Below are 48,656 nucleotides of genomic sequence, written 5' to 3'. Positions count from 1 at the left end.
GCTGGTGGCTCGCTGCGCGAGCCACTCACTTCCCGTGCTGCGCACGGGAAGTGAGGCTTCGTTCGCTGCGCTCTCGAAGCCCCCGAGGGGGGTGGGTTCGCTGCGCTCTCCCACCGTGTGGGCCTTTCGGCTGCGCCTCCAGGCCCACTGGGGCCCGCTTCGCGGGCCGGGCTGGCTGGAAGGCGGCGGGGGTGGGTCTATTCGGGCTGGGTGACCGTCAGGGCCCAGCGGATGGTGTCATCGGAGGCATCGATACCGATACTGAAGGATCCGGTGACCACGCCGGGGTCCATGGTCACCGTGCCTATGCCTGTGGTGCCGGCAGGACAGTCCACGGTGAGGTCGGCGACTGATTGCCTTGTGACTCCATCGTCGCGTGCACGCTGCCGTCTCCCTCGCACGCCACCGTCAACACGGTCGGCAGGCGATCCCACGCTCCGGCGGAGACCACTCCCCCGTTCCCGGTCTGTTCCTGAACCCAGACCAAGCCGTCCGGGCCCGGATGCGGAAGCAAATCACCAGCCGCTGCCGCCGGTGAGGCACCCATCACGGCCAGCATGCCGGCAGTCAGCAACGCCATCATTGATACATTCTTCGTACGCATCGCGTACTCCCTCCCTTTTGGACACCTGTCACGACAACACCACCCTGGTCGTGAACAGGCACACGCGCATGAGTACGCCTGCTCACGACCTTCCGGACACCCGGCGCAGGCCGGACCGGTGGAAGGGGTGGCCGATGCCGATCTCTTCCTCGATGAGCATGCACGAGACCACTGACAACCCACCGCGGCCAGGAGTGATGCTCGAGTCGGCCGTCGGACCATGAGGTTGCCTGTCTGGGCGAGGCTGGGCGGCGGTAAAGGGCTGGGGTGTGGTTCTTGGCCCGCTACAGGAAGCGGACGGTGAGCTGGTTGGACTGTTCGTGCGTCTCGTCCTGTTCGGCGACCGCCTGGAGGAGGGCCCGGATCTGTGTGAACTGTTCCTCGCCCATGTGGTTTTGGCTGGCTTCGGTGTTGTGCCAGATGATCTCGACGGGGCGTTCTACGTCTGTGGTCAGCCGGTCCCACAGTGCGCTGAGGTTGGCTCCGTAGTAGGGGCCGAAGTCGAATATGTGGGCGAGTGCTCTGTGGAGGTCTGTTTGGGAGTGGATCTGTGTGCCGTCGATTTCTGCTTTCATGCGGTTGCTCTCTTGCTAGGGATGAGTGCTTCATTTTAAAGCTAAGATAGGTACTGGAATCGCAGAGTGGCTGTGGTGTGGAGGGGTTCGGTGATGAGGCTCTCTTGTCGGTCCGGGGCTTCGCCGAGTCTGAGGCTTTTTCACAGTAGCTGGACTCGTGCCGCTGAAGTGGGTCTTTTCTGTTGAAGCTTGCTTGCTGTGGTCCCTGGCGGGTTTGAAGGAGAGGCGTCTGTATGACGGCGAGGGAGCTTCGTCCTCATCAGCGCGAGGCCGTGGATGCGGTACTGCGCGCTCTTGAATTGTCTACACGCTCGACCGTGCCCGATCGCGGGCTCCGCGCGCAGGTGATCATGGCGACTGGGTCGGGCAAGACCCTCGCGGCCGCCCGCAGCGCGGAGGAGCTCCATGCGAGCCGGGTGCTCGTGTTGGTGCCGTCGCTGGACCTGCTCGCGCAGACCGAGGCCGCCTGGCGCGCGGCCGGGCGCCGGGGCCCGATGATCGGAGTCTCGTCGCTGCGGGGCGAGGAGGCGAGCTTCCCCAACACCACCAGCGTGGACGAACTCGTCGACTGGGTAAGGACGTTGGAGAAAGTGACCGTGTTCGCCACGTACGCCTCGCTCGGGATGGGCATCCTGGAGCGCGCGCACGCCGCCGGCCTTCCGGGGTGGAGCCTGATCGTGGTCGACGAAGCTCACAGGGTTTCGGGCCGGATCGGGAAGCCCTGGGCCGTCGTCCACGACAACCAGAAGATCCCGTCTCTGCGCCGCCTGTACATGACGGCCACGCCCCGGCTGTGGCAGCTCGGGGACGAGGACGAGGCCGGCGCCCCGGGCGAGCTGGTGGCGAGCATGGAAGACGACCCCGAGGGCCCCTTCGGCAGCCGCTGCTTCACCCTGACACTCTCGGAGGCCATCGACCGAGGAGTCTGTGCCCCCTACCAGGTCGTGTGCGTGGACGTCATCGACACCGCGCTCCAGGCCGCACAGCTCCTGGGCGCGGAGAGCCGCTCGGCGGAGGTCCGCGGGGCCCGGCTCGCCGCGCTCCAGACCGCCCTGGTGAAGGCGTCCGCAGAGGAGGGCTTTAGGCGCACGCTCGTTTTCCACCACGTGGTGAAGGAGGCCGAAGCGTTCGCGGCCGGCCTCCCCGACGTCGCAGCGCAGCTACACGCCTCCGACCCCGAGCTGTACCCCAAGACGATCTGGGCGGACTGGCTGTGCGGCGACCACAAGCCGCTCCACCGCCGCCGGCTCCTCGGGGAGTTCGCGGCCGGGATCGCCACGAACGGCACCGTCGTGGAGAAGTGCTTCCTGTGCTCGGTGAAGGTCCTGGGCGAGGGCGTCGACACCAAGAACTGCGACTCCGTGTACTGGGCCGACGTACGCGGCTCCATGCCCGACCTCGTCCAAGCCGTCGGCCGTGCCCTGCGGATGCAGCCCGGCGAGGGGAAGATCGCCTCCTTGGTCGTGCCGGTGCTCCTGGGGCCCGGGGAGACGGAGGACAACATGCTCACCTCCCGGGCGTTCGGCGGGCTCGCCAAGCTCCTGGAAGCCCTCCGGGCGCACGACGCGCGGGTGGTGGAGGCGTTGGCGGAGCAGCAGCGGCCGAGCCGCTACACGCCCGTCAGCAAGGACGAGAGCGGGTCGGGCATGCGTGGGAGCGGGAAGGGCTCCACGGGCGTCAGCGCCTCGGCCAGGGCGTTGCTGAAGTTCTCCACGCCCCGCGACCCGGCCGCGCTCGCCGCGTTCATTCGGCTGCGGGTGCTCGACCCCGAGCACGAGCACTGGCGGCGCGGCATCGAGGCCGCCTCCCTCTACCACCGGCTCCACGGGGACCTGCGCGTCCCGTTCACCTTCCGGGTCCCGGCCAGGGAGGAGGGCCGGGAGGTGCAGGGCGAGGGGTGGCCGGCGGCGCTCGCGGGCTTTCCGCTGGGGCAGTGGATCGCCGACGCCCGGCGCTTCTACGCCCGCGGGGACATGGACGCCGAACGCGTGGAGGAGCTGGAGAAGCTCGGCATGGTCTGGTCCCACCACGACGTCGCCTGGGAAGAGGGCCTGACGGCGGCGCGCGGGTGGGCCGCCGAGAACGGGCACCTCCTGGCCCCGCTCGACGCCGTCTACCAGGGGGCGGCGGTGGGGATCTGGCTGAAGAACGCGCGGGCCGCCGCCCGGCGCGCGGTCGAGCTGGAGCAGCGCCAGGCCGAAGGGCTGCCCGTGGTGTCGTGGGCCGGGGCGCTGTCGGAGGCGAGGCGCGAGCAGATGGAGGAGATCGACCCCTCCTGGTGCCCGAGCTGGCCGGTGGAGTGGCAGCGGGCCTTCCACCTCGTCCGTCAGCACCTGGACGAGGGCGGGGTGGTGCCGGTGGCGGCCGGGGAGGTCGTGCGGCAGGGTGAGGATCTGGGGCGGTGGGTGCGGGCGCAGCGGCTCGGGTTCGACAAGCTCACAAGCGTGCAGCAGTGGATGTGCGAACACGCCCTCGGCATCACCCCCGCCACCGAGGAAGAGAAGCCGAAGGCCCGGGTGAGCCAGGCGGAGAAGTGGGCGATGCACTATGCCGCCGCCCGCCAGTACTACCAGCGCGAGGGACACCTGACCGTGCCCAGGAAGCACGTCGAGACCCTCGTCCTCGACGACGACAGCAAGGGTGAGGGCCAGGAGCGGCGGGAGGTGTCGCTCAAGCTCGGCGCGTGGGTCGGCAACCAGCGCACCCGGGCCGCGACGTTGACGCCGGAGCGGATCGAGCAGCTCTCCCGGATCGGGATGAGGTGGACGTAGAGCGACTACCACGGGCCCTGGTTGCAGGAGGGTCGGGCCAGGTGGCGCTGCCTGTACTCAGAAGGGGGGTTCGTCGCTGTATGTCTTCTGGCTATCGGTCTTCTTTTGTGGTGTTCCGGTAGCCCAAGGATCGTCCTGCGGCTGCTGCGGCGTGCCCCACCCTCCTGAGTGCGAATTGGCGCCCCAGCCCCCCGTTGGAGCGGGCGGTGAGGACGGCTGTGGAACCGGTATCCACTGCCCCGGGCGCTGTTCGTCATCAGGGGCGACACCGTCGACAGCGTCGTTCCACAGATCCCGGATGTATTCGCGAAGCGTGCGGGTGTCGTTGTCCTCGTCGTAGTCGGAGGAGTCGGAGAACCTTCTCCACGTTGGATCTTGGTCTGCCATCTGGCAGAGAACCTCGTGCACGGCTTTCACCCTGGGCCAGGTACTGGTGGTCTCGCCTTTGAGGAGCCTGCGGACAGTCTCACGGCTGACAGTCACGGAGGTGTTGTGCATGTGAGCAACGGCCGAGGCGATGCTGGCCGGTGCGGGGCGTCCTGCTGCGCGAAAGTAGGTGTGGAGCTCGCTCACGAAGGCTCTCTTGGGCCCGCGCGGGAGGTCGTCCACGCTTGGCATTCGCAGTACCTGAGGCATGCCCAACTCCCTCTCACTACAGCCTGCTTGAACTCTTCAAACCTAGCTTAGACACAGCACGACACCCAGCCAGAGCAGTTAAAAGCCAGCCTTGCCTAGCAAGAACCAAGCAGACCTCTGCGAGGCACATCTTCTGCTCGTGCTGTCCCACGAAAACACAGAAGAACTTTCTTCACCAAAGAGGTGTTTCCGCTGGTCAGAGGCCTATTCGAGGTGCTTTCGTTGACGTCATCCGCCCCATAGGACACAGGGTGTCTCAACAGGCGGACAACGGCATGGTTGTCGCCGGAAACGGCGACGGCCCCCTGGTGGGCAGGGAGCCGTCAGCAGAGGACCGTCCCCCAGCAAAGGAGAACCTCATGTCCAGGACCGAGCGTACGGTCATCAACGCAAGCGGGAAACCCCCCGCGCCAGAACCACAGCCCTGGATCACCCGATGGAAAAACAGGGCACGCAGGATCCGCAACGAGGCCGGCCTCTACCTCATCAGGGGCGCGGCAACGACCATCGGCGGAAGCATCGTGATCTACATCAGCACCTGGCTCTCCCTGCGCTGACCCAGAAACCGACAGCTCAGTCCGCAGCGGCCATCACCAGGCCGTCGCGGACACCCTGAACACGTTCCTGGAACCGGGAAGTCACTCCTCAGCCGCGAAGACGCCCTCGCGAGCGTCGGTGGCCGTGCCCATGCGCGATTCGGAGCGGGTCGCTGGCGGGCTCGGGACGACGACGAAGGAGCGGCATGAGCACAGGGGCGTATCCCTCGCAGTGCTCCTCTGTCGGTATCGCCCGGGCCTGAATAGTGCGAACTCACGCACTCGGCTTCCTTCCTGTCCCGACAATGGGCAGATGGCCGACGCACACTTCTTCAACGACGAACCCTTCCTCGACCATGAGGAAGGATCTGACCTGCTTGGACACGGGCAATACGCGCACCATGTCATAGGCCTGCTGGGCCAGGTACGAGCCCAGACCGAAACCGGAGTCCTTGCGCTGATCGGCCCCTGGGGCTCAGGCAAGTCCAGCGTCCTGGGCAAGGTGACACGTCGCCTGCGAGATGACGCGGCCAACGATGACGGGTGGCTGGTCGCGGAACTCAACCCGTGGCTGTACTCCGATCTGGAGTCGCTGACGCTGGCACTGTTCAGCGAGATCCGCGAAGCTCTCCCGAAGAACGAGCGGTGGTCCGAGGCGCGGGAGAAGATCGGCGGATTCGGCAAGGCCATCAGTCCTCTGGGGAAGGTCACTGCCCTCTTCGGCCTGGACTCCGAGGGGCTGATCCAGGAGGTTGGCAACCGCATCAGTGGCGACACGAGCGCGTCCGCCGCCAAACGCAAGGCCGAGGACGCTCTGCGCAAAGCGGGCCGCCCGGTCCTGGTAGTCATGGACGACCTGGACCGCCTCACCCCCGAGGAGCTCCTCGTCGTCTTCAAGCTGGTACGCCTCGTAGGCCATCTGCCCAATGTGTACTACCTGATCAGCTTCGATGAACGGACCCTGCTGGACGTTCTGCAACGCAGTGAGCTCGTCGGCAACAGTGAGTCCCGCGCACGCGACTTCCTGGAGAAGATCATCCAGGTCCGGCTGGACCTTCCCGCCTTCCGCGAGCGCGACGCCGGCATTTTGGTCGATCGTTCCCTCGCGGCAGTCCTCACCTCGCACAACCTGACCCTGACAGCCAGCGAGCAGGAAAGGCTCTCCGAGGCCTACTACCGCTACCTACAGGGCAGGCTGCGTACCCCGCGGGCCATCAAGCGGTTCTTCGGCCAGGTGGACGCCACCCTCGGCCAGCTCGCCGGCAACGTCGACATCGTCGACTTCCTGCTCGTCACCTTCCTACGCACCAGCGAGCCCCGCGCCTACCAGTTGCTGTGGCAGCACCGAGCCGAGCTCACCGGCACCAGCATCGACCTGCCCTCACGCCGTGACGAGCGGCCCGAACAGCATCTCGAGCGCTGGCGTACCAGGCTGCAGGACGCCGGCGTCGCAGAACAGCACCTGGACAGTGTGATCGGCCTGATGGGCATGCTGTTCGCACCGCTCCGGCAGGCTCTCGGCTACGGTGCCAACACCCAGGCCATCGCGCTGCGGCGCGGCATCGGCAGCATCGACTACTTCGACCGGTACATGGTCTTCGGCATCCCCGACGACGACCTTCCCGAGGACACCTTCGACACCGCCCTGCAGCAGCTGGCCGACGGGACCCCAGGAACCGAAGCAGACGAACTCCTCCTGCGTCTGCGCGACGACACCCAGCGCATCACCCGCCGCATCCAGTACAAGCGCACCGCCGGCACTCCCCTACCGGCGGTCGCGCTCCTCGAAGCCGCGGCCCAGCAGCATGGCCACCTCACCGCCGCACCTCAAGGACCCTTCGGCCTACTCACCGCCGATTTCGCCATGAGCATCCTCGTAAAAGACCTCCTGGCCGACCTTGCCGAGCCCGAACGGCCTGCCGTCCTCAAAGCCATGGCCAAGACCGCCGACGGAGCCGTCCTGGCCGCTCGTACCCTTCAACGCATCACCAGCGGCAACGGCGCCGACAACCCAGACCACACACAGGCGGCGACTACGCCCGACTGGATCGGTGATGCCAGTTCACTGATCAGTCGCGAGATCGCACAGCATCTCACCGTCTGCGCATGTCGACCCACCGACGAACTCACCGACCTGCAGATCACGCTCATCTGGGCATGGCGCCACACCGACTCCGAGGTTTGCCGGACCTGGATCAACCAACGCTTCGACCAGGGGTGGGATCCACTTGCCCTCCTCTCCGTACTCCTACCGCCCGACCGGGCACCGTTTCCCCTCATCGACCACGACACCCTGCAACGTCTTGACGCGCTCATCGGCCTCGAGGCGCTGTACAGCCGCCTCGGCCCGCTCCTCGACGCCTCCGCAGCAAACCCCGACACCCCTCAGGACGACCACCCGGCGCGCATTCTCCAAGCACTCCGGGAGCACCGCGGCAACCCTCCAGCCAGCGGCTGACCACCCCCCTGCCTCAACCCTCCGGACAAGACGGAGCAGCAAGCCGTGACGGACCAACCGCTCGCCCTCGCACCCGAACAATGGCAACGCCTCGCCGCCGCCCGCCAGGCCTACACCGACACCGTCAGCCCGTACTACGACGAGACCCTGCACGAAGTGACACAACGGGCACGCGTCAGTGGAAGCATCGACAAAGCCGACATCGGGGCACTGCTGATGTGGAAACGCCTCAGAGCCGACACACCCTGGGCGGCCGGACTCATGGCGCTCGCGGACACGGACGTACGCCGCGCGACCGCCGCAGGCACGACCGCTGTCCGGGACACCGCCCTCAGCCTCCGCGCCGGAGCACAAGCCGGCCGTGCCGCCCTCGCCCACCTGCCAGGCTTCCGCACCGGTGACGCCCTCGCCTCCGCCGTCCTCACCGCAGCCGCCCCCGACCGCATGGCCATCTACGACCGCCGGGCCCACAGCGGACTGCGCACTCTCGGCATCACCCTCAGCCACGCACCCGGCCGCTACAGCCGCTACATGGAAATCATCGACCAACTCTTCGCCACCGCCCCAACCCCGATCCGCACCTGGACCCCACGCGACATCGACACCGCCCTGTACTGGATGACCGCATAACAACACGCACCGAACCTGATCACCACGCGTGGAACATGACCACACCTGACCAGCAGCCGCGCCACCTGGCAAAACAGCAGCCCAATACAGAGAACCGACACCCCGGCCCCCCATCACCACACCGTGACAACCCGCCCCAGAGCCCGACCGCCTCCAACAACAAACTGATCAACCCAGGCCAGCCACCACCCACTGATCAGAAAAACCGCCCCTGGACAGCTGCTGTCCGCGATCGGGATGCGGTGGTCCTGATGGTGGGCGTCGTCGTCACTGCGGTCTGCTCGATCAAGACCTGGACCAGTTAGCCCGCTGGTCAGGCTCTGGCGACCGGCGCGACTTTGGTGCGCCGATTCGCGCCGACTTCTCCCCACGCACCTCAACACACTGTCAGGATGTTGTTCAGGACCTAGGGTGTGCGCCGATCCAGGGGAGCGTGATGGTCGGATCCGCAGGAGTACGTCGGGCCACTCGCTGGCAGGATTCGGTGCGGCTGCTGTTGCTGATCGACGCCGCCGCAAAGCCGGCGGCCGAAGGCGAGTCGGTGCCGCCGGCGACCGTCGGGGTGGTCCACACCCAGGTACGGCTGCAGAAGCTCGACTTCTGGGTCCGCAATCCGGACTACCTGGCCTACGAGCTGATGAACGAGTACGTGGCCGCTCCAGACGTTCCTCGGCTGCTGGAGCTTGCCGCGGAGATTCTGGAGTCGGAGGAACCGGATCTGCGGCGCTTCCCGATGCTGCGTTACAAGTACGGCGCCTTCGAGGAGCTCGATGACGCTCTGGCGCCGCTGGTGGAACGGGGTCTGCTGCGCAAGACGCAAGTCGTCGGGCGTGAGCGCGTGGTGGAACACATCTACTTCCTGCTGGAGCGGGGCCGGCAGGTGGCGCAGTCGATGGTCGCCGAGGCGCCCGCGCTGGCCTGGTACGTCGAGCGCACCCGCCTGGTCGTGGACCTGGTCGACGGTCTCGGCGGCACGCAGCTAAAGGACCGGCAGTACCTGCTGCGGGACTACGCCGATACCCCCTGGGGCCAGCACATCGGCCCCATCACCGAGCAGGCCCGCGAGCGGCTGCGTGAACTTCAAGCGGCACCAGGCCCGGGAGCGACGGGCGACACTGACCAGGAGGCTTCATGACCGCGCCCGGCCCGGCCCGCTCCGACGCGAAGGACCTGACCGTCGCCCCGAGCGCTGGCGACATCCTGAAGGGGGTCGCGGAGAAGCTGGGGCTGACGCCGGTGCAGGTTGAGCGGACTCTGGCCGAGGCGAACATCACCCTGAAGAGTCCGACTGCCGCCGACCGGCGGCTGCGCATCATCCGGCTGCGCGCCAGCGGCACGAAGCACTCGGGCGACGACTTCACCGTGAAGCAGCCCTTCACTCCAGGGGTGTGGGCGATCGTCCACCCGGACAACAGCGCCGGGAAGACCAGCCTGCTGGAGTTCCTCGTCTTCCCGTTGCGCGGCGGGCCGCGCGATCTGCCGCCCGATGTCCGATCGTGGCTGCGGCATCTGAGCGTGGACATCGCTGTGGCTGGCCGGGCGATCCGCATTGTCCTGGACGTCGATGACCAGCCGCACCCACAGTTGCGGGTCCGGATCCTCGCTGGGGAGTCCGTTGACCAGCTGCTTGCCGCGGACGACGAAGCGCTTCGTCTGCTGGCGACAGCGTCCGGCAACGAGGAGGTGAGCCGGTGTATCGGTGAGTTCTTCCTGGACGCGCTGCGTATGGAGCACACCAACCTGTGGCAGGTGACCGGCGGCGCCGACGGCGAGGGGGCCCCGCAGGTCCACGGGTGGGCGTCGTACTTCGGGGCCTGCTACCTCAATCCCGGTGGGGACGAGATCCTGCTCGGCGATGTCGCCGGTGGCCTGCCTGGACGGCTCATGGAGCTGTTCGTCGACATCCCGTACAGCACGGCCCTCACCCAGCTGTCCGTCGCCGGGAAGCGGGAGAAGAAGACGATCACCCAGGGGCAGCGCCGGGCGGAAGGGGACGCGGAAGCCCGCCGGACCGAGCGTGAGGCGTGGCAGACCGAACTCGTCGACATGACTGGGCAGATCGAGGCGTGGCGTCGGGCGGCTGCCCAAGACATCTCTCCGCTCCTGCGGGCTGCCGACCAGGCTGCGACGGAGCTGCGTGGCGTGCGGGCGCTGTTGGAGGAGGCCGAGCAGACGCTCACGGAGGTGTCCGCCGCCCGGATGCGCGCGGAGCAGGGGCTACTGGATGCCCGGGAGACGTGGCAGGCCCGGCGGGTCCTGGGGCGGCTGGACCCGGTGTGCTGTCCGCGGTGTGAGGAGCCGCTGGGCAGTGGGCGGCGCAGCGAGGAGCGTGAGCAGGCGAGCTGTGCGGTGTGCACGCGGCCGCTGCCCGAGGTCGACCCGGAGACCGCTGAAGCGCTGCTGGCGGAGCTGGAGCAGACCCTGGAGCGAGCCCAGGATGCCGAGCGGGAGGTAACCGACCGGCGGCTGAGGGTGGCTGAGGCGGTGCAGAGTGCTCTGACCGACCATCGCGAGGCGGCAGCCGGCCTGGAGCAGGGACTTGCCAGCTCGCAGGCCCACGATCGGCTGCGTGAGCTGGAGATCCGGGCGGCCGAGCTCCGAGGACGGCTCGAGGCGACCGGATCGACGCCTCCGGCTCCGCCGGTACCGGTGTCCGCCCAGGTCCTGGCCGCCACCGAGGAAGCTGTCCGAGCGGCCGTCGACGCTGCGGCGAAGCAGCTGTTCCCGGCGATGAACGAAGCGATCGTCGAGCTCGCCACACGGTTCGGCGTCCAGAACCTCGACAGCGTCAAACTCGACCGCGCCGGCAAGGTCAACGCCGTCAAGGCCGGGGTGAAGACCGCGTTCAAGAGGCTCAGCCGCGGCGACCGGCTCCGCATGCGAATCGCGACCGTTATCGCGCTGCTGCGGGTGAGTGCTGACCGTGGCGTGGCCACGCACACCGGCCTCCTTCTGATCGACTCGGTCGCCGCCGAAGAAGTCACCGAGGTGCCCGCCCGCACCCTGATCGCCGAGCTGCAGGCCATCGCCGCAGAACTTCCCGAGCTGCAGGTCGTTCTCACCACGGCACAGCCCGAGCTCGTCGACGCCCTGCCGAAGGACCACCTCATCACCAGCGACGGTGAACACCTGTTCTAAGCTGCTCGTTCGCGAACCGGCCGGCGACAAGGAGAGGACCGTGGCCCCAAGCGTGGACCAGATGCTCCAGGCCTGGGCCAGCCACGCGACCGACGACGAGTTGGACGCCGGGCCCTCGATCGAGGACCTCGGCGGTGCCGAGGCGGTGATCGCGGAGGCCGACCAGCTCGCTGCCGGTCCACTCCTGCCCTACCTGCTCACGGCACTCGGCCGCGACCTCGACGCCGTGGAAGGTGACCAGGCCCGGCAGTTGCTTGACGCTGCGGCCCAGGGGCTGCGGAACCCCCAGGCCGCCTGGGTCCTGGCCGACGCGATCGACGTGGTGTGCGCCCACCCGGCGCTCGCCACCCGCCTCGGCACCCGCACGATCCGGGACCTTGCCGCACACGTGGAGGCCGCGCTCGCCGGCGACGCCGACGCCGCTCTCGCCCAGCCGGCCGTCGCCGGGCTGCTGCGCCTGGCCGTCGCGCAGACGGCCACCCCGCACCGCCTCATGGCGTTGCTCGCCGAGATCACCGGGGACGAGCCAGCCGAGGCCCTGGAGCGCCTGCCGATCCTGGTCGGCGTCGCCCACGACCACTTCGGCGACGACGCCCTGCTCGATGTCCTGAGCGCACTGGAGAACCAGACCGATCTGCCAGCGGGCACCCGGGCCGACGCCACCTTCGAACTAGCCGTCGCGGACATGCGCAGCGCGCTGGAGGCATCCGACCGCTCGGCCGTCGAAGACCATCTGCGCCGGGCCCTGATGCGGTTCAAGGACCTCGACCGCACCCACGAGGCCCGACTCGACGCCCGCGCCCACGCCGCCGCCGTCGACGCGGTCCTCGTCTTCGGTGAACTCGACCAGCAGCCCACGACAGCCGCACCCGCCGAGCAGCGCCTGGCCCAGGCCGCCGCCCAACTGGATGCCACGACCACTCTGCTGACCGAGTGGACACGCGGTATGCACCGGCTGGACTGGCTCAGCGCCCGCGGACTTGCGCAGAGCGCCTGGTCCCGGCTCGTCACCTCGCTCCAGACCGCCCGCACACACCTGGACCAACCCAGCTGGTACAACCCGGCTGGCACCCTCGGCGACCTGCTGGACGTCTACGTCGCCAGCCGCAGCATCCACACCACCCGGGCCGACGGATACGGCGGCCTGACGGCACTGGTGAGCCCACCGGTGGAGGCCGCGTTCGTACGCAGCGACGGCCTGCTGCACCACCTCGAACAGGCCCTCACCACCGACCCGCAGTTCACCGGCTCCCCCGACGCACGGACGCTGTACGAGGTCGTCCAGGCCCAGCGGCGGGCAGCGCCGGCGACCGGGCAGGTGATGCCGGGAAAAGCCCTGGAGGGCCGCCCCACGCTCGCCAGGCTCTTCCAGGCTGACGCCCCAGGACTGCGTGACGACCTCGACCCGCAGCTCCTAGATCGGATCGAGCAGCTCTTGCAGCAGCAGTCCAAGGGCTACACCCCCACCGGCAACGCCCGCTTCGACGCCCACCTTGCATCCCTGCTCGAGGAGCTGGCCACCAGCCCTGCATGGAAGCCCCGCGACAGCTCCTACTTCACCACCCTGCTGGAGCAGTTCCTCCGGTTCCTCTACGACCGCTTCGACGCCCAGGCCGACTACTACGGCGCCCGCACCGCCTACCTCGGCCCCTGCACCGCCAAGAAGCCTGACGGCAGTCCCGACCACTGGGCCGAGAAGCACGTCCAGGACGACCTCCACCAGCACCTCGCCGGCACACTTACCCCCGGCACCGTGCAGCGCGAACTCATCGACGTCGCCAGCGGACGCACCGACGTCACCTACACCCCCGAACCCGGCAGCCGCTTCGTCGCCGAGGTCAAACGCCGCGACACCAGATGGACCCGCGAACGCATCGAGAAGAGCTACCTCGCACAGGCCGCCAACTACACCGCCACCGGCCCTCCCTTCGGCCTGCTCCTGGTCGGGGACGACAGCGGCCACACCAGCGGCTATCGGAGCATCGAGGACAGCGTCTGGATCATCCACCACTCGCGCAGCGCCACCGAGGTACCCCGACTCATCCTGGTCGGCATCCTGCCGATCGGGCGCCCGACCCCGTCCGCACTACGTATGCCCCGCGTCACCACCTGACCCTTCCTCGGGCCGGTCACCCTGTTGACGCCTCGGGCGGCCGGGACCGGGGCAGGTCTAGGTCGTGTTTTAGAACTCGCTTACCTGCCTGGCTGCCCGTCCGGGGAAGCCTCGGCCGGCCATCCAGATGGTGAGGTCGCGAGCGATGTCGTTGATGCTGGTCGCCGTGGTGACTTCGTGCTCGTTGCGGACGGTGTCGCGCCGGACGATCTCGTAGCCGCCTTCGTCCAGGACGGCCACGGAGGCGAACCAGACGGGGTCGTCCTCGTCGGGCTGGACAACCACGAAGGTGTTGTCGGAGTCGTTGAGGTCGCTGATCATCATGAACAGCGCGTCCTCGGAGGGGTCGTCGATGCGGTCGCCGTTCTCGCTGTCGGCGCCGAAGTACTGAGCCCCCATCACGGTCTCTCCCTCACCCTCTTCGCCTTGGTCGTCGTCAGCATGGCATGCGGAACCGACGGCCCGGGTCCGTCACAGCCATTCGCCGATCGCGGCGATCAGGACGGTGGACTCGAAGCGGACCGCGAGTTTGTCGAACCTGGTGGCAACCGCTCGGTTGCGCTTGAGCCGGTTGATCCCGCACTCGACCGCTTGTCGGGCCTTGTAGTCCTCGCGGTCGAAGGCGGGAGGCCGCCCGCCGGCCTTCCCTCGCCGTTTGCGGTTGGCGACCCTGGTCGGCGGGCTCCGGGATCGTGCACCGGATTCCCCGCTTTCGCAGGTAGGCCCGGTTGGCGCGTGAGGAGTACGCCTTGTCGCCTCGCACCCGCAGCGGGCGGACACGCGGACGCCCGGGTCCGTTGCGGGGAACCCGGATGCCTTCCAGGACGGCGGTAAACTGAGGACTGTCACCGCGCTGACCTGCGGTGACCAGCAAGGACAGCGGCCGCTGGTCCTGCTCGCAGGCCAGATGAATCTTGGTGGTGAAGCCGCCCCGCGACCGGCCCAGACCGTGGTCGTCTGGCTCGGTGCGGGTGCCGCCGGACGGTTCCTATTGGGCTTGGCCGTCGCGGCGGGCGCCCGCGGCGTGCTGATGGGCCCGGCAGATCGTGGAGTCGACGTTGACCTCCCACGTGATCAGACCAGCCGCATCCGCGCGGGCTTGCAGTCGGGTCAGCAGCTCGGGCCAGGTGCCGTCACGCTGCCAGCGGCGGAAGAGTCCGTAGACCGTCTGGCACGGCCCGTACTCCAACGGCAGATCCCTCCAAGGAGCACCGGTCCTCACCTGCCATCGGATCCCGTCGATCAGCTTCCGCCGACCCAACGGCGGCCTGCCCCGCATCGCGACCGGCAGCATCGGCTCCAGCACAGCCCACTGCTCGTCAGAAAGATCCCCTCGCCCCACACCGCGATCATCACGGCGCGGGGCGAAGCGGGGATGCTTGTCGGCCAGCCAGCCCCCCGCCTCCTCGACGTAGGTGACGATGAGGCTCACGGGCGAGCAGCCGGGAGAGGTCGTTCTGCGTGACGCCACCGGTTCCCGGCCCGTCGTCGGGCCTGTCGAGTCGTGCTCGGGCGAGGCGCCCAGGATCGGGTAATGGGCTGCCCGTCACGGCGGTGCCCGACCGGGGCGAGCCGGTTGGGGAGCGAATTGCGCGTCATGCGTGAACCGTCCACAGGTCAGCGCCCCACGCCAGTGATCATTCCAGCGGCAACTTCCCCCGGCGACGGCTTTCCTACGAAGCCCGGGCGCCCGGACCCAGAACCTTGGCAGACTGTTCCACAGGCATCATGGGCGTTGGGGGTTCGGATGACGGGAATCGGTCTTGTTGCAGCAATCGAGGAGCTGCGGCAGGAGCTCTATCGGGCGCAGGACCTGGGGGCAGACCAGCAATTCGCGTTCGGTATCGAGGAGGCCGAACTGGAGTTGCAGCTGGAGCTGCGCAGCAGCGGCAATGGGGACGGCAAGCTCAGCTTCGGTGTGGCGGCCGTCGGCGTGGGCGGTGAGCACTCCACCGTCCGCACTCACAGACTGACACTGAAACTCTCGGTCCGGGACCGGGCTCGCGGCGGCTCCAGCCTTGAGATCAGCGATGCCGAATCCGGGTCTTGGGACGAGGAGTGATGGATCCGCACAGACTGGTGCTGATCCGCAGCGGGACCACACGGCTGCGTCATCGCGTCGGTTCCGGCTATCTTGTCGCACCCCGCCTGGTGCTCACTTCCGGGCACATCCTCCGGAACGGCGAGAGCGGCGACTACTGGGGGCAGATTCAGGTCAGAGTGGGGCACCCGGGCCGCAGTGAGACGGTACGCACCGGAGCAGAGCTGGTCTGGACCCATCCACAGGGCCTGGATGTTGCTTTGCTGCTCATACACGACGAGATCGACGTGCCGGGGTCGGTTCGATGGGGTCACCCTGTGGACACCGCCCCGCTGCGCTACGAGGGGCTGGGTTTTCCGCTGGCGTCTGCGGAGGGCGGCCGTGACGTCGAACACCTCAGAGGAGTCCTTCCTCCGTTGTCCTCCGGAGCTCGCGGCCTCTACGTCCTCGATCAGGAGCCTGCACCTGACCTCCGCGACGACGGCCGCAAGGCATGGGGAGGCGCCTCGGGAACCGCGGTGTTCTGTGAGGACCATCTGGTGGGCGTGGTAATCCGCGACGACCGGTCCTACGGTAACCGGCGCCTGCGGGCTCTACCGGCGCATCACTTCGTCCGGGACGACCGCTTCGAGGCACTGCTGCGGCGGTACGCCGACGGTCCTCCCCGCCTGACCGAAATCGGCGCCGCCCCCCCGAAAGCGCGGCCCGCGGCGGAACGCAGCCCGGCCGAGCAGGAGACCGAGCGGCTTCTGTGGTCGGTTCTAGGCGGCCGGATCAACTACGCGGCACATACCCGTGCCCTTGTACGGCTGCTCGGGTACACCGTCCCCGACAGCCATGAACCGACCATGCCCGACCTCGCGGCACTCGTGGCGGCTCATCCACGTGCTCTGCCCTCCCTGAGCGGCACCCTAACCACGGCCCTCACCGGAGAAGACGAGCGCACCCGCCTGACGGACGTCCTGACCCGCGCCCGTGCTGGCGGACTGTGCCTGCTCCTGTCCCTGGAAGAGTGCGAGCACTTACTGGAACTGCTCCGCGGCATCTGCAAGGACCAGCCCACGCTGGTCCCCCGCGCCGCCCGCGAGGCCCTGCGCTACGCCTGGCTGCCCGACCCGCTGAACCGTACGCATCTCTGCGCCGACGACCTCGAACACGTCATCGAGCACCTGGAGTCCGTCTCCGACAGCGAGCGCGTACCGGACTACACACCGCCCGTACCGGCCCTGCTCCGCCTGGTCGAATACGTGGCCGCCGCCCTGGGGAGGGAAGCGGGCTCGGAGCTGCGCAGCTGGTCTGATCGGGTGGCGGCCCGGACCAGCATCCATCCGGCGGCGCTTGCCGAGCGCCGTACCGACGCGGGCCACTGGGCCGCCCGGCAGCAGTCCCCATTCTCCAGCGTCGTCGTCGAGGTTTCTCGCGCGCGGACCGAACCGCGCGAGAGCTACTACTGCCGCGTCTTGCTCGCCCGCGCCGACGGTACTCACGCTCCCTTCCACGAGGCGGAAAGCGTTGCGAGGACACCCGAGGAAGTGGCTCGGCGCGTGCGCGACGCCGTCGAGGTCGTCTCGGACGAGCTAGGTCCGACGGACGCGCCCCACGCGACGGTTCTGGTGACCCGTGACAGCCTCCATCTCCCCATCGACGAGTGGAACCCTGGGGCACCCAACATGTTCGTGCCCGATCAGCCGATCGGCGCCGAGTTCTGCATCACCCTGAGCTGTCCAGAGATGAGCGACCTGGTGCGCAGTAGAGAGCGTGAGCACCGGCGGCGCTGGGAAAGCGGCCACGCGGCCCCCTTGGTAGTCGACGACGAGCGTGTCACTCCGCCACGGCTTCGGCGGCTGCTGCAGACCACTCACCGTGACGTCACCCGGGTCGTGCTCCACGGTTCTCTGGAACAGCGGGACGCACTGCTCGAACTCTGCCTGGCACTCGGCGTCCCGGTCGTTCTCTGGGACCGGCGGGCCGACTGCCCCGCAGATGCAGCTGGACTGCGGCACCTGGACCCCACCGGCCCGCTCGCCGATCTGCCCGAGCGGGTCCGCGTCTTCCGCGGGACAGCGTTCGACGAGCCGGAGACGTTCCCGGCGCGGCCCGCGCTCGTATGGGAGGAACCCGATCGGCGGCCGCGGCCCGAATCGCTGTCCCTGCAAGACCCTTCAGAAGGAGTCCACGCGTCATGAGCGCCGCAGAATCCGCTGCCACCGGCCACCACGCCCCGTCCGGCGACGGGGACTGGCGGCTCTTTCGGGGCCATGGGACGCCCCGCCCAGTAGCCTTCCCGCCCGCCCCGCCATGGCGCCGGCTGCATCCGGAGGGGCCCGAGGGCTCACGGACCGCACGCCCCCGCCCGTACCTGATCGACCCCGACGACGCAGACATCGTCAACGCCGCTCTCCACCTGCGCCGGCCTCTGCTGGTCACGGGGCACCCCGGTACCGGAAAGTCCTCTCTGGCCCACGCAATCGCCCACGAACTCGCCCTCGGCCGCGTCCTGCACTGGGCGGTCAACAGCCGCTCGACCCTGCAGGATGCCCTCTACCACTACGACGCGATCGGTCGGCTGCGGGAAGCGAACCTCCGTCGGAACACGGACAGCTCCGAGCCCGGCATCGGCCAGTACATTCGGCTCGGTCCCCTGGGCGTCGCGCTGCTGGCTCGAGGCCGGCCCAGGGTCTTGCTCATCGACGAGCTGGACAAGGGCGATGTCGATCTGCCCAACGATCTGCTCACTGTATTCGAGGAGGGCGAGTTCGAGATTCCGGAACTCAGCCGCCTCCCCGAGGAACATTCCACGGTCCATGTCCGGACCGACGACCCGGACGTGTCAGCCCCGGTGACCCGCGGCCACGTCTGCGGCCATGAGTTCCCGGTCGTGGTCATCACCAGCAACGGTGAACGCGAGTTCCCGCCCGCCTTCCTCCGGCGGTGCGTCCGTCTTGACCTGCCCGAGCCCGACGAGGAGCGGCTGCGGGACATCGTCGCCGCGCACCTCGGCCACGAGGCGCTGCACGATATCGATGACCTGTTGGAGGAGTTCCTGGGCCGCCGAGCGCCCGGAGAGCTCGCGACCGATCAGCTCCTCAACGCGGTTTTCCTGCGCAAGGGCGGCATCGACCTGGACGCCGGCCGGCTGCTCGATGCCGTTCTGCACCAACTCAACGGGGCGGTGTGAAGGCATGCTCGGACGTCTGAGGGAGATCCTGGCCGGGAGTGGCGTCGACCTCGCCGACGAGGAACTCCTTGACGTCCTGTGGCTGGCCAGGAACCTGCCGGGCGACGTCGTTCCGTTGGCACGACGTCTGACCCCGGCCACCCTCTTGCGGCAGGCCGCCGAGCAGGGTGAGCCCCGGGCGCCCGACGTGAACGCTCCCGTGCAACCGGGCGCGCACCCGTCGCCAGACGTCGCACCGCACCGCCTGTTTCCCCTGCATGCGGCCCCACGGGGGAAGGGGAGCGACAGGCTGGAGCTGCCTCCACACCGGGCGCACGCCGTGCGCACCCCGGGCCCTAACGTCCTGCCCAGCCGTCATCTCACGCTCGGCAAGGCCTTGCGACCGCTGCGGCAGCGGCTCCCCGATCGGCACCGTCAGGAACTCGACGTGGCACGGACAGTGGAGGCCATGGCCGAAACGGGTCTGCCCGAGACCGTGACGAGTCCCGCCCGTAGCCGCTGGCTCTCCCTCGCCCTGCTGATCGACGACGGCGTGTCCATGGTCCTATGGAAGCGTCTGGCCTCCGAGATCCGCACGCTGATGGAACGGGCCGGAGCCTTCCGCGATGTCCGTGTGCTCGGACTGGACACTCGCGGTCCCCAAGCCCCTTTCCTGACCAGCCGTCCTTACCGGCGGCAAGGTCCCTTCCTTCCGCCGACCGCGCTCTGTGACCCCACCGGTGGCACCCTTGTTCTTGTGGTCAGCGACGGCGTTGGCGACGCCTGGTGGGACGGCCGAATGTGCGAGGCGGCGGCTCTGTGGGCCCGACGGCAACCCACCGCCATTCTGCAGGCGTTGCCAGCCCGGCTCTGGGTGAACTCGGGCATCACGACTCGGCCATGGCACGTCACCAGTGCCCGCAGGGGCGGCCCCACCACTGCCTGGCATGTCACCGACCCCAAGCTGCCGACGGATCTGATCGGCTTCAGCTCTGTCCCCGTCCCGGTGCTCGAACCCACACCGGCCGCCGTAGGCGACTGGGCCCGGCTGATCGCCTCACCGAGCGCGAGCGCGGTGCTGCCGTTGTGGGACATCGGGCGGCCCGCCACCCAGCCCCGGCACGCCGAGACCCGGCAGGGTCCGGACGCCGAAGCCGTCCTGCGCTTCCGCGGCGCGGCGAGCCCGGAGGCGTATCGGCTCGCCGCTCACCTCGCGGCCGTGGCGCCCGTCACTCCGCCCGTCATGCGCATGGTGCAGGAGGCCCTGGGGCCTCCGACGGACACCGGGCATCTCGTGGAGGTCTTTCTCGGCGGCCTCATGCGCAACGTCGCCGCGGACACCACCGGCCAAGGGCCGCAGCCTGAGTTCTTCGACTTCTCCGACGACGCGCGGCGAATCCTTCTCGGCACGCTCCCCGCCCGCGAGTTGCTGCGCACCGCACGGCTGATCACCGACCGCCTGGCAGCGTGTGTCCGGCGCTCACCAAGCTTCACCGCCTGGGTGGCGCACCCGGGGGGCGCCGCCGCCGTCGGCACACCCGATCACTCCTTCGCCCAGCTGGAGAAGCAGCTGCTGCAACGCCTCGGTGTCACCACGCGCATCGACGCCCCACCTGCCAACCGGCCCACCCCGACTCTTTCAAGAACCCAGGAACGGGCCCGGTCACAGACACCTGCGGCTCAGCAGACGAACACGAAGTCCAAGATCCTTCTGGTCGGCAGTCAGCCGGAGGGCCTGCTAGCCCTTGAGACCGTCCTGTCCGCACTCAACCAGACACTTGTCCGCGCCTCGTCGGGGGATGAAGCTCTCGAGGTGCTAAAAAACGACGGATTTGCCCTCGTTCTCCTTGCCACCCAGATGCCGGGAATGGACGGCTACGAAACCGCCGCTCACATCAAGCGCAATTCACGGACGCGTGAGATCCCGATCATCTTCCTCAGCGCGCCGGACGAAATGGCTCCCCATGGCACGTTCCGTGGGTATGCGGCCGGCGCCGTGGACCAAGTATCGCGACCGTACGATCCCTGGGTGCTACGCGCCAAGGTGGCCGTCTTCATCGACCTGCACCAAAAAAACATGCAACTGCGCAAGCAGGCAGAGCTTCTGCGCACCGGAGACACGACCGGGCTGCTGGCACAGCTGTCCACTCTGCTCTCCGATGCCGAGACGCAGGCACGCGACCTGACCGCACGGCTCCAGGCACAGGCATCGAGCACGAAGGCGAGAGCCGCAGCCGCCCGCCTGGAACACGCTGTCAGGGACCTGCGCCAGATGTTGGAGCACGCGTTGGAACTGCGCGAAGAACCTGGTGCCCCGCCCGCCCCGGCTTCCCTGCATTCACCACGCCGTCGAGACCTGTAAGGGAGCACGGCCGTGCGTGTCGCGCCACTGACAGGACTCGATCGCTCGTCTGTCGGGTCATAGCGAGGTCCCGACGGGAAGCCGTCTGATCGATGTGGTCACCCAGAGGCCAGCACCGGAGTAAACGTGGTCGGCAAGAACGGGAGCACCTGGTGGTTCGCGGATCTGGATGCTGCGGTGAGGGCGGACTTCGGTCAGCTCATGGGCTCCCGGAGCTCTCACGTCGTCCCCCATGCGCCACCTTCGTGATCGAGGCCATCCCAGTCGCTTCCGCTCCCCTGCTCGCAGTCACTCGATCGGGCCTGCAAGCAGCGGAGCGGCTGCGATCCCCTACTCTGCTCGAGGAAGGTGGAGGTATTGACGCACGGCCGCATTGTCGCCGGTGGAATCGGCCAGTAGCCGGCGTCGATGAGAACTTCACGCCGGTCTCCACCGAGAGGAGTCCGGCGCCGACTCCCTTGACGACCTCGTCCAACACTGCGGCACGGTCGGTGAGCGTGTGTGGTCCCCACATGAGGCGGGCGGGCACAAACTCCCCCGCAGGCCGTCCCTCGGCGTGGCCAGCCTGGTGGAGCCGTTGGACCATGCGCAGATAACCGTCGCCAGGGCCGGCAGGCCCGACTCCCGCCACACGGGGGCGTCGGCCTTGTTACCCGGCGCAGGCCGGGTCGTCGCAACAACCAGACGGGTGTCGGCGTCGATGACGACCTGTACGTTCGCCGAGAACCGGTAGTTGCGGGAGGAAGCGCCGACCTTGCGGTCACGGACCGGGACCAGGGTGCCGTCCACGAGCCACAGCCGTTCGTTGTCCGCCACCGGCCGCGGAGCCGACTGTGAACAGGCACACTCATGACAGCCACCCATCCTCACGATGAGCGCCTGACAGCAGCAGCCGGGTCACCTCGTGGCAGCCATGATCACTATCACTGCGCAGCATGCACACAGGCAGCTGCCCGTGCCCTGCTGGCGACCAGGCTGTGCCACCGCCACACCCACGCACAATCGGACAGCCCGAGACCCTGGTCGTCCTGGAGCGGATGGAGGCCGTGCCGTTCCGCCTGCGCGGCCGGTGGGAGGAGAAGCTGTAGACCGTCTTCCTGGACGACCTCGAGTTCGCGTGGGGACCCCGCATCCGCCTTAGCCGGTGAGCAGCCGGAACGAGCAGCGGGGCCGGGCAGGGTGATCCTGTCCGGTCCCGCCGTCGTCGGGTCAGCCGAAATCGAGCGTGTCCTGGGCGAAGTCGGCTGGGGGCGGAGTGGGCGGGGGCGCCGGCGGTCCGGCCGGGCGGGCGGCCTTCCAGCGTTCGGCCAGCTCGTCCTTCCAGCCCTTCGGCGGGGGCCAGGAGACGCCCCAGGCGGCGAGCTGGTCGCGCTTCCAGCCGCCGGCGGGCGTGCGGGCGGCTTCGACCTCTTCGGGCGAGGGGAGATCTGTCCTGGATGGTGAGCGCTTCGTGTTCAGAAGTTGCCCCGCGATGTGGTGCCGGAAGACCGACAGGTCAGATGCCCTACTCAGAGGGAGCCAGCCCTCGGGCATGGGAGAGCTCGCAAGCGAGGGAGGGTGAGCGCCGACGGGTGCGTAATACATCTCAGCGCGCTCTTCCCACACGGTCGACTTCAAGGCGACCTGCTCGTCGAACACTTCCTGTCGAAGGTTGAGCGCCCCGGCCTCGTTCAGCGCTCGGACAAAGTTCAGGAGTTCGATCGTGCCGACCATCGCCCAAGCCACCAGAGGTACAGCGGCGCGAAACCGGTCGCGCAGTCCGAAGGTGTCGCCTTCCTTACGTCGCTCTGGGTCGTGATGCACCACGTCTCCGTAGATCCAGGCCATGGCCAGCCCGTGCGCATCGAGGTCACGCTCTTCGCCCGTGGATGTGTCAGCGGCCATGACCCAGTAGCCGGATTCGTCGCGCGTGGAGGGGCTCACCCGTGTTCGCCACTCAGCGCGTGCGGCCCGTATCCACGCCGCATCTTGTGGGGCTGCTCGACAGGTGTAGCCCAGAGCCGAGAGCGCCTTCATGTGAAAGCAGTCTTCCTGCTCCAGCAGAATCGGCCTGATACGCGCTGCCGCAGATTCGACCACTTCCTCGGGCGGGAGCTCGTACGAGATCCAGACCTCGTCTCGGTCGACACGGACGTTGATGCTCATGCAGGTCAGCTCGACAAGAGCGTCCCAGTCGGCGGCCAGCGAGTGTTCCTCCACCCTGCGGGCTCTCAACACGAAGGCTTCCAGCAAGCGCTGGTGCTTCTCGTCAAGAGTTTCCGTCTGCCCGCGGCTCACGCTTCCCCCTCGCATCGACCGCTTCCAGCATGACGTGCCTTCTCCGTCGTATCCATCCAATTCGCCGGGCTGGTCCTTGTCAGAAGGAGAAGCGCGGCTGGTCGAAAGTCGTGTCACTGTCACGGAGCCGAGATATCGCGCCCCGCCACTGTTACGAGCCGAGACACGGCGCGCGGCCGTGCGGCGGGATCAGCGCCCGTACGTGCTGCGGCACAACTCCGCTGCGCCCATGGGTACGTGGATCTTCTGCGCCTGACGGCACAGCTGCCGCATCTGCGGCGCCTGCCCGGTCGTCGGCTCCCGGCGGGGCGCCGCGGTCTTCTTCGGGCTCTTACGGGGCTTGGTCGCCTTCCGTGGGGCCGTCCTGGTGGTGCTCCTCTTCGGGGTGCTCTTCACCGGGCGGCGGATCGTCGGTGTGGGCCTGCGGGCGGGCCCGGCAGGGGCGGGCCGTACGGCCGGGCGCGCCCCCGCAGCGACGGGCCCGGGGACGGGCCCGGGAGCGGGGGCGGTCGTCGCCGGGGGCGTGCCCGGCGGGGCGGCGGGCGGCCGGGGGTCGGTGGCGTCGAGCGCTTCCCGGGGCGCGGCCGGGGTCGGGTCGACCGGGGCCGGGGCCGGGGCCGGGAGCGGGACGGGCGGGTGGTCGGCGGCGTGCGCGAGGGCGGCGGGCCGGGCCGGGGCGGGGGCCGGGGTGTGGGGGACGGCCACGCACCCGCTCACGAGGAGCGCGGCCAAGGCGGCGCAGAGGGTGCGGCGGGGGTGCATGGGTCCACGCTCCCGCAGCGGGAGCACGCACTGGTGGTGGCGCGGCCCGGATCCACCGTGACGAGTGACCGCGCGGACCGCGCCCCGGGGCGGGCGGTGGTGGAACGGCGGCACGCCCGCCCGCAGGCGCGGGCGGGCGCGGTGGGGGCGGGCGGGTCAGGCGGGGGTCGTGGAGGACAGGACGGGGTGGTCAATGTGGTGGTGCTCGACGTCCACGCCGTACTCACCGCCCCACGCCTCCCAGACCAGCCGGGCGACGGTCTCGGCCACGGCCACGCTCCTTTACCGGACTAACTGATCGTTTCAGAATGAGGTTCGCAGGCGCCTCAAACAGATGATGCTGCAGGCGAGTTGGAGCAGGCCGAGGTGGAGGTCGGCGCGTATCTCGTAGCGAATGCGGAGTCGTTTGAACTGGTGGAGCCAGGCGAAGGTCCGTTCCACGACCCAGCGGGTCTTGCCCAGGCCGGAGCCGTGCGGAACACCGCGTCGGGCGATCTTCGGTGTGATACCGCGGGCCCGGAGGATGCGGCGGTACTTGTCGTAGTCGTAACCTCGGTCGGCGAACAGCCGGCCCGGCCGGTGACGAGGCCGGCCGACCATGCCGCGGATGCGGGGGATCGCGTCCAGCAGCGGCGTCAGCTGGGTGACGTCGTGCCTGTTTCCGCCGGTCAGAGTCACGGCAAGGGGAGTGCCATGGCGGTCGACGATCAGGTGGTGCTTGCTGCCCGGCCGTGCGCGGTCGACCGGCGAAGGTCCGGTGTGAGCCCCCCCTTCAGAGCTCTGATGTGCGAGCCGTCGATCGCGGCGTCGTCCATGTCCAGCAGGCCGGCCTTGCGCAGTTCGGTCAGGAGTACTTCGTGCAGGCGGGGCCAGACACCGGCCTCGGTCCAGTCCCGCAGCCGCCGCCAGGCCGTCACCCCGCTGCAGCCGGTCCGCTCGGCGGGCACGTCTCTCCAGCTCACGTTCTTGCGCAGCACGTACACGATGCCCCGCAAGGCAGCACGGTCGTCCGCCGGCAGGCGTCCGGGATACCGACGGCGCCGCGGCGGACGGGGCGGCAGCAGCGGAGAGATGCGTTCCCACAGGCCATCAGGCACAAGATCATCCGACACCCGCAACACTCTGCCGCCACCAAGCCCGGCCGCCAACCCCCAACAGCGAACTCATTCTGAAACGATCAGTAAGGACAGGCGGCCAGAATCAAGGAGAAGCAGCTGTGGGGCCGCACGAAGAACGAGCGGGCCGACCGCCACCGCCGCGGCAGCAAGGGCGGCCGGCCCACTGTGATCGCGGCGCCTGCTATGAGGCCGGGGCGGCCCAGAGTTTGGTGCTGTGATCCCCGATGAGAGCGCCGATGTGGGTGAGTGCGTCACTGACCGGCTGCGGGTCGAGCCGGCGTCCGTCACGCAAGCGCAGTGCGACGTGATCGTCAGCGGCCTCCTTGGCGCCGATGACGGCTTGGTAGGGGACCAGGCGGGCTTCTCGGATTCGGGCGCCCAGGCTGCCGCGGTCCGGTCCCGCGATCTGGGCACGCAGTCCCAGTCGGGTGCAGTGTTGGGCGAGGGCAGTGGCGTTCGGCAGTTCGGTGTCGGAGATCGGGAGAATGACCAGCTGGGTGGGGGCGAGCCAGGCGGGGAAGGCGCCGCCGTGCTGTTCGATGAGATGGGCGACGGCTCGTTCCACACTGCCGATGATGCTGCGGTGGACCATGACCGGGCGGTGTTTGGCGCCGTCCGCGCCGATGTAGTGCAGGTCGAACTGCTCGGGCTGGTGGAAGTCGACCTGGACAGTGGACAGGGTGGACTCCCGGCCGGCGCCGTCGGTGACCTGGACGTCGATCTTGGGGCCGTAGAACGCGGCCTCTCCCTCGGCCGCCTCGTAGACCAGGCCGGAGCGGTCGAGGACGTCGGTCAGCAGGGCGGTGGACCGCTGCCACTTCTCGGGTGCGGCCACGTACTTGCCACCGGGGCCCGGGAGGGAGAGCCGGTAACGAGTGGGGGTGATGCCGAGCGCCTCGTACGCCTGGCGGATCATCTCCAGCGCCACCTGCGCCTCCTCGGCGACCTGGTCCAGGGTGCAGAAGATGTGCGCGTCGTTGAGCTGGATGGCCCGCACACGGGTCAGTCCGCCGAGCACGCCCAAGAGTTCGGAGCGGTACATGCCGCCCAGTTCGGCCATCCGCAGGGGCAGTTCGCGGTAGCTGTGGGAGCGGGAGCGATAGATCACCGCGTGATGGGGGCACAGGCTCGGCCGCAGGACGACCTGCTCTCCGCCGAGATCCATCGGGGGGAACATGTCGTCGCTGTAGTGCGCCCAGTGCCCCGAGATCTCATACAGCTCCCGCTTGCCGAGAACCGGTGAGTACACGTGCTGGTAGCCCGCCCGCCGCTCGGCGGCACGGATGTACTCCTCCAGGGTGTGCCTCACGGCCGCGCCGTCGGGCAGCCAGTACGGCAGGCCAGCGCCGATCAGCGGATCGGTGTCGAACAGACCCAGTTCACGGCCGAGCTTGCGGTGGTCGTGCACGGTGGTCATCGCGGTCTCCTTGCTGGTTGCGGAGCAAGTGACCGGGCCTACGACGAAGCCCCGGGGCACTTGCCCCGGGGCTTCGGATCAGATCATCTGTCAGCGCGCCGGGACACTCTCCGGCGTCGTCGTCATAGCAGCGCGCTTCATGTCGCAGACGTTAGCAGGATGTACCGCGGCCCACACGGTCATTCCTCGGTCAGGAGATTCGCCGGACAGCCCCTGGATGAGAGCGGCCCCGCCTGGGGCGGGCCGGTGATGCGGGGTGATCAGCTTCGTGGCCGGGGTTCTCCTTCATCCGGTTGAGACGGTGATGCGTCGTCGGTGAAGACGGGCATGTCGAGGTCGACCAGTTGAGGGCGTCCGTCGGTGGGGATGTTCTTGAGGCTCTTGAGCTTGGCCATCGCCGCGTCGAAACTGATCTGAAGTCCCTCGACCTCGCCGAGCCAGCCGTTGGCGCGGGCTTCGCGGATGCGGTCGCGGAGGTTCTGGATGATCTCGATGAGGCGGGGCTTCTGGCGGGGGTCCATCTGGAGGACCGGGCAGCGGATGCAGGCATCCGCTGTCCGACGCTCCAGATCAACCCGAAAATGCTGGCGCGTTTGGATGAATTGGAGGAAGATCTTCAGGTCAGGCGAAGGCAGGCAGGGGCTGAGAAGTGGCTCGGTGAGATCGACGGCATCCACCTAACATTGACGTTCCTGCGCGCCAAGCGCGGCGAGGGTCTACGGCTCAACCGTCGAGGTCCTATCGATCTCGGCTTGCCACACCCACGGCGTCCGGAGGGAAGATGACCATCCCGTCCAACCCGCTTACACCTCAGACCGTGCAGAGGCTGGCCTTCATCCGCTTCCTCCACGAGCAGGGCGTGGCGCAGTCTCGGCAGCCTCAGCCTCTGGCGGCGACTGCTGTGCTGTCCTTTCATGACGCAGTCGAGCTGTTCCTTGTTCTCGCGGGGGAACACCTCCAAGTCGGTCTTCCCACTCAGATCAACTTCTCTCAGTACTGGGAAAAGCTTGCGGCTGGTCTGCCGGCCAACGCGCAGTTGCCGAGCAAGAAAGCCATGGAGCGAATGAATAAGCTCCGAGTGAACCTCAAGCACCATGGCGCCGTTCCCTCCCCTACAGACATTGACCAGGTTCGTGCGGACGTGCTGACATTCTTCACCGATGCCACCCCCCTGATCTTTGGGGGGTCGTTCACGCAGATCGACATGATCGACCTCGTGGCGAGGTCGCAAACTGTGAACTTCCTGCAATTCGCGCAGAGTTGTGCAGACAATGGAGACTTGCCGCAGGCGATGGCAGCACTTTCGATCGCCTTCACGGAACTCATCGAGCACTACACCGAGACCCGACGGTCGGCCTATAGGCCACCGTTCCGGTTCGGCGATGTCGGGGACTACCGAGATGAGAGCCAGAAGATCGGTAGAGACAGAGAAGTAAAGAAACTGCGCCTAACGGACCTATTGAGTCATATCAAGGACCTCTCGAAACAGCTATCGAGTGTCACAAAGGCAACTAAGGAGATACAGCGGGCGATGCGCGTAACCGCACTCGGAATCGACTACACCCGATACGCGCAGTTCGACGTCCTTACCCCTCAGGTCGGGCGCTACTTTGGTGGAAACGCCAGCTTCTATGTGGAAGTGGGGCACAAGTTGCTGACCCATGCGGACTATGAGTTCGCCCGCCTGTTCGTGATCGAATCCGCAATGCAAGCAGCCAAGGCAGACACTGTGCTCCAGCGCAGACTTGATCATCGCGCGGCCGCGCAGGGGAGCTGGGGCCAGGGCGAGCATCGCGACTGGGAAGGGCCTGACCCCTTCGGGAACTAACTGATGGTTTCAGAATGAGGTCGCGAGGCGGCGAAGGCTTATGGGATACCGCTGGATGAGGCGAGGGCCCGTTCGGTCTGCCCATGCAATTCTGTGTCGCGGCCTGTCCCACGACGGCCGGCAGCCGTGCAGGCTCGCCCGGTCGGCCTGCACGGCTGCATAGTGTGCTCATGGATCGATTCGTGGGTCAGGGCCGCCTCGAATGGTGGGCTAATCAGTCGATTTGCCTTGAAATGTACGACATCAACGTAACTGCCACTGTCGACGCGGACGGCAAGTGGCGGGCGACCGGTCGGCATGCCAATGCCCTTGACGCGACCCAACGCGAGGGCTGGGACTTCCTCATGGAGATGGATCCCCACTTCTCCATTGCGTTTCCAGGTGAGGACTGCGGCGAGATCACGGTGCGAGTCGTCGAGGCCGAGGATGGAACCCTCACGCTCGTGGAGGCACCGGACTGGGACGGCTCCGTGAGCGTCACCTTCGACCTCACCTGAGTTCAGCTCGCAAGGGCAGGAACCCGACTTCGCTACCCTGCACCGACTTCGACGCGTCGCCCCTTACTGATCTTTCAGAATGTGGTTCGGAGGCGGCGCAGGCATATGAGGCTGCAGGCAAGTTCGAGCAGGCCCTGGTGGAGATCGGCGCGTCGTTCGTAGCGGGTGCGGAGCCGTTTGAACTGGTGCAGCCAGGCGAAGGCACGCTCGACGACCCAGCGCACCTTGCCCAGTCCGGAGCCATGAGCGACGCCGCGTCGGGCGATCATCGGCTTGATGCCGCGTTTCCACAGCAGGCGGCGGTACTTGTCGAAGTCGTAGCCCCGGTCGGCATACAGGCGCCGGGGCTTGCGGCGGGGACGCCCCCGCAGACCCCGAATCGACGGAACGGCGTCGAGCAGGGGCAGGAGCTGGGTGACGGCGTGCCGGTTGCCACCGGTGAGCGTGACGGCGAGCGGGGTTCCGTGCCGGTCGACAATCAGGTGGTGCTTGGAGCCGGGGCGGGCCCGATCGACGGGCGAGGGTCCGACGTGGTCCCCCCTTTCAGCGCCCGGACGTGCGATCCGTCCACGGAGCAGTCGTCCAGGTCCAGCAGGCCGGCGCGACGAAGCTCGGTCAACAGGGTGGCGTGCAGGCGCGACCAGACACCGGCCTCGGTCCAGTCCCGCAGTCGGCGCCAGGCCGTCACCCCGGAACAGCCCACCGCCTCCGCGGGGACGTCACGCCACGCGACACCGGTCCGCAGCACATACAGAACGCCGGCGAGCGCCACTCGATCGGGAACACGCAGCCGCCCCGGGTGGCGATGGCGCCGTTCGGGGGCGGGCGGCAGCAGCGGGGCCACCCGCTCCCACAGGTCATCCGGAACAAGATCAGCACGCACGTCGGACACCCTGCCGACCAAGATCGTCGAGCGCAAGACCCACGGCTCAACTCATTCTGAAACGATCAGTAAGAACCTGCTGGCCTCCTATTCGTACTCGTCGAAGAAGCCTGGCTTCTTCGACCATTACGAAAGAAGGCGCTTGGCCTGGGCTTTCGCCCGGCAGGTGCCTTCCTGTGCTCCGATCAACAACAACTGTGCCGATCCTGTTGGCCCTCGTACGGACAGCACATCGGGGTGGGACGTCACGGCGTGGTGGTCGAGCGCAGTCGGTACACCTCCACCGCGGTCGTGTACAGGTCGCGGACGAGGGCGACCGATGTGCAGTCCCGGGAGACCGACAAGCCGCGCAGCCGCCCGCCGTCCGGAGAGAGCTCCCCGCCGGACGGGCCGGCCAGAGTGGTCAGAGGGGTCGCACGGTCGGCCGCGGCCAGGTCCCAGAGCGCCGCGGACCAGTTGCCAGTGCCCTCTCCCCCGGCCATGTCGTAGGTGCCGGTGGTCAGGGCGGCGGCCCTGTCCTGGCACACCCGTACGTCAAGGGCCGTGCCTTGCCCGCTCCCACCGAGCGCTACGCGTCCCTGGCCAGTCGCCGTGTCCCAGACCTGGCCGAGCCCGTCGGACGTCAGCGTCACCGCCCGGCTGCCGTCGGGTGCCAGGCCCACCGCCGTGACCTGTTCGCTCCTCCTGCCCGCGGCCAGGACGACGGGGCTGTCGTCGGCGAGCCGCCACACGCGGGCCCGGCCGTCGCGGCTGCCGGAGACGAGCAGTGCTCCGTCCCCGGAGAACTGCAAGGACGTCAGCGCGTCGGTGTGGCCGGGGTGTTCGGCACGCAGCGCGCCGTCCGAAGTGCGGTGCGTCCACACCGTCCCGTAGGCGTCCGCCAGGGCGAGCAGGTTTCCGTCGGGGCTCAGAGCGAGCCGGCTGACCGGTCCGCTCTCGCGTCCCGTACGGGATTCCGGGTGGTCCACGGAACTCAGGAGCTTCCCGTCGGACGCGCGGTGCACCACGATCCGCCCGGTGTCCAGTCCCAGAGCGAACACGGACCCGTCGGCGCTGACGGCGATCTCTCCCACCGCTCTTCCGGGACGCACCGTGGCGCGCGGGGCGCCGCCCCGGCGCAGGTCCCAGACCCGTACCGAGTCGTCGTCGACGCCGGTGGCCACCAGGGCCGAGCCGGTGAGGTCCACGTCGACCAACCCGACGGGCCTGCCTTGGGTGTCGGGCGCGGCCCGGGCGCGACCGGTCGTCGCGTCCCAGCTCGCCAGCGTGCCGTTCTCCAGGGCGGCCACCAGCGACCCGCCGTCCCCGCTGAAGGCGGTCCACGACACGGCGGAGCGCGTCGTGAGGGGCGGATAGGCCTGGGACGGGGTGACGGGCGTGGCGCGCGGCAGTGCCCGGGGCGGGCCGCTCGATGCGGTGGGTGTCGGGGACGGTGGTCCCGGGCGCGACGACGGGCCGGAGGGGGACGGCGTGGGAGCGCTGGGGGAAGCGGACTTCGCACAGAGCTCCCGGTAGCCGCCGGAGAATCCGATGGGCATCGCGGCCTTCCACTCCTCCGGGCCGACCGGTCGGCCGAGCCGCTCGCACAGCCGGTCGGCGAGCGGGGCCCGGAGCCGGGAGGTGTCCCAGGAACGGATTCCGTCGCCCGCCGAGGCGCTGATCAGGCGACGCCCGTCCGGTGAGAAGAAGGGGCCCAGGGCGGAGTCGTGCGGGAACGACAGGAGCCGTGTGCCGTCCTCGGTGACGAGACGGATGCCGGTGCCCGTGGCGGCGGCCAGGAGGGTTCCGTCGGGAGAGACGGCCACGCCACCGGCAGCAATGCCGGTTGCCCCGCTCGGTTTCTGATCGCCTTCCGGCTGCGAGGGGTCGGAGACGTCCCAGCGCCGTACGCCGTCCGAGCAGACCGTCGAGAGGGTCCGGCCGTCCCCGCTGAAGGCCATGGTCCCGCAACCGTCGGGCAGTGGGCCCGAGACCCACAGCCGGTGCCCGTCCGAGGTGCGCCACAGGCCCAGCTCGACCGGGGAATTCTCGTCCTGGGCGAGACGGCCCACGACCGCGAGCACCGACCCGTCCGGAGAGAACACGGTCGTGTCCGGCCGGACCGGCAGCGTCACCGGCGGGTGGACGGCACCACCGTCGGCGGTGGCGTGGACCGTGAGGAGGGTCCGCTCGTCCTCCCGCTCGGCGACGGAGAGCAGGCGGCCGTCAGGCGAGAACCACACCCCTTCGGCCCCGGCCCCGGGCGACCGCCCTTGCCTCGGGGGCCCGAGCGCGCGGGACCGGCCGGTCTGCCGGCCGGTGGCGAGACTCCACTCGGAGAGACGGCCCCCGGTGTCGAATACGGTCAGGGTCCCGGTCCCCGGCCCCGGGCCGCCGCTCACGTGGAAGGCGGTACCGGGGCCCGCGGGCGCACCCGCCCGCGGCTCGGTGGTCTCGGGGTCAGGGATCACCATCAAGAAGGTGCGGAGCAGTCGTCGGGCGGGGCCGTCCCAGACGTCCACCGCCTGTGTCAGGTGAAGCCCGTCCCCGCCGCCGTGCTGATCGCTGGCCTTTACGGCCGCCCGGACCGAGACGAGCGTTCCGCCGGGCGTCTGGGGGGCGAGGAAGGACGTCTGCGGTTCCGTGAGGGTGCCCCACAGGTGGTCTGCTTCCTCGGACGGAACGGCCTTTTCCAGCGGGCGGGCTTCCACCACCAGATCGGCTCCCATGGAGACCAGTCGGGTGCCGTCCGGTGAGTAGGCCAGGGCGTTGAGGGCCTGGCTGCCGTCGTCGGCGTCGTCCCCCGTCGCCATGGCGCTCTGTAGGCGCCCGGTGTCCGCGTTCCACTGGGTGAGGAGTCCCATGCTGTCGGCGGCGGCGAGCTCAGCGCCCGTGCCGCGCCAGGCCAGGGCGGTGACGGTACGGGAGGGGCCGTACAGCTGGGCGGGCGCGGCGCCGCTCGCCGGGAGGCCGTCGGGACCGAGCTTCCAGACCCTGACCGCGCCGTCGGCACCACCGACGGCGAGGCGGTGTCCGGAGACGTCCAGGGCGAGGGAGGTGGCTGCCACCGGTGTCCGGTCCCCGGCCCGGCGGGGGTCCGTCAGGCGGGTGCTCCAGCGCTGCCGTCCCGACGCCGTGTCCCACAGACGTACGGTTCCGTCGAGCCCCGTCGAGACCGCCCGAGCCCCTGGCCCGTCGACGGCGACGGCGGAGACCCGGCCGTTGTGCCCGGCCAGGGTCCGGGGTGCTCCGGCTGTGGGGCCGTCCGCGTCGTCCCACACCAGGACCTCGCCCCGGGTGTTGCCCGCCACGAGGACCGGGCCGCCGGTGGCATGGGCCAGGGCGGAGAGCGGTGTGCGCTCCTGTCGGCTCCAGATCTCCTGGCCACCGGTGGACCGCAGGCCCACAGAGCCGTCCGCCCAGGCCGTCACGACCCGGAGGCCGTCGGGGGTGAAGCCGACCCCGGTGGCGGCCGCGGCGGGGCCGGTGAGCACGCGCGTGGCGTCCACGCCACCCTCCAGCGCGTCGATCCGTACGGCTCCGTCCCAGCCCGCGGCCGCGTACCGGCCGCCCTTGGGCGCGAGCGCCAGGGCCGCGGGCCGCGCGGCGGCGTCCAGCGGGAAGACGATGCCCGGGCCGGTGGCCTCGTCCAGGTCCCAGAGGCGTACCGCTCCTGTGCGGCCCGTCTCCACCGGTGCGCCGGTGGCGAGGGTGCGGCCGTCCGGGCTCCAGGCGAGGTGGGCGACCGAACCGTTGTGGGCCGCGAGGACGAGACGGGTGTCCGTCCCGGCGCCGGTCCACACCTTCACCTGCGGGGCGTCGGCCGCCGCGGATGCCAGCAGGTCCGAGCCGGGACTCCAGGCGAGGGCGGACACCCCGCCCTCGTGGGTCCCGAACGGACCGGTCAGGTCGCGGCCGTCGCCGGTCAGCCAGATGCGCAACGTGCCGTCCTTGCCGCCGGAGGCGAGGCGCGCGCCGTCGGGCGAGAAGGCGAGCACGGTGGCATGGGAGGACATTCCGCGCAGTAGAGGTCCGCTGCTGCGGCCGTCGGCGACCCGCCACATGCGCACCCGCGAGTCGGCGCGGGTGCCGTCCAAGTCGGCCGGTCCGGCAGCGGTGGCCAGGAGCGTGCCGTCGGGACTGAAGGCCACCGCGTGGACCGGGGCGGTGTGGTCGGTGCGGATCGAGCGCAGGAGCGCGCCGGTCCGCACGTCCCAGATGCGGACCTCGGCCAGCAGCGGCTTCATGGACGTGGCGCCGCGGACTCCGCGGACGGTGGCGAGCAGTCGGCCGTCGGGACTGAACGCGAGAGCGGCCGGCTCGTTGTCGCCGGTCTGGAGCGGCCCCCGGGGTTCCGCGTCGGACGATGGGTCCCACAGCAGGACCTCGCCGTCTTCGTCGCTCGTCGCGAGGGTCCGCAGGTCGGGCGAGACGGCCACCGGGGCGCCCTCGTCGGGGGCGGCGCCCTCTGAGGACCGGAACGTCCGGTCGGACATCGTCCGTGTACGTTGCGCGGTGCGGACATCCCAGGTGAGGATCCGCCGGTCCTGGCCCAGTGTCAGCAGTTGGCGGCCGTCCGGGGAGAAGCCGGCCCAGGACCCGGCGCCGGGGAGCAGGGCGCGCCCGCGGGCGGTAAGCGCGGTCAGCGCCGCCTCCCGGGCCTCCAGGGTGTCGGCCGCGTCCAGGGCCGCCGCCGCGAGCACGGTCCGGCGTGCGGGGTCGGTGTCCCCGAGGGCCGAGGCCGCCGCCGCCAGCGTGCGGGAGGCGGCGCGCGCCTGTTCCCGGTCGGAGTCCCGTTGCACCAGCCATACCACCACGCCGGCGACCAAGGCCATCACCAACACCACGCCGGGGGTGACCAGCCGCCGCCACGCCGTCCGGTAGGTCTTGCGGTACGCCTCACGGAGGTCCCTGGCGAATGCGGTGCCCACGCCCGTACCGGGGACGGCCTCCAGGGCGTCCGAGCGGTCGGGCTCGGGCAGGACGACCGTGCTGTCCCGGCGGGCGGCCTTGAGCTTGGGGCCCAGTCGGCCGATGCTGCGCAGCTCTCCCGCGGGGCCGACCGCCCCCGTGACGGCGGTGTTCTCGCGCATCACCCGGGGCAGTCGGAGCCGCCTGCCGGGACGGCTCGCAGGCAGGTCGAGCAGCGCCACGCCGAATGCCGCGCCCAGCGAGCCACCGCGGATGTCGTTGCAGGGGGTGCTGCCGGGCCCGCCCGGCGACTCCTCGGTCACCGACCACAGCACACAGCCGCCGCGAGCCTCCGCGCCCGAGGCCCGCCACGCCGCGGACAGGCTCTGCGCCAGGCGGCCGTCCGGGCTCACCAGGAAGGACATGGAGGCCGGATCCGGGTGGAGTCCGCAGGGCCCCGAGGGTAACTGGCGCAGTCGCAGCTCCCCCCGGAAACCCACGGATCCTCGTGCCATGAGCACTTGGACCACCGCTTCGTGCTGTTTCGGCCGCCGCCGCGCGCGGCCCGTCGGGGGACGTCCGGCCAGCTCGTGGACGAGCATCTCCACGAAGGCGGCGGCCGGGCGGTCCGTGAGGCCGTCGAGCGCCGCGAGGACGGCGACGGTGCCGGGCGGCGCTCCTCGGTCAGCTCGGTGCTCCCCGTCGGGACCGTCGCGCAAGGTGTCCGGCAGCAGGCCACCGACGGGTTCCGGCGCCGCGCCGGTGCCCAGGAGCGTCCGTCGGATGGCGCGCAGCAGCCGACGCGGTCCGCTGCCGGTGGCCTCCGTGCGTTCCGGAGCGGCGGCGGTGCCGGGTGTGAGCACTCCGGCCGCCCGCCAGTGCGCGGCGGCGGCCCGTACGGCCTCCTGTGCGGTGTCCGGGGCGGCCGGGCCGTCCTGGGTGAGGGCGCGCGCCAGGCCGAGGAGCGTCCTGGCGGTGTGCAGGCCCACGGAGACCTCGTCCGCGAGCGGGTCGGGGTCCGGGGCAGCGGCCGACGGCCAGCGGCGGTCGCAGGCGAACGCCTCGGCCGCCGGGCTGCCCTGCGCCAACAGCCTGTCGAGCGAAGCGGGATCCTCGCGCACGGCGTCGGCCAGGACGCGCAGCCATGACCGGCGGGTGCCGGTCAGTTCGAGGAACCGCAGGTACTCCGGTGATCCGTCCTGTGAGTCCGGAGCGTCCGGTCCGGAGCCGCCGGGCGTGTACGACTGCTCCTCCGGCTCCGGTGCCGTTTCGTTTCGCGTGCTGTCCGCCACGACGCGTCTCGCCTTCCTGGACCGTGGTTCACCGGCCCGGCCGCCGTCCGTTGATGCGCTGTCAGGAGCCGCTGCTGCCGCTGCCGTCCGCGCCGGGCGGGTGGGAACGGACCGCCGCGACGACAGCGGTACGGATCGGGTGCCCTTCCGGCAGGGCCCGGGCGATCGCCCGCCAGGTGTTGCGGCGGCGAGTGTTCGCCGCGACGAAGGAGCGGACGACCAGGGGGGCGTCCTCCTCGGTCACGTCGGCGGCCAGGCGCACCTCGGCTTCCACGACCACGTCACCGACGGCCTCCGTCCAGGCGAACCCCACCTCGCCCCAGAGGCGGTCGTCGCCAGTTCCGGTCGGGACGGTCATCGGCACGAGCAGGGTCAGCGCGGGCCCACCGGCGGGCGTCCCCTCGACACGGACGGTGACGAGGGGGGTGGCGGCGCCCGGACCGGGCGTCGGCTGCGAGGGGTCCGTCCTGGCCGCCACTTCTCCGGTGAGCGGGATCAGGGGCGCCCGGACTTTCAGCAGGGCCTCCCGTCCCGGCAGGAGCATCAGCGACGCCTCGACGCCACCGTCCCCGCTGCGGGTAAAGGACACCGCTTCACTCTGATGTTCCCCTTCGCGGTCCGCCAGGTCCGCCACGAGTTCGGGCACCCTGATCCGCAGATCCGTACTGGGCGACCGGCGGGGAGCGTGGTGCCGGGCCACCCGGTCCGGGCGGCCCGGGAAGGACCGGAGACGTTGCGCTCCGGCGACGGTGTGCCCCGGGCCCGCGTCCGGCCCCTGCGGCAGCCGCCGCACGGCGGTCCCCGCCGCCACCGCGCGCAGCGGCGCGACGAGGGCCAAGTCGGACACGGGGATGCCCGAGGCGGCCGGTCGCAGCGGCGTGTGCCCGGTGTAGCTGGTGAAGACGGCGGGGACCGCGGCGTGTTCCCAGCCCAGAGCGATGTCCCGGGCGCGCGCGTGCCGCGGGTCGTCGGTCACCTCCGCGGCCCAGTCCAGGCAGCGCACCAGCCGCTGTCGGCTGGTGGCGAGGAGCGGCGGCGACTGCGTGAGCGTGGAGCGTACGGCCTCGGCGGCGCGTACGGAGTCGTCCGCGTGCAGGCGTCGGGCCACTTCCCAGGCGAGCACCCGCGCGTCGGTCCGGAAGGGGCTGATCCTGACGAGTTCGGCGATCCACGGACGGCACCGGGCGTCGCCCGTGCGCAGCAGTGCCTGCCCGACGGCCAGTGCGGTGAGCGGATCGGGGTGGGCGACCGGGGAGGGCCCGTGTTCGGCGATGACCGATTCCGCGACGACGGCCGCCTCGGCGAGCGCCGACCGGTGCAGGTATCCGAGAAGGGTGAGTGCCGTCCCGGGCGGTGGGGCGGCGGCCCAGCCGAGGACTGCGGGCCGCTTCTGCGGGCGGCCCGGTTCCGCCGGGGACATCAGCGGGACCGGTACCACCTCGCCGCCCGCGGGCACCACGGTGAGGACGACCAGGCCGCTGGGGCCGGGCGCCTCCAGGACACAGTTCCACGGCGCGGTACCGTCCGGTGGGGCGGGCGCGGCGGGCGGTTGCGGGACGGTGAGCGGGTAGGGCTCGGGCAGTCCGGCGGCGTTCCAGTGCAGGGCGGTGTCCGGCGGCCCCGGGGGCGTACCGGGCTGCTCGTCGGGCGCCGTGCGGACCGGTGCGAGACGGGCCTGCGACGGTCCGGTGATGGTGTCGAGCATGCCCTCCAGCAGGTCGCCGCCGGGTGTCTCGCCGGTCAGCAGGTAGCGGCCGGGGCCGGGCAGGCGTACAGATACGGATGTCCCGGCGCGCACCGCGAGGCGGCCCGCGTCGCGCATCGCCGTGTCGACCAGCCGGACCGTCGCGGCAATGCTGCCCACCGGCAGGGCTCCGGCTTCCAGTCGGACCGTGGCCGCTGTGGAGTCCGGCCGCGGCTGGTGTCCTGGCGGGCTGCTCACAGCTGTTCCAGGTGCAGATCACGACGGAAGGCGGGCGGCATCAGGGGCAGCAGGGGCAGCGCGGCCTCGTGCCAGCCTCCTTGCGGGAAGTGGGCACTGAGTTCGTACACGCCGGCGCGGGCCTGCCCGGTCCAGGGGTCGGGGGCCGAACGGGGGCCCAGGCGTGTGCCGTCCTCCGCGCGCACCAGCAGCAGTTCGGCGGTCCGTGTGGCTTCCGCCGGTACGCAGTCCACGGTGAACGGCACCAGCGGCGGCGTGTCCAGTTCACGCAGCACCACGCCGGTCGGCACCTCGCTCTCCACCCCGGTCCTCACCTCGCCCGAGGCGGCGGCGGGATCGTGGCGTTCGTGCAGCCGCCGTACGGATCCGGCCAGTTCGCCGGCCTCCACCCGCCACACGCCGTCGGCCCCCGGCCAGGAGGCACCGCCGTCAAGAGCGTCACGCAGAGCCCGGGAGAACGGGGTGCTCTCGCCGCGGTATCCGTGCGCCGGGGTGCCGTGCCAGGTGGAGTGGAGGGTCAGCAGGGCGGTCCTCCTGACGGGGTCGCCGCTCAGCGCGATCGGGCTGCGGGCCCCGAGCGCAGTCGTCGGGAGAACCTCTTCCGGGACGTGTCGGCAGCAGTCGAAGAAGAAGAGCTGCGTCCCGGCGCCGCAGCTGCCCATGGCCTCGACGAGCCGACCGGAGTCCACCGCTCCGTCGAAGGGGTTGCGCCGGGCGGCGAAGTCCTCCAGCAGGAGGGCCTGGTCGTGTCGGGTGCGCGCGCAGCCGTGGCCGACGAAGTACAGGAACGATGTGGCCGACGGATTGTCGCACCGCTCGTACCAGAGGTCCACGGCCTTCTCCACATTGCCGTACCGAGCCCGCTCCACTGTTTCGCCGGCCACTGCGGCCGATCCGTCCCCGCTGGGCGTGATGAGGACTTCCAGACTTCCGAGTGGCAGCGCGCGGTCGTCCTGCTGGGTCTCCAGCAGCCAGGACGCCATGGTTTCCGCGGTGGGCTGCGCGGTCGACAGGTCACCCAGCCGGAAGGCCAGGGAGCCCCGAGGAGCGGAGCGGCCGCAGTGCGGGTAGCCGCCCACTCCGATGACCAGTGCGTGCATGGCAGGCGTGGACACGCCCCGGTTCAGGAGGGTGGTCATCGGGTGCTGGCGTCCCGGCCGGCCGGAGTGCCCGCGGCGAGGCGGCGGGCGAGGCGGGCGTGGAACATCGGCTGGTGCAGGGCCGCGCTGTGCGCCCACGGGCGGCCGGAAACGTAGGTGTAGTCGGTCACTCCGGAGAAGACCGGCTCGGCGCTGAAGGCCAGTGGGTCGGCCTCGTCGACGACGTTGAGCCAGCGGGCGGCCGCGGCCGCGCGGGGCACACGCGCGCCACTCCCCCCGGTGACGGTCGGGTCGCTCTCCCGGAAGAGTTTCAGCTCTTCGAAGAGCCCGACCTGCGAGCCCACGGTCACCAGGGCGTCGACACGCAGCTCGGGGCGGTAGTGACTGAGGATGTCGTGGACGATGTTCCCGCCCATGCTGTGTGCGATCACGTAGAGGGGCAGGTCGTCCGTGCGCTCGGCCATCGCCTCGTCCAGCACCCCGACCACCCGGCGTACGAGAGGTCCCGGTTCCTCGCGGGTCCCGCGGCGGGCCAGGTAGGCCGTCACGTCGCCGATCAGCAGCGGCACCTTCTCCACGCCCGCCGTGCGCAGGCGGGCGACGGGGCGGGAGAGCAGCCGGGACGCCGCAGCTCGGCTCAGACGGCCGGCGCCCGACCTCAGGGACCCCCACGCGTCGGAGAGGGACCGGTTGCCCAGGGTTTCGCGCTGCGCGGGCAGCGGCGTCCGGGCCGGGGCCGTGGTGCCGGGTACCGGGCCGTCCTCCTCGTCGGCCCGTGCGGCCAGCTCCTCGATCAGGTCCGCGTCGCTCCGGAGACCGGCCAGCCAGGGATGGAGCTCTCTCCCCGTGCCGGGGCGGTCCCCGTCGTCGTACCGGTCGGTCAGAACCCGGGAGAGCCGGGCGAGAGCGTCGGCCGGGAGTCGCGCCGTACCGGACAGTCCGGCCAGCACGAAGAGCAGGTCGAGCGCGTCGGGCAGGGAGCGCAGCGCCACGTCGAGCACCAGGCGGTCCGACTTCGGTTCGGTGGTCCGGGCGATGTCGTCGATGACCTCCTGCGAGAGCTCGCCGAGCGGATCGTCGCCACCCAGGATCTCCACCCGGCCCTGCGGAAAGCTGTCCCCGTTCCACGCCAGGCTGCCCCCGAGGTCGCCCCAGTGCGCGGTACGGACGGTGTGCGCGGCTCCGCCCGGCAGGCCGGCGAGCAGGTGCTCCCGGAACATCGCGTCGCGCAGCGCGTCCTCCCGGTACGCCCCCCGCTCGCGTCGGTTCGCGATTCCGTGTACGTACACCAACGGCATGGCCATCCCCCTGCAGTCCTGCGGCAGTACCCGAAGTGCCTTCGTCAGCGTCGCCCGGTGTTCCCCCACCGGGTCGTGACACGGGCGCGCGCCGAAGCCCCCGACGGCGACCGTACATCGATTGACGCCGCATCAGGATCTCCACATTAGTGGGGTGTCCAGTGGTGCGCAGAGGAATCGGGCGACCTCGCGATCCGCCTCCGAAGAGGGGCCGCACCCGGCCCAGGCAGTCCCCGTCCGGGGCTGCTCGCCACGTTCCGTTCCGACTCCCGCTCGCGGACCGGCACGGCCGATCAGCGACCGGCCTCCCCATCCGGCGCACCTGAAACTTCGCAAAGTCCGTGTCCTGCAGCACGAACCTGCGGAGCCTGGTTGCGGCACACTCCGCGGAACAGTCCTGGTCTGTCCGCCGTTCGGTTCGGTGTCTCCGGGGAAAACCCACATGACGCGACCACTCAGCGTCTTCGGTGAAGTAGCCACCCGGCCCACGCGGCAGGCAGCCGTCTTTCGTGGTGCCGTGCTTGGCCTCGTACCGCTCGATCGCCTCCCGCACCCGGTAGACGTCATCCGCCACGACGTTGTCGACGTTCACCGCCTGCGCTTCACCGTTGCGCAGGCCGCCCCCGCCATCATCACGATCTTCAGCGCAAAGTCCTCGTCGGCGACGACCAGCGCCTTCGTTACGCAGTGCAGAGACGGAATGGCAACCGTTCTCCGAACGTATTCGGGTTCCTGGACCCCTTTCACCGGGTCGTCCGCCATGGCCCCTTGTCGTAGGCGGCGCGACCGTGTCGGCGGCCGGCTCGGGCAAGACGATCACCGCCGCCGCGTGCGCGCTGGAGTCGTTCGCGGACGGCCGGACCCTCGTCACGATCCCGACCTTGGACCTGCTCGTCCAGACCGCCCAGGCGTGGCGCCTGGTGGGCCACCGGGCGCCGATGGTCGCGGTGTGCTCGCTGGAGAACGACCCTGTGCTGAACTCGCTGGGGGTGCGCACCACCACGAACCCTATCCAGCTCGCCCTGTGGGCCGGACACGGACTGGTCATCGTATTCGCCACGTACGCCTCGCTCGTGGACCGGGAGGACGTGGACGCTCCCGAGGGGCAGCGGAAAGTTCGCGGGCCGCTGGAGGCCGCGCTCGCGGGCGGGGAGCGGCTCTATGGCCAGCGCATGGACGGCTTCGACCTCGCCATCGTGGATGAGGCCCACGGAACCGCCGGTGACCTTGGCCGTCGGCGGACGGCACGCCACCGGGCGTCCCCGATTCCTGGATCCAGGAGCCCTTGGCCGACGAGGGCACTGCAGTACCGAACCTGGCCCGCGGCTGGACGGCCCCCGGCGGCCCGGCCTCACCCGGCGACTTCAGGCTGGGCCCCGGTGCGCTCAACGCCGAAACCACCCAGCGGGTCGCACGTCTGGACAAGGTGCTCCCGAAGTCCGGTGTGCAGAGCCTGCTGCTCGGGGCGAACCGCAACATCACCCCCTGGTGCTCCCGCGATCCCTTCAGCATCGCCCCGGATCCCGATATCAAGTACTGCCTGCAGTCCGACGACTCCGTCTCCCCTGAGTGGATACCGCAGGGCGTCACCGGCGTCTCCGACGCCAAGGACAACGAGCTGTGGGGCGATGCCGGCAACATCCAGTTGTTCGCCTCCTACGACGGCTCGGATCCCGGCCGCAACGACGACCCGGAGAAGCCGGGCGGCGACTGCACCGCGAGTGAGCTGGAGGATGACGACGCCTGCAATCAGAAGGGCGTCCGGATCACCTTCGTGCAGAGCCGGATCAACCCGGCCACCGGGTCTCCCGAGGTCAAGTACCGGCATGTGCTGCTCGGCTGGACCTACATCAACTCCGCCGACCACGTTTCCTTCGACGGGCTGCACGCCTCGGAGAACCCGCTCCAGACCGGTGTGCACGCCGGCGGCATCGTCTGGTACGGCAACTATCTGTACCTGGCGGACACCCGTAACGGGCTGCGCGTCTTCGACATGCGTTACATCATGGACCTGGATCCGGACGGCGACCCCACGACGCACGACGCGATGGGCGCGGACACCGACGGGGTGAATACGACCGCCAACATCGAGGACAAGACCAAGGTCGGCCGGCAGAACAACGTCTGGTACAGCTTCGGCTACCGCTACGTCATGCCGCAGGTGGCCGCCTGGAAGTTCCAGGCGCTGCAGAGCAACCCCAAGGGCGACTACGCATGCGTCTCCAGCGGCGCGCCGAAGGCGTCCTGGATCTCGCTGGACCGCAGCACCACCCCGGACCGCCTGCTCCTGGGCGAGTACTGCAAGCCGCGGGAGGAAGACGGCCTCACCTCCACCGGCCGCATCGCCTCCTACCCGATTGCCGCGCTGGAAGGCCGCTCCGCCGACGTGCCCGCCGAGGGCTGGGCCAACTACCTGCCGCTCACCGACGGCGGCGCACAGGGGGCGGCGGCCAAGGACGGCACGCTGTACGTCAATCAGTCCAAGGGCATCGATGAGCCGGGCAACCTGTGGCGCTACCGCTGGAGCAACGGCAATCTCGTCGCGTCCGGGCAGGCCGTCAAGACCGCCCGTGGCGCTGAGGACCTGTACATCGAACGCGGCACCGGCCGCCTGTGGTCCATCTCCGAGCATCGCCCCGGACCCACCGACTGCAAGCTGGCGCATGCCGGCGACGATAATCCCGGGGAAACGGACTACTGCCAGCGCGTCCTTTACGGCCACAAGCTGAGCTGGCTCGACAGCCAGCCGTAATACCCCCGACGACGCGGCTGGGGCCGCCCCTCAAGGGGCGGCCCCAGCCGCGTATATCCGCGCCGAGGACGGTGCCGACAGCGCCATGGTCTTCAAGCGGCATGCGGAGCGGCCGATGGCGCTGTGGGCCGATGCCGGTCAGAACCTGCGCCGGATCGTCTCGCTCCTGGGCCCGGACGCGCCGTCGGCCGACGAGCCCGAGGAGAGCATGCCGTGCCCCGGCTGCTACCGCCCCGTCTACGAGAGTTCCTCTTCCGGCACTTTCATCGGCGCCGGGCCGCTCCCGGTGACCGGCCTGTACAGGCTGTGCGTCAACGGCACGACGCTGCGCTGGCTGCGCCAGGCCGACGTGTTGCTGGACGCGGACCAGCGCGCCGTGCTGGAGAGCGTGTCCGACGTCCTGGCGTAGCGTGGGCGACTCACACAGCCTGAGTGGCCGGGGCGGCCAGGCGGTCCAGGCGTTCGTAGAGGGCGCGGACGAGGCGGGCGCGGTTTTGGACGCAGCGCACGGTGCCCTCGATCGGCACGGACAGCCGGCCTTGCGCCTCGCGCAGGACGACGTCGGCGAGCGCCCTGGGTCCGCTGTCCTTGGGCAGCTGGTCGGCGCGGCGGCGGACGTCGGAGGCGAGCGCGCGGGCGTGGCCGGTCAGCTGGAGGGCGATCTGCTCCAAGTCGCGGGCGGTGAGGGTGTCCTCGCCGGTCCACGCGAGGATGGCCTTGACGAGGCACTCGTACGGTTCGCGATCGAGCGGGAGCCCGGCTTCGATCAGGCCGTCGGGGTCGTACAGGACCGTGTGGGTGCTGGTGTGCATGGCGGGCCTCGCTGCCGGGAGCGTCGTGTGCGGGTGGCCAGCGGTCACTGCTGGGGGGCCTCGCCGCCGGTTCCGTCGTCCTGGTCCTCGCCGTGCCGACCGAGGAATCGGGCGAAGCCGCGGTCCGCGCGGGCGAGCAGGGCCAGTGAGGGGACGCCGTAGGCGGGCGACTTGAGGCCGCGGCCCTCCGGGACCGGGGCGGTGTGGTCGGTGTGTGAGCGCAAGGGGGCCCCGCCTCTTTCGGCTGGTAGTCCGTCGGTGCCGTCGACGCTACGCACCTGTGGTCCGCGCGCTCAACGAAGTTGCGGAGAATTGCGGAACTTCACTCCAGGGCATCGATCGCGGCCTGGATGAGGGCGCGGGCCGCATCGCCGTAGACGGCCATCTCCGCGAGGCCGGCGAACGCCTTCAAGTAGTCGGCGAGCTCGCGCGGCTGCGTCACCTTGATCTCCGCCGTCAGCGTCTCCACCACGGCCATGGTGTCGTCGTGGACGTAGAACGCCTCCAGCGGCCACACGGTGCGCTGCGCGGTGAACGGGATGATCCCGAGCGAGACGGAGGCGAGCGGCATCACGGCCAGGAGGTGGCGCAGCTGCCCGCGCATCGCCTCGGGGTCGGCGGTGCGGAAGCGCAGGACGGACTCTTCCATGAGGACGACGTAGCGGTGGCCGCCTTCGTAGAGGAACCGGGAGCGGGCGACGCGGGCGGCGACGGCTTCGGCGACATCGTCGGGGGTGCCCTGGAAGCGGGTGATCTGGTTCATGAGGGCGGTCGCGAACGCCGGCGTCTGAAGGAAGCCGGGCGGCACGTTGGACAGGTAGACGCGGCAGTGGTGGGTCTGCTCGTGGAGGGCGAGCCAGTCTTCCTGGACCTGGCGCATGCCGCCCTGGTGCAGCCGGCGCCACTCCATGTACATCGAGTCGACCGCGCGGGCGGTGGCGATGAGGTCGTCGGCCTGGTCGTTGGCGCCGCACGCCGAACACCAGATGCGGATGTCCGCGTCCGAGGGCGCGGCCGTGCCCTTCTGGATCCGGGTGGTCTTCGCGGGGTGCCAGCCGCACCGGGCGGAAAGTTCCTTCCCGGTGAGGCCGGCGTCCTTGCGCAGGTGCGTGAGCCGGACGGCGAGCGCCTCGCGGGCCGCCTGTGCGCTGGACGAAGGGGAGGCGGTTGTCATGAGGTGCGTGGCCCTTGGGTTGTGCGTGATGTCAGATGCGGTAGTCGGCGTGGTCGGTGGCCAGGTCCCACACGGTGCGGAACGCCTCCGTGCACAGCTTGATGGCCTGCGGGTCGTCGGTGTGGTCGGGTCCGAGGGCCTGGCCGTCGCCGGAGAAGATGTTCCAGCGCACGAGTCGGTCGTCGATGAGCCAGAAGTCGTTGCCGGGCAGGGCGAGGGTGGAGGCGCGGCGGCGGGGCAGCCAGCGGACCTGTTCGCCGGCGCGGCAGTTGGCGTCGGTGATGGCGTGCTCGAAGCGGATGTAGTCGGTGACGGGCTCGGAGACGATCCGGGCCCGGCGGACCTTCACCCCGCGGGCAACGGTCCGCTCCACCAGCGGCAGCCATCCGCTCCAGTACGCCGAGTCGTCCGCGGGCACACTCCCGTCCCGCAGGAACGCCTCAAAGACCTCGCGCTCCTCCCCCACGGCGTATACGTCGCGGAGCTCCAGGTGCAGGGCGTGGGTCCGGGCGGAGTCGAGCAGGTCCTCAAAGCTGGGTGCCGGCGGCCTCTGCGGCATCACACGCCCTCCTGATCTGCTCCACCATGCTGAGCGGGATCCGGACAATCCCCTCATCGTCTGCGGGCGGACTGTCCTGACCGCAGGAGGCCCGCATCGCCGCGTCGGCGAGCTTGCCCTGCAGAACCAATTGCGGGCCCCGGGCGGTGTCGGTGTCCACCCACACCGCCGGGCAGTTCCCTCCACCCGAGTTCGGGTCCGTGCCGAAGAAAAGTAACGCCATGATCCCCTCCGAAGCGAGCCGGTTGCGCGTAGTTGCGTACCGACCGTCCCGCGCCCTGCGTACCCGGTCAATACCGGAGATCGGCGGGCCGTCGCCATGCCCTGATCACGTCGTGCACTGGTGTCCCCTTCAGCCGGGGTCCTCGCTTCCGGGAGGACCCCGGCCTGTCCACGCTGCCGGGCCGAGCTCCCTGACCGTAGATCCCTCTACTTGTCGGCCAGAACCAGCAGGTCACCGCCGTCTGACGGTTCCGTGACCATGTGTCTCAGCCGAACCAGCAGGCCCGAGACCGCAGCCCGCACGACCGCCTGGACGCTGTCGCCCAAGGCGCCACGCTGGTTCCTCACCAGCGAAGCGAATTTATCCGAGGCCGCCCACCCCACCAGCACCCCAGCCGGCACCTCCGTCACCGCAAGCCCCGGCCTGTCGCCCTCCGCCTCCGCTTCGACCAGATGAAATCCCGCCTGGATCAAGGCATGCCGAACCTGCGAGAGCAGGTCGGGCGCCGTAGATGACACGGAACGATGCGACATGCGAGCAGATCCTGGCACGGGCCAAGGACTTGCGGCCTGCTGCTCGGGACCTTCGCCGTGCGCGAGAGCGGACGGCGAAAGCTAACGTGGGTGGTGCGTCAGGAGATCGCCGCCGGACAGCGGTAGATCCTGAGGTGCGTCCGGCGGTGAGCGGGGCGTCAAGAGAAAGTAGTACCAGCGTCGGCATGCCCGCCCAGGCAGCCTCTTATGACGCGAGGGCGAACCCAGTCGAGCAATCCTGGGCTCCCGGTGCTACGAACCGCTTCTTATCAGCGTCTCCGGGAGCTCTTTCACCGAGCGGAGACACTCATGTCGGATCTTGAGCACAACAAGCAGGTCGTCGTGGACTACTACCAGACCGCTTTCGGCGGGAACCCGGAGAAGGCGGTAACGGACCACTTCGGCCCCCGCTACGTTCAGCACAACCCCGATGCCCAGGACGGCCCCGAGGCGTTCACCGGCTTCGTGCACTGGCTGCGCGGCGAGTACCCGGACCTGAAGCTGGACATCAAGCGCGTCATCGCCGAAGGCGACCTGGTCGTCACCCACTCCCACCTCGACCTGGAGCCGGGCAACCCGGACAACCCCGGCCGGACTCTGGCGGACTACTTCCGCCTGGAGGGCGGCAAGGTCGTCGAGCACTGGGACGTCATCCAGGACGTCCCAGTGCAGTCGGCCAACGACAACGGCATGTTCTGAAAGCCCCTGCAGAAGGGCCGGCGCTCGCCGCACTGCGCCCGGCCCCCGTTCCGGCGTAAGCCTCCGTAGTCCGCCCGCCCGCGCCGCACGCTGTCCAGAAAGGGCGGCCCGGCGCGCGGGTGTTGTTCTTGCGTGCCGCTCACGCGTGCCCGGCCAGCTCCCACAGGGGTCGGGCGCGCCCGGTCCCGTCGCAGTGGAAGCACCGGCCGTCTCCCGGCATGCTGCGGGCACCGATGGTGCTGGCAGCATGCCGGAAGAGCCGGGTAAGTCCGGCGGCGTGCGCCTCGTGGACCGGAAGGTCCTGGCGCCTGCTGAGAGTGAGCTCCAGGGCGACGCCGGGCCCGGTGCAGTGCGCGTGGGGCAGGTCACCGATCATCGCACGGGGCGTGTCGTTCACCTCCTGCATCGTCTCCGCGCCGCTCAGCTGTACCCGGGCCGCAAGGATGGTGTTGGCAGCCGTGGTGAAGGACAGCTGGCCGGCCGGGCGGGCGAGCTGTCCGACATGGCCCACCGGGTCGGGGTGGTGTGGTGGAGCTGGGTCAGGGCGTGCCACAGGCCGCCCGGCAGATCCTGGGGTGCGGTCTGTTCTCGGTTGCGTCTCATGCGGCTTGTGTAGGGCCTGCGGGATGCTGGCGGCGTCGGGTGGGCCCGTCCGTCCCGCCCGGTGGTGCGGTGGCTTCGCGGCCGGTCCCGCTGTGCGGCCCGGCGGCTGCCGACCGCACAGCGGGCTTGTGGGGTTAGGTACGCCGGCGGAACCAGCCGCGGACCCGGTCCGGCTCGGGGCTGCCCTGCGGCTCCGGCGGTGCGGCGGCCTGGAGGCGGGCGGCTTCGTCGGCGGCTTTCTCGCGGGCGACGTCGTCGGCGTGGCAGGTGCCGCATACGGACACGTGCCCGGCCTTCCAGGCCGTCCGGTGTGCGGTGGTCTCCTCCCAGCGCTGGTCGGTGAACTTCCGCTTGCACACCGGCCGCCGCGCCTCCCGCTCAGCGGCGCGGCGACGGGCGTCCTCCGCCTCGGCGCGGGCGTACTGGCGGTAGTAGAGGGCGTGACCGTCGGGATTGTCGAGCGCGTCGGTCAGCGTCTGCTCCTGGGCACGTCCCAGCCGCCGCCACACCGCCGCGCCGGCGCCGTGCTCCGTCAGCTGCTCCAGAGTGGTGACGACGACGGGCACCGCCTGGCGGTAGTCCTGGGCCGTGATCCCCCGGTGGTAGGTGTCGAACCGGCGCGAAGCCCAATAGCGGCGGCCGGCCGCCTCCAGCACGGCGACCGTATTGGCGACCTTCGCCTCGGTGGTATCGGCGAACACGAACGCGAGGGGGACCAGGCCCTCCCGGCCGGTCGGCGGGTAGAACCGCCGCCACAGCCGCTTGTCGTGGTCGACGTCCTCGATCGCGTCCGGCCGCGAGCGGACCAGGTCCACGGTGAGCTTGTGCGCGTCTTTCGGCAGCAGTCGGCCCCACCCCCAATACCGGCGCAGCTTCTGCACTAGGCGGTGTCTTCAAAGAGGGTTGAGCCAGAGGAAGAGGGATGCGATGGTGACGGCCGCCTGGTAGGACTCTCGGGTTTTGTCGTAGCGAGTGG

41 protein-coding genes and 3 pseudogenes are annotated in these 48,656 nt (G+C 69.9%); 19 read left to right on the top strand and 25 right to left on the bottom strand.

The window, feature by feature from the left end; translation table 11 throughout:
• Positions 1-888: 888 nt before the first annotated feature.
• Positions 889-1,179 carry a barstar family protein gene (locus ACIP5O_RS34910; protein ID WP_401301266.1) on the bottom strand — a complete coding sequence of 97 codons (291 nt, stop codon included), beginning with the start codon at positions 1,177-1,179 and terminating at the stop codon, positions 889-891.
• Positions 1,180-1,412: 233 nt separating this feature from the next.
• On the opposite strand from ACIP5O_RS34910, the gene ACIP5O_RS34905 reads away from it, so the two are divergent.
• Positions 1,413-3,950 carry a Helicase associated domain protein gene (locus ACIP5O_RS34905; protein ID WP_401301263.1) on the top strand — a complete coding sequence of 846 codons (2,538 nt, stop codon included), beginning with the start codon at positions 1,413-1,415 and terminating at the stop codon, positions 3,948-3,950.
• Positions 3,951-4,007: 57 nt separating this feature from the next.
• Here the strand turns inward: ACIP5O_RS34905 and ACIP5O_RS34900 are convergent, their stop codons facing one another.
• Positions 4,008-4,523, bottom strand: coding sequence for a hypothetical protein (locus ACIP5O_RS34900; RefSeq protein ID WP_401301261.1), 516 nt, complete (start codon positions 4,521-4,523; stop codon positions 4,008-4,010).
• Between the two features lie 422 nt (positions 4,524-4,945).
• Here ACIP5O_RS34900 and ACIP5O_RS34895 point away from each other — a divergent pair, with 422 nt between their 5' ends.
• The 7 genes from ACIP5O_RS34895 (at position 4,946) to ACIP5O_RS34865 (ending at position 13,461) form a co-directional block, all read left to right on the top strand.
• Positions 4,946-5,143 carry a hypothetical protein gene (locus tag ACIP5O_RS34895; RefSeq protein WP_401301258.1) on the top strand — a complete coding sequence of 66 codons (198 nt, stop codon included), beginning with the start codon at positions 4,946-4,948 and terminating at the stop codon, positions 5,141-5,143.
• A 292-nt stretch (positions 5,144-5,435) separates the two neighbouring features.
• Complete coding sequence (locus ACIP5O_RS34890; protein ID WP_401301256.1) at positions 5,436-7,580, top strand: P-loop NTPase fold protein; 2,145 nt, start codon at positions 5,436-5,438, stop codon at positions 7,578-7,580.
• Positions 7,581-7,625: 45 nt separating this feature from the next.
• Complete coding sequence (locus ACIP5O_RS34885; RefSeq protein WP_401301253.1) at positions 7,626-8,210, top strand: hypothetical protein; 585 nt, start codon at positions 7,626-7,628, stop codon at positions 8,208-8,210.
• Between the two features lie 35 nt (positions 8,211-8,245).
• Complete coding sequence (locus tag ACIP5O_RS34880) at positions 8,246-8,515, top strand: hypothetical protein (protein WP_401301250.1); 270 nt, start codon at positions 8,246-8,248, stop codon at positions 8,513-8,515.
• A 179-nt stretch (positions 8,516-8,694) separates the two neighbouring features.
• Positions 8,695-9,345 carry a hypothetical protein gene (locus tag ACIP5O_RS34875; protein WP_401301247.1) on the top strand — a complete coding sequence of 217 codons (651 nt, stop codon included), beginning with the start codon at positions 8,695-8,697 and terminating at the stop codon, positions 9,343-9,345.
• The gene (locus ACIP5O_RS34870) at positions 9,342-11,348 is read left to right on the top strand and encodes a hypothetical protein (RefSeq protein ID WP_401301244.1); all 2,007 of its coding nucleotides are present in this window, start codon (positions 9,342-9,344) and stop codon (positions 11,346-11,348) included. Before ACIP5O_RS34875 ends, ACIP5O_RS34870 begins: the two co-directional genes overlap by 4 nt.
• Positions 11,349-11,388: 40 nt before the next feature.
• Positions 11,389-13,461, top strand: coding sequence for a hypothetical protein (locus tag ACIP5O_RS34865; protein WP_401301241.1), 2,073 nt, complete (start codon positions 11,389-11,391; stop codon positions 13,459-13,461).
• Between the two features lie 69 nt (positions 13,462-13,530).
• Here the strand turns inward: ACIP5O_RS34865 and ACIP5O_RS34860 are convergent, their stop codons facing one another.
• The 3 genes from ACIP5O_RS34860 to ACIP5O_RS34850 form a co-directional block, all read right to left on the bottom strand.
• Entirely contained in the window at positions 13,531-13,860 is a 330-nt protein-coding gene (locus ACIP5O_RS34860) for a hypothetical protein (RefSeq protein WP_401301238.1), read from the bottom strand.
• Between the two features lie 37 nt (positions 13,861-13,897).
• Positions 13,898-14,368, bottom strand: a complete 471-nt coding sequence (locus tag ACIP5O_RS34855; RefSeq protein ID WP_401301275.1) for a transposase — start codon at positions 14,366-14,368, stop codon at positions 13,898-13,900.
• Between the two features lie 81 nt (positions 14,369-14,449).
• Positions 14,450-14,893, bottom strand: coding sequence for an IS5 family transposase (locus ACIP5O_RS34850; protein WP_401301235.1), 444 nt, complete (start codon positions 14,891-14,893; stop codon positions 14,450-14,452).
• A gap of 315 nt (positions 14,894-15,208) precedes the next feature.
• On the opposite strand from ACIP5O_RS34850, the gene ACIP5O_RS34845 reads away from it, so the two are divergent.
• The 5 genes and pseudogenes from ACIP5O_RS34845 to ACIP5O_RS34825 all read left to right on the top strand — a co-directional run bounded on the left by ACIP5O_RS34845 (position 15,209) and on the right by ACIP5O_RS34825 (position 21,021).
• A complete protein-coding gene (locus ACIP5O_RS34845; RefSeq protein ID WP_361847238.1) occupies positions 15,209-15,523 on the top strand; it encodes a trypco2 family protein in 315 nt (104 codons plus the stop codon).
• A complete protein-coding gene (locus tag ACIP5O_RS34840; protein ID WP_401301231.1) occupies positions 15,523-17,688 on the top strand; it encodes a hypothetical protein in 2,166 nt (721 codons plus the stop codon). The genes ACIP5O_RS34845 and ACIP5O_RS34840 overlap by 1 nt, the downstream gene beginning before the upstream one ends.
• The gene (locus ACIP5O_RS34835) at positions 17,685-18,680 is read left to right on the top strand and encodes an AAA family ATPase (RefSeq protein ID WP_401301228.1); all 996 of its coding nucleotides are present in this window, start codon (positions 17,685-17,687) and stop codon (positions 18,678-18,680) included. The genes ACIP5O_RS34840 and ACIP5O_RS34835 overlap by 4 nt, the downstream gene beginning before the upstream one ends.
• Positions 18,646-20,115, top strand: a pseudogene (locus tag ACIP5O_RS34830) (SAV_2336 N-terminal domain-related protein); the annotation flags it as partial. The gene ACIP5O_RS34835 and the pseudogene ACIP5O_RS34830, both read left to right, overlap by 35 nt.
• Before the next feature lie 249 nt (positions 20,116-20,364).
• Positions 20,365-21,021 carry a response regulator gene (locus ACIP5O_RS34825; protein ID WP_401301272.1) on the top strand — a complete coding sequence of 219 codons (657 nt, stop codon included), beginning with the start codon at positions 20,365-20,367 and terminating at the stop codon, positions 21,019-21,021.
• Positions 21,022-21,573: 552 nt separating this feature from the next.
• Here ACIP5O_RS34825 and ACIP5O_RS34820 read toward each other — a convergent pair.
• The 6 genes and pseudogenes from ACIP5O_RS34820 to ACIP5O_RS34795 all read right to left on the bottom strand — a co-directional run.
• Positions 21,574-21,843: pseudogene (locus tag ACIP5O_RS34820) on the bottom strand (IS5/IS1182 family transposase); the annotation flags it as partial.
• 387 nt (positions 21,844-22,230) lie between these two features.
• Positions 22,231-23,298, bottom strand: coding sequence for a hypothetical protein (locus tag ACIP5O_RS34815; RefSeq protein ID WP_401301226.1), 1,068 nt, complete (start codon positions 23,296-23,298; stop codon positions 22,231-22,233).
• Positions 23,299-23,487: 189 nt separating this feature from the next.
• Positions 23,488-24,060 (bottom strand): hypothetical protein, encoded by a 573-nt coding sequence (locus ACIP5O_RS34810; protein WP_401301223.1) that lies wholly within the window; start codon positions 24,058-24,060, stop codon positions 23,488-23,490.
• 303 nt (positions 24,061-24,363) lie between these two features.
• A protein-coding gene (locus tag ACIP5O_RS34805; protein ID WP_401301221.1) for an IS5 family transposase occupies positions 24,364-25,172 on the bottom strand; the annotation gives its coding sequence in 2 pieces (ribosomal slippage) (positions 24,364-24,833 and positions 24,833-25,172; 810 coding nt in all).
• A 187-nt stretch (positions 25,173-25,359) separates the two neighbouring features.
• Positions 25,360-26,586, bottom strand: a complete 1,227-nt coding sequence (gene thrS, locus ACIP5O_RS34800) for a threonine--tRNA ligase (RefSeq protein ID WP_401301269.1) — start codon at positions 26,584-26,586, stop codon at positions 25,360-25,362.
• A gap of 269 nt (positions 26,587-26,855) precedes the next feature.
• The gene (locus tag ACIP5O_RS34795; RefSeq protein WP_401301219.1) at positions 26,856-27,272 is read right to left on the bottom strand and encodes a hypothetical protein; all 417 of its coding nucleotides are present in this window, start codon (positions 27,270-27,272) and stop codon (positions 26,856-26,858) included.
• A gap of 104 nt (positions 27,273-27,376) precedes the next feature.
• On the opposite strand from ACIP5O_RS34795, the gene ACIP5O_RS34790 reads away from it, so the two are divergent.
• The gene (locus ACIP5O_RS34790) at positions 27,377-28,423 is read left to right on the top strand and encodes a hypothetical protein (RefSeq protein WP_401301217.1); all 1,047 of its coding nucleotides are present in this window, start codon (positions 27,377-27,379) and stop codon (positions 28,421-28,423) included.
• A 170-nt stretch (positions 28,424-28,593) separates the two neighbouring features.
• A complete protein-coding gene (locus ACIP5O_RS34785; RefSeq protein ID WP_401301214.1) occupies positions 28,594-28,920 on the top strand; it encodes a hypothetical protein in 327 nt (108 codons plus the stop codon).
• A gap of 74 nt (positions 28,921-28,994) precedes the next feature.
• On the opposite strand, the gene ACIP5O_RS34780 is transcribed toward ACIP5O_RS34785, so the two are convergent.
• The 6 genes from ACIP5O_RS34780 to ACIP5O_RS34755 form a co-directional block, all read right to left on the bottom strand.
• A protein-coding gene (locus ACIP5O_RS34780) for an IS5 family transposase (protein WP_401301211.1) occupies positions 28,995-29,803 on the bottom strand; the annotation gives its coding sequence in 2 pieces (ribosomal slippage) (positions 28,995-29,464 and positions 29,464-29,803; 810 coding nt in all).
• Positions 29,804-30,048: 245 nt separating this feature from the next.
• On the bottom strand, positions 30,049-35,985 hold the full coding sequence (locus ACIP5O_RS34775; protein ID WP_401301208.1) for a WD40 repeat domain-containing protein: 5,937 nt from the start codon (positions 35,983-35,985) through the stop codon (positions 30,049-30,051).
• A 61-nt stretch (positions 35,986-36,046) separates the two neighbouring features.
• Entirely contained in the window at positions 36,047-37,849 is a 1,803-nt protein-coding gene (locus tag ACIP5O_RS34770; protein ID WP_401301206.1) for a hypothetical protein, read from the bottom strand.
• Between the two features lie 74 nt (positions 37,850-37,923).
• The gene (locus ACIP5O_RS34765) at positions 37,924-39,066 is read right to left on the bottom strand and encodes a hypothetical protein (protein WP_401301203.1); all 1,143 of its coding nucleotides are present in this window, start codon (positions 39,064-39,066) and stop codon (positions 37,924-37,926) included.
• Entirely contained in the window at positions 39,063-40,325 is a 1,263-nt protein-coding gene (locus ACIP5O_RS34760) for a hypothetical protein (RefSeq protein WP_401301200.1), read from the bottom strand. The genes ACIP5O_RS34765 and ACIP5O_RS34760 overlap by 4 nt, the downstream gene beginning before the upstream one ends.
• A gap of 588 nt (positions 40,326-40,913) precedes the next feature.
• Positions 40,914-41,087 (bottom strand): hypothetical protein, encoded by a 174-nt coding sequence (locus ACIP5O_RS34755; protein WP_401301197.1) that lies wholly within the window; start codon positions 41,085-41,087, stop codon positions 40,914-40,916.
• Between ACIP5O_RS34755 and ACIP5O_RS34750 the strand changes: the two are divergent.
• The 3 genes and pseudogenes from ACIP5O_RS34750 to ACIP5O_RS34740 all read left to right on the top strand — a co-directional run.
• Positions 41,048-41,596: pseudogene (locus ACIP5O_RS34750) on the top strand (DEAD/DEAH box helicase family protein); the annotation flags it as partial. The gene ACIP5O_RS34755 and the pseudogene ACIP5O_RS34750 overlap by 40 nt on opposite strands.
• 14 nt (positions 41,597-41,610) lie before the next feature.
• A complete protein-coding gene (locus ACIP5O_RS34745; RefSeq protein ID WP_401301194.1) occupies positions 41,611-43,077 on the top strand; it encodes a hypothetical protein in 1,467 nt (488 codons plus the stop codon).
• 85 nt (positions 43,078-43,162) lie between these two features.
• Positions 43,163-43,486 (top strand): hypothetical protein, encoded by a 324-nt coding sequence (locus tag ACIP5O_RS34740; RefSeq protein ID WP_401301191.1) that lies wholly within the window; start codon positions 43,163-43,165, stop codon positions 43,484-43,486.
• Between the two features lie 10 nt (positions 43,487-43,496).
• On the opposite strand, the gene ACIP5O_RS34735 is transcribed toward ACIP5O_RS34740, so the two are convergent.
• The 6 genes from ACIP5O_RS34735 to ACIP5O_RS34710 all read right to left on the bottom strand — a co-directional run bounded on the left by ACIP5O_RS34735 (position 43,497) and on the right by ACIP5O_RS34710 (position 46,378).
• Complete coding sequence (locus ACIP5O_RS34735; protein WP_401301188.1) at positions 43,497-43,889, bottom strand: DUF6415 family natural product biosynthesis protein; 393 nt, start codon at positions 43,887-43,889, stop codon at positions 43,497-43,499.
• A gap of 44 nt (positions 43,890-43,933) precedes the next feature.
• Positions 43,934-44,113, bottom strand: coding sequence for a hypothetical protein (locus ACIP5O_RS34730; protein WP_401301185.1), 180 nt, complete (start codon positions 44,111-44,113; stop codon positions 43,934-43,936).
• Between the two features lie 98 nt (positions 44,114-44,211).
• Positions 44,212-45,063 carry a helix-turn-helix domain-containing protein gene (locus ACIP5O_RS34725; protein ID WP_401301182.1) on the bottom strand — a complete coding sequence of 284 codons (852 nt, stop codon included), beginning with the start codon at positions 45,061-45,063 and terminating at the stop codon, positions 44,212-44,214.
• 31 nt (positions 45,064-45,094) lie between these two features.
• Entirely contained in the window at positions 45,095-45,622 is a 528-nt protein-coding gene (locus ACIP5O_RS34720) for a DUF6879 family protein (protein ID WP_401301181.1), read from the bottom strand.
• Positions 45,591-45,845, bottom strand: a complete 255-nt coding sequence (locus ACIP5O_RS34715; protein ID WP_401301178.1) for a hypothetical protein — start codon at positions 45,843-45,845, stop codon at positions 45,591-45,593. Before ACIP5O_RS34715 ends, ACIP5O_RS34720 begins: the two co-directional genes overlap by 32 nt.
• Before the next feature lie 206 nt (positions 45,846-46,051).
• Entirely contained in the window at positions 46,052-46,378 is a 327-nt protein-coding gene (locus tag ACIP5O_RS34710) for a hypothetical protein (protein ID WP_401301175.1), read from the bottom strand.
• Between the two features lie 309 nt (positions 46,379-46,687).
• Between ACIP5O_RS34710 and ACIP5O_RS34705 the strand changes: the two genes are divergently transcribed.
• The gene (locus ACIP5O_RS34705; RefSeq protein WP_401301172.1) at positions 46,688-47,077 is read left to right on the top strand and encodes an ester cyclase; all 390 of its coding nucleotides are present in this window, start codon (positions 46,688-46,690) and stop codon (positions 47,075-47,077) included.
• 139 nt (positions 47,078-47,216) lie between these two features.
• Here the strand turns inward: ACIP5O_RS34705 and ACIP5O_RS34700 are convergent, their stop codons facing one another.
• Entirely contained in the window at positions 47,217-47,588 is a 372-nt protein-coding gene (locus ACIP5O_RS34700) for a hypothetical protein (RefSeq protein ID WP_401301170.1), read from the bottom strand.
• 226 nt (positions 47,589-47,814) lie between these two features.
• On the bottom strand, positions 47,815-48,561 hold the full coding sequence (locus ACIP5O_RS34695) for a hypothetical protein (protein ID WP_401301167.1): 747 nt from the start codon (positions 48,559-48,561) through the stop codon (positions 47,815-47,817).
• Between the last annotated feature and the right edge of the window lie 95 nt (positions 48,562-48,656).

It is taken from the genome of Streptomyces sp. NPDC088915 (assembly GCF_044749825.1).
In the GTDB taxonomy this organism is placed as follows: domain Bacteria; phylum Actinomycetota; class Actinomycetes; order Streptomycetales; family Streptomycetaceae; genus Streptomyces.
Note: the sequence above shows the minus strand (reverse complement) of the source record. Positions and strands in the feature narration are given on the sequence as shown.

Bases quoted from the DNA above. Each gene is read 5' to 3' on its own strand.
- ACIP5O_RS34910 (WP_401301266.1), bottom strand. From the start codon at position 1,179: ATGAAAGCAGAAATCGACGGCACACAGATCCACTCCCAAACAGACCTC.
- ACIP5O_RS34905 (WP_401301263.1), top strand. From the start codon at position 1,413: ATGACGGCGAGGGAGCTTCGTCCTCATCAGCGCGAGGCCGTGGATGCG.
- ACIP5O_RS34895 (WP_401301258.1), top strand. From the start codon at position 4,946: ATGTCCAGGACCGAGCGTACGGTCATCAACGCAAGCGGGAAACCCCCC.
- ACIP5O_RS34890 (WP_401301256.1), top strand. From the start codon at position 5,436: ATGGCCGACGCACACTTCTTCAACGACGAACCCTTCCTCGACCATGAG.
- ACIP5O_RS34880 (WP_401301250.1), top strand. From the start codon at position 8,246: ATGACCACACCTGACCAGCAGCCGCGCCACCTGGCAAAACAGCAGCCC.
- ACIP5O_RS34870 (WP_401301244.1), top strand. From the start codon at position 9,342: ATGACCGCGCCCGGCCCGGCCCGCTCCGACGCGAAGGACCTGACCGTC.
- ACIP5O_RS34860 (WP_401301238.1), bottom strand. From the start codon at position 13,860: ATGGGGGCTCAGTACTTCGGCGCCGACAGCGAGAACGGCGACCGCATC.
- ACIP5O_RS34845 (WP_361847238.1), top strand. From the start codon at position 15,209: ATGACGGGAATCGGTCTTGTTGCAGCAATCGAGGAGCTGCGGCAGGAG.
- ACIP5O_RS34840 (WP_401301231.1), top strand. From the start codon at position 15,523: ATGGATCCGCACAGACTGGTGCTGATCCGCAGCGGGACCACACGGCTG.
- ACIP5O_RS34835 (WP_401301228.1), top strand. From the start codon at position 17,685: ATGAGCGCCGCAGAATCCGCTGCCACCGGCCACCACGCCCCGTCCGGC.
- ACIP5O_RS34810 (WP_401301223.1), bottom strand. From the start codon at position 24,060: ATGCACCCCCGCCGCACCCTCTGCGCCGCCTTGGCCGCGCTCCTCGTG.
- ACIP5O_RS34790 (WP_401301217.1), top strand. From the start codon at position 27,377: ATGACCATCCCGTCCAACCCGCTTACACCTCAGACCGTGCAGAGGCTG.
- ACIP5O_RS34785 (WP_401301214.1), top strand. From the start codon at position 28,594: ATGGATCGATTCGTGGGTCAGGGCCGCCTCGAATGGTGGGCTAATCAG.
- ACIP5O_RS34765 (WP_401301203.1), bottom strand. From the start codon at position 39,066: ATGACCACCCTCCTGAACCGGGGCGTGTCCACGCCTGCCATGCACGCA.
- ACIP5O_RS34760 (WP_401301200.1), bottom strand. From the start codon at position 40,325: ATGCCGTTGGTGTACGTACACGGAATCGCGAACCGACGCGAGCGGGGG.
- ACIP5O_RS34755 (WP_401301197.1), bottom strand. From the start codon at position 41,087: ATGGCGGACGACCCGGTGAAAGGGGTCCAGGAACCCGAATACGTTCGG.
- ACIP5O_RS34740 (WP_401301191.1), top strand. From the start codon at position 43,163: ATGGTCTTCAAGCGGCATGCGGAGCGGCCGATGGCGCTGTGGGCCGAT.
- ACIP5O_RS34735 (WP_401301188.1), bottom strand. From the start codon at position 43,889: ATGCACACCAGCACCCACACGGTCCTGTACGACCCCGACGGCCTGATC.
- ACIP5O_RS34725 (WP_401301182.1), bottom strand. From the start codon at position 45,063: ATGACAACCGCCTCCCCTTCGTCCAGCGCACAGGCGGCCCGCGAGGCG.
- ACIP5O_RS34720 (WP_401301181.1), bottom strand. From the start codon at position 45,622: ATGCCGCAGAGGCCGCCGGCACCCAGCTTTGAGGACCTGCTCGACTCC.
- ACIP5O_RS34715 (WP_401301178.1), bottom strand. From the start codon at position 45,845: ATGGCGTTACTTTTCTTCGGCACGGACCCGAACTCGGGTGGAGGGAAC.
- ACIP5O_RS34710 (WP_401301175.1), bottom strand. From the start codon at position 46,378: ATGTCGCATCGTTCCGTGTCATCTACGGCGCCCGACCTGCTCTCGCAG.
- ACIP5O_RS34705 (WP_401301172.1), top strand. From the start codon at position 46,688: ATGTCGGATCTTGAGCACAACAAGCAGGTCGTCGTGGACTACTACCAG.